Source organism: Proteus sp. G2626 (genome assembly GCF_009915985.1).
In the GTDB taxonomy this organism is placed as follows: domain Bacteria; phylum Pseudomonadota; class Gammaproteobacteria; order Enterobacterales; family Enterobacteriaceae; genus Proteus; species Proteus vulgaris.
In genome coordinates this window covers 576,713-634,383 of record NZ_JAABNH010000027.1, presented here as the reverse complement: position 1 = coordinate 634,383, position 57,671 = coordinate 576,713, and the positions used below count along the sequence as shown (strand labels likewise).

At 36.7% G+C, this 57,671-nt stretch carries 52 protein-coding genes and 5 tRNA genes (2 of these 57 running past the window's edge); 40 read left to right on the top strand and 17 right to left on the bottom strand.

All coding sequences use genetic code 11. The annotated features are described in order from the left end of the window. Positions 1-182: the 3' portion of a DUF441 domain-containing protein gene (locus GWJ05_RS15420; protein WP_036936105.1), read on the top strand. 271 nt of this gene lie to the left of the window's left edge; the window shows 182 of its 453 coding nt (coding positions 272-453); its start codon lies beyond the left edge, outside the window; the stop codon is at positions 180-182. Positions 183-184: 2 nt separating this feature from the next. Further along, positions 185-2,233, top strand: coding sequence for a tRNA(Met) cytidine acetyltransferase TmcA (locus GWJ05_RS15415; RefSeq protein ID WP_036936106.1), 2,049 nt, complete (start codon positions 185-187; stop codon positions 2,231-2,233). Here the strand turns inward: GWJ05_RS15415 and GWJ05_RS15410 are convergent. Next, positions 2,196-2,405 carry a YpfN family protein gene (locus GWJ05_RS15410; protein ID WP_036936107.1) on the bottom strand — a complete coding sequence of 70 codons (210 nt, stop codon included), beginning with the start codon at positions 2,403-2,405 and terminating at the stop codon, positions 2,196-2,198. The two genes, GWJ05_RS15415 and GWJ05_RS15410, sit on opposite strands and share 38 nt — an antisense overlap. Positions 2,406-2,504: 99 nt before the next feature. Here GWJ05_RS15410 and GWJ05_RS15405 point away from each other — a divergent pair, with 99 nt between their 5' ends. Further along, on the top strand, positions 2,505-2,888 hold the full coding sequence (locus tag GWJ05_RS15405) for a DUF454 family protein (protein WP_087802204.1): 384 nt from the start codon (positions 2,505-2,507) through the stop codon (positions 2,886-2,888). 2 nt (positions 2,889-2,890) lie between these two features. Here GWJ05_RS15405 and GWJ05_RS15400 read toward each other — a convergent pair whose 3' ends face one another. Genes GWJ05_RS15400 through GWJ05_RS15390 form a run of 3 tightly spaced genes read right to left on the bottom strand, consistent with a single transcriptional unit; the run spans position 2,891 to position 5,063 of the window. After that, complete coding sequence (locus GWJ05_RS15400) at positions 2,891-3,559, bottom strand: M15 family metallopeptidase (protein WP_087802205.1); 669 nt, start codon at positions 3,557-3,559, stop codon at positions 2,891-2,893. After that, entirely contained in the window at positions 3,556-4,686 is a 1,131-nt protein-coding gene (gene dapE, locus GWJ05_RS15395; protein WP_087802206.1) for a succinyl-diaminopimelate desuccinylase, read from the bottom strand. The genes GWJ05_RS15400 and dapE overlap by 4 nt, the downstream gene beginning before the upstream one ends. A gap of 5 nt (positions 4,687-4,691) precedes the next feature. Further along, a complete protein-coding gene (locus GWJ05_RS15390) occupies positions 4,692-5,063 on the bottom strand; it encodes an ArsC family reductase (protein WP_036936111.1) in 372 nt (123 codons plus the stop codon). 206 nt (positions 5,064-5,269) lie between these two features. On the opposite strand from GWJ05_RS15390, the gene GWJ05_RS15385 reads away from it, so the two are divergent. Beyond that, positions 5,270-5,830 carry a hypothetical protein gene (locus GWJ05_RS15385; protein WP_036936112.1) on the top strand — a complete coding sequence of 187 codons (561 nt, stop codon included), beginning with the start codon at positions 5,270-5,272 and terminating at the stop codon, positions 5,828-5,830. Between the two features lie 77 nt (positions 5,831-5,907). On the opposite strand, the gene GWJ05_RS15380 is transcribed toward GWJ05_RS15385, so the two are convergent. Beyond that, positions 5,908-6,531, bottom strand: a complete 624-nt coding sequence (locus GWJ05_RS15380; protein WP_036936113.1) for a response regulator — start codon at positions 6,529-6,531, stop codon at positions 5,908-5,910. Between the two features lie 556 nt (positions 6,532-7,087). Here GWJ05_RS15380 and maeB point away from each other — a divergent pair. The 5 genes from maeB to GWJ05_RS15355 all read left to right on the top strand — a co-directional run bounded on the left by maeB (position 7,088) and on the right by GWJ05_RS15355 (position 15,853). Beyond that, positions 7,088-9,370, top strand: a complete 2,283-nt coding sequence (gene maeB / locus GWJ05_RS15375) for an NADP-dependent oxaloacetate-decarboxylating malate dehydrogenase (protein WP_036936114.1) — start codon at positions 7,088-7,090, stop codon at positions 9,368-9,370. A 179-nt stretch (positions 9,371-9,549) separates the two neighbouring features. After that, positions 9,550-10,419, top strand: coding sequence for a ChaN family lipoprotein (locus GWJ05_RS15370; RefSeq protein ID WP_036936115.1), 870 nt, complete (start codon positions 9,550-9,552; stop codon positions 10,417-10,419). A 45-nt stretch (positions 10,420-10,464) separates the two neighbouring features. Further along, positions 10,465-11,247, top strand: coding sequence for an energy transducer TonB family protein (locus GWJ05_RS15365; RefSeq protein WP_224215350.1), 783 nt, complete (start codon positions 10,465-10,467; stop codon positions 11,245-11,247). A 27-nt stretch (positions 11,248-11,274) separates the two neighbouring features. Further along, positions 11,275-13,443 carry a S9 family peptidase gene (locus tag GWJ05_RS15360; protein ID WP_082239457.1) on the top strand — a complete coding sequence of 723 codons (2,169 nt, stop codon included), beginning with the start codon at positions 11,275-11,277 and terminating at the stop codon, positions 13,441-13,443. Positions 13,444-13,609: 166 nt separating this feature from the next. Then, positions 13,610-15,853: a TonB-dependent receptor gene (locus GWJ05_RS15355; RefSeq protein ID WP_161681482.1), complete on the top strand. Its 2,244-nt coding sequence runs from the start codon at positions 13,610-13,612 to the stop codon at positions 15,851-15,853. Positions 15,854-15,958: 105 nt separating this feature from the next. Here the strand turns inward: GWJ05_RS15355 and xseA are convergent, their stop codons facing one another. Further along, the gene (gene xseA / locus GWJ05_RS15350) at positions 15,959-17,341 is read right to left on the bottom strand and encodes an exodeoxyribonuclease VII large subunit (protein ID WP_103004676.1); all 1,383 of its coding nucleotides are present in this window, start codon (positions 17,339-17,341) and stop codon (positions 15,959-15,961) included. A gap of 169 nt (positions 17,342-17,510) precedes the next feature. On the opposite strand from xseA, the gene guaB reads away from it, so the two are divergent. Both guaB and guaA read left to right on the top strand, forming a co-directional pair. Beyond that, positions 17,511-18,977 carry an IMP dehydrogenase gene (guaB, locus tag GWJ05_RS15345; RefSeq protein ID WP_036936121.1) on the top strand — a complete coding sequence of 489 codons (1,467 nt, stop codon included), beginning with the start codon at positions 17,511-17,513 and terminating at the stop codon, positions 18,975-18,977. A gap of 83 nt (positions 18,978-19,060) precedes the next feature. After that, positions 19,061-20,638, top strand: coding sequence for a glutamine-hydrolyzing GMP synthase (gene guaA / locus GWJ05_RS15340; RefSeq protein ID WP_036936123.1), 1,578 nt, complete (start codon positions 19,061-19,063; stop codon positions 20,636-20,638). A gap of 223 nt (positions 20,639-20,861) precedes the next feature. Here the strand turns inward: guaA and GWJ05_RS15335 are convergent, their stop codons facing one another. Beyond that, a complete protein-coding gene (locus tag GWJ05_RS15335) occupies positions 20,862-21,449 on the bottom strand; it encodes a hypothetical protein (protein WP_052038484.1) in 588 nt (195 codons plus the stop codon). 147 nt (positions 21,450-21,596) lie between these two features. Between GWJ05_RS15335 and GWJ05_RS15330 the strand changes: the two genes are divergently transcribed. Both GWJ05_RS15330 and GWJ05_RS15325 read left to right on the top strand, forming a co-directional pair. Next, complete coding sequence (locus GWJ05_RS15330; protein WP_087802244.1) at positions 21,597-22,376, top strand: nucleotidyltransferase domain-containing protein; 780 nt, start codon at positions 21,597-21,599, stop codon at positions 22,374-22,376. Next, the gene (locus GWJ05_RS15325) at positions 22,360-23,412 is read left to right on the top strand and encodes a DNA polymerase beta superfamily protein (RefSeq protein ID WP_161681481.1); all 1,053 of its coding nucleotides are present in this window, start codon (positions 22,360-22,362) and stop codon (positions 23,410-23,412) included. The genes GWJ05_RS15330 and GWJ05_RS15325 overlap by 17 nt, the downstream gene beginning before the upstream one ends. Positions 23,413-23,540: 128 nt before the next feature. Here the strand turns inward: GWJ05_RS15325 and sra are convergent, their stop codons facing one another. Beyond that, positions 23,541-23,774, bottom strand: a complete 234-nt coding sequence (sra, locus tag GWJ05_RS15320) for a stationary-phase-induced ribosome-associated protein (RefSeq protein WP_036936229.1) — start codon at positions 23,772-23,774, stop codon at positions 23,541-23,543. A 379-nt stretch (positions 23,775-24,153) separates the two neighbouring features. Next, entirely contained in the window at positions 24,154-24,462 is a 309-nt protein-coding gene (gene cutA / locus GWJ05_RS15315; protein ID WP_036936231.1) for a divalent-cation tolerance protein CutA, read from the bottom strand. Between the two features lie 372 nt (positions 24,463-24,834). Here cutA and GWJ05_RS15310 point away from each other — a divergent pair, with 372 nt between their 5' ends. The 4 genes from GWJ05_RS15310 (at position 24,835) to GWJ05_RS15295 (ending at position 28,324) form a co-directional block, all read left to right on the top strand. Then, the gene (locus GWJ05_RS15310; protein ID WP_036936233.1) at positions 24,835-25,818 is read left to right on the top strand and encodes a sugar-binding transcriptional regulator; all 984 of its coding nucleotides are present in this window, start codon (positions 24,835-24,837) and stop codon (positions 25,816-25,818) included. Between the two features lie 254 nt (positions 25,819-26,072). Next, positions 26,073-26,828, top strand: coding sequence for a molybdate ABC transporter substrate-binding protein (gene modA / locus GWJ05_RS15305; RefSeq protein ID WP_161681480.1), 756 nt, complete (start codon positions 26,073-26,075; stop codon positions 26,826-26,828). 99 nt (positions 26,829-26,927) lie between these two features. Next, positions 26,928-27,704: an ABC transporter permease gene (locus GWJ05_RS15300; protein ID WP_103004681.1), complete on the top strand. Its 777-nt coding sequence runs from the start codon at positions 26,928-26,930 to the stop codon at positions 27,702-27,704. Next, positions 27,698-28,324 (top strand): ABC transporter ATP-binding protein, encoded by a 627-nt coding sequence (locus GWJ05_RS15295; protein WP_036936241.1) that lies wholly within the window; start codon positions 27,698-27,700, stop codon positions 28,322-28,324. The genes GWJ05_RS15300 and GWJ05_RS15295 overlap by 7 nt, the downstream gene beginning before the upstream one ends. A 21-nt stretch (positions 28,325-28,345) precedes the next feature. On the opposite strand, the gene GWJ05_RS15290 is transcribed toward GWJ05_RS15295, so the two are convergent. Together GWJ05_RS15290 and GWJ05_RS15285 are read right to left on the bottom strand one after the other, a co-directional pair. After that, positions 28,346-29,038: an XRE family transcriptional regulator gene (locus GWJ05_RS15290; RefSeq protein WP_036936243.1), complete on the bottom strand. Its 693-nt coding sequence runs from the start codon at positions 29,036-29,038 to the stop codon at positions 28,346-28,348. Between the two features lie 109 nt (positions 29,039-29,147). After that, positions 29,148-29,405, bottom strand: a complete 258-nt coding sequence (locus tag GWJ05_RS15285; protein WP_036936246.1) for a hypothetical protein — start codon at positions 29,403-29,405, stop codon at positions 29,148-29,150. Between the two features lie 705 nt (positions 29,406-30,110). On the opposite strand from GWJ05_RS15285, the gene GWJ05_RS15280 reads away from it, so the two are divergent. Together GWJ05_RS15280 and GWJ05_RS15275 are read left to right on the top strand one after the other, a co-directional pair. Beyond that, positions 30,111-30,518, top strand: a complete 408-nt coding sequence (locus tag GWJ05_RS15280) for a DUF4878 domain-containing protein (protein ID WP_036936249.1) — start codon at positions 30,111-30,113, stop codon at positions 30,516-30,518. Continuing rightward, positions 30,497-31,078 carry a YiiX/YebB-like N1pC/P60 family cysteine hydrolase gene (locus tag GWJ05_RS15275; RefSeq protein WP_087802255.1) on the top strand — a complete coding sequence of 194 codons (582 nt, stop codon included), beginning with the start codon at positions 30,497-30,499 and terminating at the stop codon, positions 31,076-31,078. The genes GWJ05_RS15280 and GWJ05_RS15275 overlap by 22 nt, the downstream gene beginning before the upstream one ends. A 69-nt stretch (positions 31,079-31,147) precedes the next feature. On the opposite strand, the gene GWJ05_RS15270 is transcribed toward GWJ05_RS15275, so the two are convergent. Further along, positions 31,148-31,936: a glucose 1-dehydrogenase gene (locus tag GWJ05_RS15270; RefSeq protein ID WP_036936252.1), complete on the bottom strand. Its 789-nt coding sequence runs from the start codon at positions 31,934-31,936 to the stop codon at positions 31,148-31,150. Positions 31,937-32,186: 250 nt separating this feature from the next. Here GWJ05_RS15270 and GWJ05_RS15265 point away from each other — a divergent pair, with 250 nt between their 5' ends. Continuing rightward, positions 32,187-32,891 (top strand): RNA ligase family protein, encoded by a 705-nt coding sequence (locus GWJ05_RS15265; RefSeq protein WP_087802257.1) that lies wholly within the window; start codon positions 32,187-32,189, stop codon positions 32,889-32,891. Next, on the top strand, positions 32,888-34,024 hold the full coding sequence (locus GWJ05_RS15260; protein WP_123822169.1) for an AAA family ATPase: 1,137 nt from the start codon (positions 32,888-32,890) through the stop codon (positions 34,022-34,024). The genes GWJ05_RS15265 and GWJ05_RS15260 overlap by 4 nt, the downstream gene beginning before the upstream one ends. 146 nt (positions 34,025-34,170) lie before the next feature. Here GWJ05_RS15260 and GWJ05_RS15255 read toward each other — a convergent pair whose 3' ends face one another. Then, positions 34,171-34,662: a DUF4822 domain-containing protein gene (locus GWJ05_RS15255; protein WP_036936261.1), complete on the bottom strand. Its 492-nt coding sequence runs from the start codon at positions 34,660-34,662 to the stop codon at positions 34,171-34,173. 1,028 nt (positions 34,663-35,690) lie between these two features. Here GWJ05_RS15255 and GWJ05_RS15250 point away from each other — a divergent pair. From GWJ05_RS15250 to GWJ05_RS15235, 4 genes are all read left to right on the top strand, one after another. After that, entirely contained in the window at positions 35,691-36,911 is a 1,221-nt protein-coding gene (locus GWJ05_RS15250; protein ID WP_036936264.1) for a PfkB family carbohydrate kinase, read from the top strand. Positions 36,912-36,938: 27 nt separating this feature from the next. Next, positions 36,939-37,676, top strand: coding sequence for a glutamine amidotransferase (locus tag GWJ05_RS15245; RefSeq protein WP_006532984.1), 738 nt, complete (start codon positions 36,939-36,941; stop codon positions 37,674-37,676). A gap of 128 nt (positions 37,677-37,804) precedes the next feature. Beyond that, complete coding sequence (locus tag GWJ05_RS15240; RefSeq protein WP_036936267.1) at positions 37,805-38,761, top strand: DMT family transporter; 957 nt, start codon at positions 37,805-37,807, stop codon at positions 38,759-38,761. 10 nt (positions 38,762-38,771) lie between these two features. Then, positions 38,772-39,803, top strand: a complete 1,032-nt coding sequence (locus GWJ05_RS15235) for a methylphosphonate esterase (RefSeq protein WP_036936268.1) — start codon at positions 38,772-38,774, stop codon at positions 39,801-39,803. Between the two features lie 108 nt (positions 39,804-39,911). Here GWJ05_RS15235 and glpX read toward each other — a convergent pair whose 3' ends face one another. Then, positions 39,912-40,892 carry a class II fructose-bisphosphatase gene (glpX, locus tag GWJ05_RS15230; protein ID WP_103004683.1) on the bottom strand — a complete coding sequence of 327 codons (981 nt, stop codon included), beginning with the start codon at positions 40,890-40,892 and terminating at the stop codon, positions 39,912-39,914. 206 nt (positions 40,893-41,098) lie between these two features. Here glpX and GWJ05_RS15225 point away from each other — a divergent pair, with 206 nt between their 5' ends. The 10 genes from GWJ05_RS15225 (at position 41,099) to GWJ05_RS15180 (ending at position 48,782) form a co-directional block, all read left to right on the top strand. Then, positions 41,099-44,131 carry a DUF2339 domain-containing protein gene (locus GWJ05_RS15225; RefSeq protein WP_161681479.1) on the top strand — a complete coding sequence of 1,011 codons (3,033 nt, stop codon included), beginning with the start codon at positions 41,099-41,101 and terminating at the stop codon, positions 44,129-44,131. A 96-nt stretch (positions 44,132-44,227) separates the two neighbouring features. Continuing rightward, on the top strand, positions 44,228-44,632 hold the full coding sequence (locus tag GWJ05_RS15220) for a GFA family protein (RefSeq protein ID WP_036936274.1): 405 nt from the start codon (positions 44,228-44,230) through the stop codon (positions 44,630-44,632). 294 nt (positions 44,633-44,926) lie between these two features. Continuing rightward, positions 44,927-45,490, top strand: a complete 564-nt coding sequence (locus tag GWJ05_RS15215) for a LuxR C-terminal-related transcriptional regulator (protein ID WP_224215349.1) — start codon at positions 44,927-44,929, stop codon at positions 45,488-45,490. Continuing rightward, positions 45,474-47,306, top strand: coding sequence for an excinuclease ABC subunit UvrC (gene uvrC, locus GWJ05_RS15210; protein ID WP_036936278.1), 1,833 nt, complete (start codon positions 45,474-45,476; stop codon positions 47,304-47,306). The genes GWJ05_RS15215 and uvrC overlap by 17 nt, the downstream gene beginning before the upstream one ends. Positions 47,307-47,361: 55 nt before the next feature. After that, positions 47,362-47,910, top strand: coding sequence for a CDP-diacylglycerol--glycerol-3-phosphate 3-phosphatidyltransferase (gene pgsA / locus GWJ05_RS15205; protein WP_036936280.1), 549 nt, complete (start codon positions 47,362-47,364; stop codon positions 47,908-47,910). Positions 47,911-48,051: 141 nt separating this feature from the next. Further along, a tRNA-Gly gene (locus GWJ05_RS15200) sits at positions 48,052-48,127 on the top strand. A 25-nt stretch (positions 48,128-48,152) separates the two neighbouring features. Further along, positions 48,153-48,226 (top strand) — tRNA-Cys (locus GWJ05_RS15195). Positions 48,227-48,231: 5 nt separating this feature from the next. Continuing rightward, positions 48,232-48,318: transfer RNA gene (locus GWJ05_RS15190), tRNA-Leu, on the top strand. 126 nt (positions 48,319-48,444) lie between these two features. Continuing rightward, positions 48,445-48,531: transfer RNA gene (locus GWJ05_RS15185), tRNA-Leu, on the top strand. A gap of 164 nt (positions 48,532-48,695) precedes the next feature. Beyond that, a tRNA-Leu gene (locus GWJ05_RS15180) sits at positions 48,696-48,782 on the top strand. 652 nt (positions 48,783-49,434) lie between these two features. Here the strand turns inward: GWJ05_RS15180 and GWJ05_RS15175 are convergent. The 3 genes from GWJ05_RS15175 to GWJ05_RS15165 all read right to left on the bottom strand — a co-directional run bounded on the left by GWJ05_RS15175 (position 49,435) and on the right by GWJ05_RS15165 (position 51,249). Then, a complete protein-coding gene (locus tag GWJ05_RS15175; RefSeq protein WP_036936282.1) occupies positions 49,435-49,872 on the bottom strand; it encodes a helix-turn-helix domain-containing protein in 438 nt (145 codons plus the stop codon). After that, positions 49,869-50,855, bottom strand: a complete 987-nt coding sequence (locus GWJ05_RS15170) for a helix-turn-helix transcriptional regulator (protein WP_161681478.1) — start codon at positions 50,853-50,855, stop codon at positions 49,869-49,871. Before GWJ05_RS15170 ends, GWJ05_RS15175 begins: the two co-directional genes overlap by 4 nt. Before the next feature lie 163 nt (positions 50,856-51,018). Further along, complete coding sequence (locus GWJ05_RS15165; protein WP_036936285.1) at positions 51,019-51,249, bottom strand: FaeA/PapI family transcriptional regulator; 231 nt, start codon at positions 51,247-51,249, stop codon at positions 51,019-51,021. A gap of 950 nt (positions 51,250-52,199) precedes the next feature. Here GWJ05_RS15165 and GWJ05_RS15160 point away from each other — a divergent pair. The 5 genes from GWJ05_RS15160 to GWJ05_RS15140 all read left to right on the top strand — a co-directional run. Beyond that, on the top strand, positions 52,200-52,763 hold the full coding sequence (locus tag GWJ05_RS15160) for a fimbrial protein (protein WP_036936287.1): 564 nt from the start codon (positions 52,200-52,202) through the stop codon (positions 52,761-52,763). Positions 52,764-53,451: 688 nt separating this feature from the next. Beyond that, positions 53,452-55,878: a PefC/AfrB family outer membrane usher protein gene (gene pefC, locus GWJ05_RS15155; RefSeq protein WP_161681477.1), complete on the top strand. Its 2,427-nt coding sequence runs from the start codon at positions 53,452-53,454 to the stop codon at positions 55,876-55,878. Continuing rightward, the gene (locus GWJ05_RS15150) at positions 55,871-56,599 is read left to right on the top strand and encodes a type 1 fimbrial protein (RefSeq protein WP_036936289.1); all 729 of its coding nucleotides are present in this window, start codon (positions 55,871-55,873) and stop codon (positions 56,597-56,599) included. Before pefC ends, GWJ05_RS15150 begins: the two co-directional genes overlap by 8 nt. 90 nt (positions 56,600-56,689) lie before the next feature. Continuing rightward, positions 56,690-57,391: a fimbrial chaperone gene (locus tag GWJ05_RS15145; protein ID WP_036936292.1), complete on the top strand. Its 702-nt coding sequence runs from the start codon at positions 56,690-56,692 to the stop codon at positions 57,389-57,391. 24 nt (positions 57,392-57,415) lie between these two features. After that, positions 57,416-57,671 carry the start of a hypothetical protein gene (locus GWJ05_RS15140; RefSeq protein WP_036936294.1) on the top strand. It continues 398 nt past the right edge of the window, so the window shows 256 of its 654 coding nt (coding positions 1-256); it begins with the start codon at positions 57,416-57,418; the stop codon falls past the right edge of the window.

Here is a 57,671-nt window from a genome sequence, read left to right as displayed (position 1 = left end):
TTGCTATTGGCGTCGCTGTTTCTTGGTTGGGGGCTCGTGGTGTTTCTTTAATGAATAATCAGCCTTCAACAGTGGCTGGTTTATTAGTGGGGACGGTCATTGGTGTTGCCCTTTTTCGAGGTGTGCCGGTTGGACCATTAATTGCCGCGGGTATTCTTTCGTTATTAATTGGTAAATCCTAGCTGTGCCATTTTCCCGTTTACATCAATATCAGCAAAAATTAGCGCAATTAGGGCGACGTCAATTATTGCTATTAGCGGGCGATCCTACATGGCAAACAAAACAGATCCAGCAAATTACCCAATTATGCCAAGGTGATTGGATAACGATTTCATCCAATAAGCCTAATGCTATTTTACCAGAGCACGCTATTCGTTTGTTAGGGCGAGAGTTTTTACATGCTGTTTTTGATGCTAATGAGGGATTTAATGCAGATGCTTTAGCCATGCTAACCGGAACATTAAAAGCGGGTAGTTTGCTTATTTTGTGTTTGCCCAATGTTGAGCGTTGGGATAACTATATTGATAACGATAGCCAGCGTTGGAATGATGCACAAGACGTACTTTCAACACCTAATTTTATGACTTGGCTGAAAAATATTACTTTTAGTAATAATCAAGTGGTTATATGGCAACAATCAACGCCTCTTGAGTTACCCACTCTTATTGAAATGGACGGATCTTGGTCACTTCCACAAGGCGAACCGACCAAGGAACAACAAACTATCCTCGCTAATTTATTGGCATCGCCATCGGGTGTTTGGAGTATTATTGCACCAAGAGGGCGTGGAAAATCTGCTCTTGCAGGTATGTTTATTGAACAATATCATGGCAGTGTGATAGTTTGTGCACCGGCTAAAAATAGTACGGATGTTCTATCTTCACATACAAATAAAACGGTTTCATTTTATTCTCCTGATACTTTATTAGCACTGTGCATAAACAATGAGATCCAAAGCGATTGGCTGATTATTGATGAAGCTGCTTCGCTACCTATTGCCCAATTAGAAACATTGTGCCGTTATTTTCCTAGTGTATTAATGACAACGACAGTCCAGGGATATGAAGGTACAGGACGCGGTTTTATGCTTAAATTAGGAGTTAGCATTCCTAATTTACATACTTATCAATTACAAACACCAATTCGTTGGGCTAAAGATTGCCCACTAGAAAATTGGCTTAATCAATTATTATTGCTTGATGAAGTTGACTGTGACTTTAATCGTCAACAAAAAGGTGAAGTGACAATCCACCAGCATCAGGGCAATTGGCATAATAAATTTTCGCAATTACGCAGTTTTTATCAATTACTGACTGGTGCACATTACCGAACAACACCGCTGGATTTACGGCGTTTGCTTGATGGGCAAAGACAACATTATTGGTCAGCGTTAATCAATCAAAAAAATGTGGGTGCGGTATGGTGTATTGAAGAAGGAGGATTGTCTTTTGAACTGGCTCTCGATGTATGGCGGGGTTCTCGTAGACCAAGAGGTAACTTAGTGGCTCAATCATTAGTGACTTATGGTTTAACGCCAGATGCAATGTGTTTAACCTCATTGCGAATTAGCCGAATTGCCGTTTTACCTCAATATCGGCGCCAAAAAATAGGGGCAAACTTAATTGAGCATATTGTTAATGAGAGTCAAAAACAGAATATTGATTATCTTTCAGTCAGCTTTGGTTATACCAAAATGTTAGCACAATTTTGGTTACAATGTGGTTTTCAAATTGTACGATTAGGTATACATAAAGAAGCAAGTAGTGGGTGTTATAGTGCTATGGCGATTTATCCGATAACAGAAAAGGGTGAGCAGTTATTACAATCGTCTTTAAAAAGTTTTTCCTTACAATATCAGCACATAAAAGAGCAAACTGGCATCTGTTTATCGATGCCATCGCTATCCCATGATATAGCTACACAACAAGATAGTTGGTTAATGATGGCCGGTTTTGCATTTGCGCATCGTCCGGTAGTCACTGTTTATGAGAGTGTTGCCAACTTTTTGGTAGGCTATGAGCAACACTATCCGTTATTAGTAGCTTTTTTTGTAGAAAATAAAACAGTTGAGCAGTGTGTGGCTGAATTCTCTTTATCAGGAAAAAAAGTTTTAACTAAGCAGCTAAGAGATCAATGTGCGAAATTAATGGCTGAAAAAGATCCTCAATTAACATCGCATTATCAACAGTGGTTAGCTACTTATTCTCATCCTTCTTGTTTTGATTTTGTTTAGGCCAATCATCTTCATCATCCCATTTATCATTAAAATCACGGTGTGGAGGTAATTTCCGTTTATTTTTAAGAAATTGTTTAGGATCGATTTTGTTCATATCTTTAATTGCGTTAATAATAATTCCCACCAAAAGAATTAAAATAACCCACCAATAGTCAGCAAACCAGTGCATAAATAAACCTTCTGTTTTAAAATCGTTATTGAGAATGAGGATCTTTTTTATTTAACGCTATAAAATAACCTAATACAACAAGAGTTGGAAAAGTACAGTATGAAACGGATATTATTGATTATAGCAGGTTGGTTATGCGTTGGATTAGCCACACTGGGTGTTATTTTGCCTGTATTACCCACGACACCTTTTTTATTACTTGCGGCATGGTGTTTTTCACGCTCGTCAATACGTTTTCATTATTGGTTGCTTTATCGCTCTTGGTTTGGTCCTTACTTACGTTATTGGCAAACCCATCGCGCGATGCCTAAAGGAGCCAAACCAAAAGCAATATTAGTGATCTTACTGACCTTTGCGATTTCACTGTGGTTAGTGTCGATGTTATGGGTTAGAATTTTACTACTCATAATCTTAGCCTGTTTATTGATCTTTATGTGGAGACTTCCTGTAAATGATCAACAAGAAGTCCCATGTGAGAAATAATTTTACTCAGGCAAAACAATATAACGTGAAAATATCTCGTCAAGATTTGCTAATAACCATTGTTTACCATAAATATCTTCTTCCTCTAACACTGATTTAAGTATTTCAGGTGTATAAGCAAGTGAGGCTTCATGAGATAGAGGCCAATAACTGATATGCCAAGGTTCGTAAGCAATATTGCTATCTTTATGAGTAAAAGGGCGATAAAAATCATACGCTGACATATTTTCTGTTAACCACGCATTGAGTTCTGCAAAATAACCATTTGCTTCATATTCCCAGGGTTCTAACTGTAATGATTGCCCTTCAGGTAAGCGAAAAGGATCGTAAATATCAATTTCTGTTCCCCAGTGATGACGACTTGCGCCCGGCAGTGCTGACCACTTTAAAATGGCAATACAACGCTCACCTTCTGATAATGAGTGGATATCAATTGGCTGACTTTGAGCATCTAAGACAGGACGTGTCCCTTCAAATTTTCCATTCCATATTGCCAGTTGACGATTAAAATCCCGAAAAGAGCTGGCGGGCATTAGTTTAAAACCTGTTTTTGTCGCTTGTTGTTGTAATGCTAAAAACGCTTTAGTGGCATTAAATTGTAAGCGATGCTGTCCTGACAAAGTAACTAAATGGTCGGTAGAACGACCCGTTAACATTAGAGGTGTTATCATAAAATAAGTTGCTCCATCACTCGCTGATAAATTCGACTAAGTTGCTGTAGATCTGCAGCATTAACGCACTCATTCACTTTGTGAATAGTTGCATTTACAGGACCTAACTCAACAACTTGCGCACCCATTTGAGCAATAAATCGCCCATCAGAAGTGCCTCCGCTGGTGGAGAGTTCTGGATCTAAATTGGTGTAATGTTTAACAGAATAACGAACTGCTTCAAGCAATTTACCTTGGCCAGTAATAAAAGGTTGGCCGGATAAAGACCACTCTAAATGGTAACGAAGTTGGTGTTTTTGCAATAAAGCTTCTGTACGTTGGCGAATTTCGTCATCAGTAATCGCGGTACTAAAGCGGAAATTAAATTGGATAAACAACTCACCAGGAATAACATTGTTACTGCCAGTACCTGCATGAATATTGGCAATTTGCATGGTTGTTGCAGGAAAGAATTCGTTGCCTTCATCCCAAACCGTATTGACTAATTCTTGAATAAAAAGGGATGCCGTATGAATAGGGTTTTCGGCAAGGTGAGGGTAAGCGACATGCCCCTGCACGCCTTGAATGGTTAAATTTGCGGTTATTGAGCCTCGGCGACCATTTTTTACCATATCACCTAGTTGATGTTGGCTTGAGGGTTCACCTACAAGGCAATAATCAAGACGTTCACCTCGTGACATTAAAGATTGTACGACTTTAACAGTACCATCTGCTGCTTTGGCTTCTTCATCAGAGGTAATTAAAAAAGCCAGCCGTCCACGATGATCAGGATAAGAACGTACAAAGCGCTCTGCAGCGACAACCATTGCGGCAAGAGAGCCTTTCATATCTGCGGCGCCACGACCATAAAGCATGCCATCACGTATGGACGGTTCAAACGGAGGGTGTTCCCATAATGCAATATCACCTGTAGGAACCACATCAGTATGCCCCGCAAAGGCCAATGTTTCTCCCTCACCACCACGACAAGCCCATAAATTTTCAGTTTCACCAAAAGGCATTCTTTCAATAGTAAAACCAAGAGGAGCCAACCTATCAATAATCAATTGTTGACAACCTTGATCGTCAGGACTTATCGAAGGACGTGAAATTAATTGTTGTGCAAGTTCAATAACAGGACAGGACATAAATATTAGGCTCCTGTAAAGGTCAAATAGTCATGGGTATTAAAACCAACAATAAAGCGGTTATCTGAAGAGACAAGAATAGGGCGTTTAATGATAGCGGGTTTATCTAACATCAGTGAGATAGCGGAGGTCACATCCGTGATTGCATTTTTTTCTTCATCAGATAATTGGCGCCAAGTTGTTCCTCTTTTATTCACAAGTGTCTGCCAATCTAAATTTTCTGTAAAGGTGCGTAATAATGCTTCCGTCAAACCCTCTTTGCGGTAATCATGAAACGTGTAGGGAACATGATTATCATCTAGCCATTTACGTGCTTTTTTGATTGTATCGCAATTTTTTATGCCGTACATGGTATATGTCAGGTTTGTCGTGGACATGATATTTTCCTTATATGACAATACGTAATATTAGTATTGATGAGAATGAGTGTTATACAATTCCAAAATAACAGCTTTTGTTGTAGTGAAAAATCCTATTTACATTATAAAATATATCGGATATTAAACTGTCACGTTAGTGTAACGAATTGTGTAGCGTAGAGTAATACAAATACGAATAAAGATTTCCGTTGGTAAAAGAGAATATGAAAAGTATTTCACTGAGTCTTATATTACTTTTACTTTCTTCTTTTAGCTGGGCAGATGAAGAAAATGACAGTCAAAAAGTTGATGAGTATAAAATAGCCTTAGAGGCTTTTTTTAACAGTGATTATTTATTGTGTTTGGGCGAAGGGAAATGGCCTGTGTATAGCAATGAAGATGATGCACCTTGGGTGCTAGAAAGAATGCATGCATTAGTTGAAGCTGGATTGATTGAACAAACAGCAAATGGAGATGAATGGGTGTTCAATCTAAGCGAAAAAGGGCGCAGAGCGTGGCAACCTTATCAAGATTTCTGTTATGGTCATCTGTTTATTAGTCAAATAAAAGAGATCCAGCCGATAGGATCAGGAAAAAGTAAAATTTATTTCTATTATGGTGTAAAAGGCATTCCTTCATGGGCAACAAATGAAGAAATACAAGCCGCTTTTAGCGAACTTGATATTGTCATTAACGGAATTAATAGAGAGCTTTATCAGTTAAATATTGAAAAACTGCCAGATAACCACTTTAAGGTATTAAGTTATCCAGTACCTATTGAATAGTGAATGACCTGATACAGAATTAAGCAAATATTCAATAATAATTCTGCTTACCCCGACCTAGTGTCGGGGTAAAACGTTTAGTACTGGTGCTTAATAAGAATAAGACTTGCTGCTAAACGGGAAGTGACTTGCAACTTCTTCAAAATATTACGAATGTGAACTTTTACCGTTTCTTCAGAGATAAATAAGTTTTCAGCAATTTGCTTATTTTTCATGCCAATTGACACTTCGTGAAGGACGTCAAGTTCTCTTTTAGTCAGTGCTGAAAGTGGATCAGAATAGTTTTGTCTAAGTTGGATATATTGCCAAACTCGTTCGCTATAAACAGGATGCCCGACTGCTGCTTTACGCAAGCTAAGTAAAAGCATATCTAACTCACATTCTTTTAAAAGATAACCGTTTGCGCCTGCATCCAACGCAGCATAAACATCATTACGTGAATCAGAAACGGATAAAACGAGAACGTAAGATGTTAAACCCGAACGACGAAGTGTCCGAATAATATCAATACCTGAACGCCCTTGCAGATTTAAATCCATCATAATTAAATCTGGATTTAATTGTTTTGCAGCGGTTACAGCCTCTTGAGCATTGCCACTTTCGCTTACTACGACAAAATCCTTGTCTTTTTCTAACAATAGCCGTAATCCATATCTCATGATAGGGTGATCATCCACTATCATAATTGAGTAGCTAGGCATAACCCCTCTCCCTAAAAAAAAATAATAATGTGCGTAATCTTTCCAAAAGTAGAAAATAAAAAAGTAAATTCCAAATGAGGAATAAAAATTAGAATCAGACATCTTATTAAAACAATAAGAAAATAAAATTGACGGTTGGCAATATTACACCAATTATTGTTACGGGTAAAAAAGAAAATAACCAAAACGACTAACAAAAAATCTCATTCTATAAAATCATTATAGTTACAACGAGTTGTACGGAAATGAATCTATTTTAAAAATAATAAACAAGCGAAAATAGTTATTGTTTTTTTTAACAATATAAAAAAATTAATTATTTTAAATGTTAATTTAATATCTGGTAAATAATAAACAAATATTGTCTTTTTTCTGTTCGAGTTTATTGCAGAGAGGAAATTAAAGAGGATGAATAATATACCTATAATTAGGTATTAGGGGTTTATAATAAATCTCGTTTACTAAATTGAAAAAAGTGTCGGAGCCGTCATGATTTAACGCGCCATTACCATTATACTAACGAAGCCCTTACCCTATTGATACAAAGGATATGAAGATGGAAGACAAATTAAAACAAAGCGCTCTAGATTTTCATGAATTTCCCGTACCAGGTAAAATCACGGTTACTCCCACAAAACCGTTAATTACTCAACGCGATCTGGCATTAGCTTATTCACCAGGTGTCGCCGTTCCTTGTTTAGAAATTGCGGCCGATCCTCTTGCTGCTTATCGCTATACCGCTAAGGGTAACCTTGTTGGGGTCATTTCAAATGGTACAGCAGTGCTTGGGCTTGGAAATATCGGAGCCTTAGCGGGTAAGCCGGTAATGGAAGGTAAAGGTGTTTTGTTTAAGAAGTTTTCTGGTGTTGATGTTTTTGACATTGAAGTTAATGAAACGGATCCTGATAAACTTGTTGATATTATTGCGTCATTAGAGCCAACATTTGGTGGTATTAACCTTGAAGATATTAAAGCGCCAGAGTGTTTCTATATTGAGCAAAAATTGCGCGAGAGAATGAATATCCCTGTTTTCCATGATGACCAACATGGCACAGCAATTATTTCGACCGCGGCTATTCTCAATGGTTTACGCATTATTCGAAAAGATATTAGCAAAGTAAAATTAGTGGTATCAGGGGCAGGTGCGGCTTCTATCGCTTGTATGAATTTATTGGTGGCTTTAGGGCTAACACGCGAAAATATTACTGTATGTGACTCCAAAGGTGTTATCTATCGAGGTCGTGAAGCCAATATGGCGGAAACCAAAGCGGCTTATGCAATTGAAGATAACGGTACTCGTACATTAGATGATGTGATTAATAACGCTGATATTTTCTTAGGTTGTTCAGGGCCAGGTGTATTAACGCAAGAAATGGTTAAAAAGATGGCGCGCGATCCACTTATTCTTGCGCTTGCAAACCCAGAGCCTGAAATTTTACCTCCCTTAGCGAAGGCTGCACGTTCTGATGCGATTATCTGCACAGGACGTTCTGACTACCCAAATCAGGTTAATAACGTATTGTGTTTTCCTTTCATTTTCCGTGGCGCATTAGATGTCGGTGCAACCACAATTAATGAAGAGATGAAACTTGCCTGTGTACATGCTATCGCAGAGCTTGCACTCGCAGAACAAAACGAAGAAGTTGCTTCAGCGTATGGTGATCAAGAGCTCTCTTTTGGCCCTGAATACATTATACCAAAACCATTCGATCCTCGATTGATCGTAAAAATTGCACCCGCTGTGGCAAAAGCCGCCATGGATTCAGGCGTAGCAAAACGTCCAATTGAAGACTTTTCTGCTTATATAGAGCACCTTAATGAGTTCGTTTACAAAACTAACTTATTTATGAAACCTATTTTCTCTCAAGCGAAAAAAGAGAAAAAACGTATTGTATTAGCGGAAGGTGAAGAAAACCGTGTACTACATGCAACCCAAGAGTTAGTCACGCTAGGATTAGCCACACCTATCTTAATTGGTCGTCCTAGTGTTATTGAAATGCGTATTCAAAAATTAGGATTACATATTCAAGCGGGTAAAGACTTTGAAGTGGTAAATAATGAGAACGATCCTCGTTTCAAAGAGTACTGGCAAGAATATCACCAAATTATGAAACGTCGTGGTGTATCACAAGAGCAAGCTCGTCGTGCAATGATAGGTAATCCAACACTAATTGGTGCCATTATGGTACGTAGAGGTGAAGCAGATGGCCTGATTTGCGGTACGGTTGGAAGCTATGCGGAACATTTTGAAGTTTATAAAAATGTGTTTGGTTTACGTGAAGGAATGGAAACAGCAGGGGCTATGAATGCACTGTTATTGCCAAGTGGTAATACTTTTATTACAGATACTTACGTTAATGAAGATCCAACCGCAGAACAACTCGCTGATATTACATTGATGGCAGCCGACACTATTCGTCGCTTTGGCATTGAACCCAAAGCAGCTCTAGTTTCTCGTTCAAGCTTTGGTTCATTTGATAGTCCATCATCAATCAAACTCAGAAAAGCGTTAGAAATTATCAAACAACGCGCACCTGAATTAGAAATTGATGGTGAAATGCATGCGGATGCGGCATTAGTTGAGTCTATTCGTCGTGATGTTATGCCAGATAGCCCATTAAAAGGATCAGCAAATTTACTTATTATGCCAACGATGGAAGCTGCGCGTATTAGTTATAACTTATTACGTGTAACGAGTTCTGATGGTGTGACGGTAGGGCCTGTATTAATGGGGGTTGCTAAACCTGCTCATATCTTGACGCCAATTGCATCAGTACGCCGTATTGTGAATATGGTGGCATTAGCGGTTGTTGAAGCTCAAACTCAATCTCAAAATTAATCGTTATTAATTAAATGATTACATGCGTAAGGCGCCTTTTTTAGGCGCTTTTTTATGCTTTAAAAAGATTCAAACCGCACTAAATGCAAATTAATATAAGAATGATATTGATAATTGTTATCAATAATATTAACCTATTCGCCTAATCAAAATAAGTACATATAACTAATAGGATGAGTATGTTTTTTTCAATATCAAAAAGGATCTTGCTACTAGTCTCCTTATTAAGCCTTTCAGCATGCCATTCGTTAGAAAAACAACCTCTCTCAACCGTAGACTTAGCAATTATTCAGTCGGCAAACATCATTGATACTCAGACTGGACAATCTATCACGGCAGATACACTGTTAACACGATTAGCAAGCCAACCACGTGTAATTATTGGTGAAAAACATGACAATGTTTTTCATCATGATATTGAATATTGGTTAATGACAGAACTGCCTAAAAAGCGCCCTCAAGGTGCCGTTTTATTAGAGATGCTCACGCCAAGCCAACAATCATTAGTTGATAACACAAAAAAACGTTACACAGGATCTGAATATCTACGAGATGAGCGATTAATGGGGGCATTACAATGGAATTCAGGTTGGCCTTGGAAATGGTATGGCAATATTGTTAAAGCAGGGTTAAGCGCTGATTATCCTTTATTAGCTGCTAACATTGATCGCAGTGAAATATCTAGTGCGTATAAAAATCCTCCTATTATTGATGGTGTGCATTCTACTGATACATCCGTTCGCCAACTTATTCAAAAAACAATCGAGCTTTCTCATGGTGGCGAGCTTGATAAAATACAAGCAGAAAAAATGACTGTTATCCAGCAATTGCGTGATCGTGCAATGGCTAAAAGTTTATTAGATGCCCCGACGCCTGCACTTTTAATTGCGGGATCTTTTCATGCTACAAAAGTAATGGGCGTACCTTTACATGTTGCTGATTTAGCACCGAATGAAAACGTAACAGTCGTGATTATGACGGAAGAGGGAAGTGATGTTACTTCAGTTCATGCCGATTATCTTTGGATAACACCTGTCGCATTACCTTAATTTATTGATAACACAAATATGCTTATTTCTTCTTGTATGGATCAAATGCCAAAATTTCAGCTTTGTAGTTCTAAAGCCTTAATTTTGGCTATCGGTGTGCATGCTGTTTTTGTTATGGCTTATTTTTATTTCATTAAAGAGAATACGGTATTTATACAAGAGCCAGAATTAGCTGTAATGATGAGCTTAAGTGAAAATGTACAAGCACTAAGTGATGAAAAACAGGTTGTAGGGATCGATCAACAACTGGCGGTAGCGAGTCAAAAAAAGGTAGAGCAAGATATTGCTGAAAAACAGCCTGATCTGATTGTGAATGAAAATGCAGATATCTTGCTAGAAAAACCTAAGAAAAGGGTCAATGTAGAGCAAACCGCTAAGGTGGCACCGATTACATCCCCTGCAAAACCAGCGCCCACAATTAGTGAAAATGTGTCTAGTCAATCAGCACCTTCAAGTAGCCGCTCTGCTGCAAAACAGCAATCTAATGATGTTAGTGCAAATTATGACAGCGATTCAGATAGCTCAGAGAGCGCGTTAGCATTATGGCAAGCTAAAACAAAAGGGCACCTTAATCGCTATAAAGCCTACCCTGAAGAGGCAAAAAGCAAAGGTAGAACGGGTATTTCTAAAGTGCGCTTTTTTGTTGATGAACAAGGTTATGTCATATCGAGTGAGTTAATTCTCAGTAGTGGTGTGCGTTCTTTAGATAGAGAAGCACAAAGAGTACTCAAACGCGCAGAACCCTTACCTATACCGCCGATAGAGTTATTGTCGAAAGGTAAAATAATGGTTGAAATGCCAATTGAGTTTTCTACACTAACGTTCTAACGACAGGTTAAAAGGAAATAAAACGTTATGTTAATCGCAACAAAAAAACGGATGACGTTGAAATTAACGAGTGCGATTATGGCATTGTTAATTTCAGCAACACCTGCATTGGCTCAAAATCAGAAGGACTCCCTAGTGATGCCACCAAAAGCGAATAAAGTACCTCATGTGATGACAGATCATGGAGATACACGTACCGATAATTATTATTGGCTACGAGATGATTCACGCAAAGATCCTAAAGTGCTTGATTATCTGAATGCTGAAAATGCTTATACCGAATCAGTGATGAAAGAAGGTAAAGCTCTTGAAGAAACACTCTTCAATGAGATGGTTAGCCGTATGGCTCAAAACGATGAGTCAGTGCCTTATATTTATAATGGCTATACTTATCGTACAATTTATCAAGAAGGTAAAGATTTCCCTATTTATCAGCGTAAACCAGTGAATAGTGAAGGTGAATGGGAAGTTCTTGTTGATGGAAACGAACGTGCCAAAGGGCATGAGTTCTATCAATTAGGTGATTTGACCATTAGCCCAGATAACAAACGCATTGCCATTGCAGAAGATAAAGAAGGGCGCAGAAACTACAATGTTGCCTATAAAGATTTATCGGATAACACATGGGAAGAGAATGTGTTAACCAATATTTCAGCAAACTTAGTATGGGCAAATGATAGTAAAACACTCTTTTATGTGGATAAAGATCCGCAAACGCTACTACCTTATCAAATCTATCGCCATCAATATGGCACTGATCGTAAGCAAGATGTCAAAATCTTCGAAGAAAATGACGATCGCTTTTATACCTGGATGGGTAAAAGTAAATCTGAAGACTATATTTTGGTCTCTATTGAAAGTTCAACCACCTCAGAATCTCGTTTAATTGACGCTAATGCACCAGAAAAACCCATGGTTATCTTTTCTGCACGTCAAGAAGGACGTGAATATGATATCGATCATTTTAATGGCGAGTTCTATATTCGTTCGAATCATGAAAGTGAATTATTTGGTCTTTATAAAACATCCTCCATTGATAAGCCTTGGGAAACCGTCATTGCACCACAAAAAGAGGTTGATTTAGAAGGTTTTGATCTCTTTAATCGCTGGTTGGTTGTGGAAGAAAGAAAACAAGGTTTAGTGTCATTGCGTCAAATTGATTGGAAAACAGGTCAATCAACCAATGTCACGTTTGACGATCCTGTTTATATGGCATGGTTAGGATTTAATCCTCAAGCAGATAGTGAAGAGCTTCGTTTTGGTTATACGTCCATGACAACGCCTTCTTCAACTTACCAATGGAATATGCAAACGCATCAAAAGCAATTGCTTAAACAGCAAGAAGTAAAAGGTTTTGAACGTGATTTATATGAAAGTGAACGTATCTGGGTAAAAGCACAAGACGGTGTTGAAGTTCCAGTGTCATTGGTTTATCGCAAAGACTTATTTAAGAAAGGTGAAAATCCTATCTTAATTTATGGTTATGGCTCTTATGGGAGTAGCATTGATCCTTCATTTAGCTCACCTCGCTTAAGTTTATTAGACAGAGGGTTTGTCTATGCACTTGTGCATGTGCGTGGAGGCGGGGAATTAGGTAAGCGTTGGTATAACCAAGGAAAAATGGAACATAAAGTTAATACTTTTACAGACTTTATTGATGCCACTAAATATCTAATTGCCGAAGGTTATGGAGCACCTAAACACGTTTATGCCATGGGAGGGAGCGCGGGTGGATTATTGATGGGCGCCGTTGTGAATATGGCACCTGAGTTATACCGTGGTGTGGTATCTCAAGTTCCATTTGTTGATGTTTTGACAACCATGCTCGATGCTTCAATTCCGTTAACAACAGGGGAATATGAAGAATGGGGAAATCCTGCGGATAAAGACGTTTATTTCCGCCTAAAATCATATAGTCCATACGACAATGTCGTTGCTAAAGCTTATCCTCATTTACTCGTCACAACAGGATTACATGATTCACAAGTGCAATATTGGGAGCCTGCAAAATGGGTTGCTAAATTACGTGAATTAAAAACAGATAATAACCTACTATTACTTGATACTAATATGAGTGCAGGGCATGGTGGTAAATCAGGACGTTTTAATCGCTTACGCGATACTGCAAAAGAATATGCCTTTATTCTGATGTTAGAACAACCTGAAGTCTATTTTAAAGCTCAAAATATAAAATAGAATAAATTGTAATAATAAATAAGTTTAATAAAATTAGCCTGTCTCTCTTTAAGAGAGACAGCGCTATTATTTAAAACGAATATAACAATAATAATATTTTCTAGTTTAATTATTTTATATAAAGCAGCGTGAGCCTATTTAAATAAAAATAAAGAATAGGTTTATTATGAAATTTACAAGGAAAATACTTAGCACTCTTATTTTATTTTCGGGTGTTAATCATCTTGCCATCGCATCAGAAACTGATAAAGCGGTTCAATTTAGTAGCTTAAAAGTTTCATCAGCACAAAAAGAGACACCAGAACAAAAAGCATTGGGAAAACCGGGTGCTTATAGTTCTATTGGCGAAATTAATAATCTTGAATCTGTTGAACAAGCATTACGAGCAACGCCGGGCACGTATACTCAAATGGATGTAAGCCAACCCGGTGTGAGTGTTAATATTCGCGGACTTAGTGGTTTTGGGCGTGTTAATATGATGGTAGATGGTGTTACGCAAACAACATATAGCACATCCCCTAGCCAAATTAGTCATGGTGGCCAGCCATATAATCAATTTAATAGTATGCTTGATCCAAACTTTATTGTTCAAGTTGATATTTCTCGAGGTCAACAAGATGGTGAAAATAGTATCAATGCCTTAGCAGGTAGCGCTAATTTTAAAACTATTGGCATCGAAGATATTTTATTTAAAGGAAATTCATGGGGAGTAAGAAGTAAAGCAGCTGGTGGTACTAATGGGTTAGGTTATAACGGTATGGTCGCTTTTGCAGGACAACGTTCATTATTTAATGATAATGGTACAGCTGGTGCAATGATTGCATTAAGTGGGCACAAAATAGAATCTTCTTATAAAAATGGTGCCGGTTTTAATAGTGAAGAATTTGCGACTAATAAACATTTTAATCAAAAACCCCATTCAGAATTAGCAAAAATTAATATTAAACCAAATGATACTCATGAATTAGAATTAAGTGGTCGATTTTATAATAATAATTTTAATCGACGTAAAATTGATGCTAAAGATTATTATGCAAAATATCGCTATACACCATTAAATGATCTTTTTGACAGTGAAGTTCGTTTGAGTCACAGCCAAGCGTCTCAAAAATTTGAAGGCGATTCTTTAATGAGTTTACGTAATGCAAATGCAAAAAATATCTCTGATTCTCTTGTTGTTAAAAATACCAGTCGTTTTAATTATGGTGAAATGGATATGGCATTAACACTTGGTTCTAAATTAATGTCAACAGAATACAAACGTAGTGTTATTGCGCCTTCAACGGATCCGTGGCAAGCAAATAATATGGTTGAAAATAATGCGTTTGCACCTCAAGGAAAAAATGATTTAACCAGTTTCTTCTCACAAATGAAATTTGAATACGATATTTATACGTTAGATCTTAATTTAAATTATGTGGATTATCATATTAAAGGGCGTAAACCTGCTTGTGATCCAACTGCTGCCTGTTTCCCAGAAGGCGAAATGAATGTTAATCGTCATGATAGAAATTGGGATCCTGGAATGTTACTTTTCGCTGAAATTATTCCTGAATTTCAGCCATTTATCAGCTATGCACATACAATGAGAGCACCTACTTCACAAGAGATCTTCTTTGCTAATGAAGGTGGTGCTTCAATGAATCCATTTTTAAAAAGTGAAAAAGCTGATACCGTTCAAATTGGTTTCAATAGCTACCGCCCAGATTTAATTATTGAAGGCGACAGCTTACGATTTAAAGGATTGTGGTATCACACAAAAATTAAAGATTACATCTCTAGTGACTCTTATTTTGTTTGTAAAGGTGGTGTACGTTGTAAAAATGACGGTTCTTTAACGTATGAGGATTACGCGGGAATTGAATATGATGGCAATATTTTCCTCTACACCAATAGCCTTGAACCTGTAACTTTACGTGGTTATGAACTCCAAGCAAATTATGATGCAGGGGTATTTTACACAAACCTTTCTTATAGCGATCAGCGCACATCTCAACCAACTTCGATAGCCAGTACAGACTTTGGGCAAACACCTGCTTCTGAATTACCTAAATATTATGCCTCTATTGATACTGGTGTCCGCTTCTTTGATGACCAGTCATTAGAACTAGGTACTGTGATCCAAATCACAGGAAAATCACGTAAATCTTCACCTGAAGGTGTTGATTTTGATACGGGTAAAGTCCCTATGGTGCAACAAGATAATATCCCAACGGTTATTGATCTTTATAGTAATTACAAAATTAATAAGAATATTTCTTTGAAATTTGCAGTGCATAACTTAATGAATAAAAACTATTCTAATGCACTTGATAGAAGTAATTCATCACCAATTATGCAAGATTCGAGTGCTAATACACAAACAGCTCGCGGTAGAAGTTATCTTTTTGCAGGGGAAGTGCGTTTTTAATATAACGTAATGATTATCTTAAAACATAAATAATAAAAAATCGGCACCAATATTATTTTGATGCCGTTTTTATATTTATATAAAGCTTAAATCACTTGATTTGACTTAATCGTTATTTTTAGCAGTTGTTTTGCGTTTTGCTCTTATCTTTTGTTTTTTCACTACTTCACTGGTGATCCAACCATCTTCAACACGTGTTTTTAATGGATCGCCCACTTTCACTTGTTTGGTGTTTTTCAGCACTTCTCCAGACGCTGTCTCACTAATAGTGTAACCGCGAGAAAGTGTTGCGAGAGGGCTCACGCTTTCTAAACGAGAACAGCTAATAGCAAACTGTTCACGTTGACGAGATAGCTGTTGTGAAATACTTTCTCGCATACGGTAGATCAACAGCTGTTGTTGGCGAAGTAATGCTTGAATTTTTGAGTTAGGTGCTTGGTAATTAAGACGTTTTTGTAATTGTACCTGTTGATGTTGCTTAGTTTGTAATAGTCGCTGAAAACTAGAAATTAAGCGCTGTTGTGTTGAGGCTAAAACATTTTGCTGACGAGCAAGGCGCAAATGAGGGTGCTGTTGTTGTAAACGATGATGGAGTTGTGTTATTGCGCGAAGCTTTTTCGCTAAATAGTAATCCATTGCCATTTCAAGGCGTTGTTGTTGAGATTGCAATTGGCGTAATAGTTCAAGTTTATTACGACTGATTAACTCAGCAGCTGCAGAAGGCGTTGGGGCCCTAAGGTCGGCAATAAAATCGGCAATAGTAACGTCGGTCTCATGGCCAACTGCACTCACAATAGGAATTTCGCTGGCAAAAATAGCACGAGCAACACGTTCATCATTAAATGCCCAGAGATCTTCTAATGAGCCACCGCCACGACCGACAATTAAAACGTCACACTCTTTACGATGGTTAGCCAGTTCAATAGCATGAACAATTTGCATAGGAGCTTCAGCACCTTGCACCGCGGTTGGATAGATAAGTACAGGCAAAGAAGGATCACGACGACGAAGAATATTTAAAATATCGTGTAGTGCTGCACCTGTTGATGACGTGATAATACCAATTTGTTTGGCGGGTGATGGCAGAGTTTTTTTATGAATGGCATCAAATAAACCTTCTGCGCTGAGTTTCTGTTTTAACAGCTCAAATTGTTGTTGTAAAAGTCCGTCACCCGCAGGTTGCATACTTTCAACAATCAATTGGTAATCACCTCGTGGTTCATACAATGTAATTGTTGCACGCACTAAAACTTGCTGACCATGTTGAGGACGAAAATTTACTTTGCTATTTTGACCACGAAACATCGCCGCTCTAATTTGGGCATGAGTATCTTTTAACGTAAAATACCAGTGTCCAGAAGAGGGTTGAGTAAAATTGGAAATTTCAGCGCTGATCCAAATGCGACCCATTTCCATTTCTAATAACTGGCGAACGGTCTTATTTAGACGGCTAACAGTAAAAATATTATTGTTTATCGGTAGTGTCATGTGAGCCAGATCAAATTTTAAAACAAAGACTTAATTGATTGATACTACCTAAGTTCGTGGCAGGATCAATAAAAATTTTGAAAAAAAGCTAGAAGCAACCGATTACGGTGTGTATAATTCCGCGGCAATATTTTCTATTTCCTAAAAGCCGCCTTGGTGAGATATTGCTATGTTACGAATTAAAAAAGAAGCACTTACATTTGATGATGTTTTGTTAGTTCCTGCACACTCCACTGTTCTTCCTAATACTGCCGATTTATCAACTCAACTGACTGAAACTATCCGCCTAAATGTTCCTATGCTTTCTGCTGCAATGGATACTGTGACTGAAGCGCCTTTAGCTATCGCATTAGCTCAAGAAGGTGGAATTGGCTTTATCCACAAAAACATGTCAATCGAACGCCAAGCTGAAGAAGTTCGTCGTGTGAAAAAACATGAAAGTGGTGTGGTCACTGATCCTATCACCGTAACACCAGAAACTTCTTTACGCGAAGTTCAAGCAATGACAGAACGCAATGGCTTTGCAGGTTACCCTGTTGTCACTAATGATAACGAATTAGTCGGTATTATTACTGGTCGTGATGTTCGTTTTGTGACTGATTTAGATCAACCTGTTACTGCAGTAATGACACCTAAAGATCGCTTAGTAACCGTTCAAGAAGGTGAAGCCCGCGATATCGTTATGCAAAAAATGCATGAGAAACGCGTAGAAAAAGCGTTAGTGGTTGATAATCACTTTCACCTGAAAGGTATGATCACAGTAAAAGATTTTAAAAAAGCAGAACGTAAACCTAATGCTTGTAAAGACGAACATGGGCGTTTACGCGTTGGTGCTGCTGTTGGTGCGGGAGCAGGTAATGAAGAGCGTGTGGCCGCATTAGTTGCGGCAGGTGTTGACGTTTTACTTATCGACTCATCACATGGCCATTCCGAAGGGGTATTACAACGTATTCGTGATACTCGTGCTTTATATCCTAACTTACCTATTATTGGTGGTAATGTTGCAACAGCAGAAGGTGCTTTAGCACTGGCAGATGCTGGTGTTAGCGCAGTTAAAGTAGGTATCGGCCCTGGTTCAATTTGTACAACACGTATCGTAACAGGTGTTGGTGTACCACAAATTACGGCTATCGCTGATGCGGTTGAAGCACTGAAAGATCGCAATATTCCTGTTATTGCTGATGGTGGTATTCGTTTCTCTGGTGATATCGCGAAAGCATTAGCAGCAGGTGCGGCTTGTGTTATGGTGGGTTCAATGTTTGCAGGCACAGAAGAATCTCCAGGCGAAATCGAACTATTCCAAGGTCGTTCTTATAAATCATACCGTGGCATGGGTTCATTAGGCGCGATGTCTAAAGGTTCATCAGACCGTTATTTCCAAACTGATAATGCAGCAGACAAATTAGTCCCAGAAGGTATAGAAGGTCGTGTTGCTTATAAAGGTTTATTAAAAACTATTGTTCACCAACAAATGGGCGGTTTACGTTCGTGCATGGGTTTAACAGGTTGTGCAACTATTAAAGAATTAAATACTAAAGCTGAATTTGTTCGCATCAGCGGTGCGGGCATTCAGGAAAGCCATGTTCATGATGTTACTATTACAAAAGAATCACCTAATTATCGCTTAGGTATGTAATTTATTCCGAGAAAGGCTTGTTGTACTGATACGGGGCAAGCCTTTCAACTTTATGACTTTATCTGTTTTGGAATTCACCACAAATGACAGCAAATATCCATAATCATCGCATTCTTATCCTTGATTTCGGTTCACAGTATACGCAGCTTATTGCTCGTCGTATTCGTGAAATCGGTGTTTATTGTGAACTCTGGGCATGGGATGTAACCGAAGAGCAAATTCGTGAATTTAATCCTAATGGTATTATTTTGTCTGGTGGTCCTGAAAGTACGACAGAAGATGACAGCCCTCGTGCACCAGAATACGTATTTAATGCAGGCGTTCCAGTACTAGGCATTTGTTATGGCATGCAAACGATGTCGATGCAATTAGGTGGCGATGTCGAAGTTTCTGGTGAGCGTGAATTTGGTTATTCACAAGTTGAGATCCGTGAAACCTGTGCATTATTCCGCGATATTCAAGACTCAGTAAGTGAAGATGGCAAACCATTATTAGATGTATGGATGAGCCACGGCGACAAAGTAACTGCTATCCCTTCAGATTTCGTCACAGTCGCAAGCACTGAAACCTGCCCGTTTGCAATTATGGCCAATGAAGAAAAACGTTTCTATGGTGTTCAATTCCACCCAGAAGTGACACATACTCACCAAGGCTTAGCTATTTTAAAACGTTTTGTTTTAGATATCTGTGGTTGTGATGCATTATGGACTTCGGCTGCAATCATTGAAGACACCGTTGCTCGTTTGAAAGAGCAAATTGGTGATGATCACGTTATTTTAGCGTTATCAGGTGGTGTTGATTCATCTGTTACCGCGTTACTCTTAAATCGAGCAATTGGCAAGCGTTTAACTTGCGTATTTGTTGATAATGGTTTGCTGCGTCTAAATGAAGCAGAACAAGTGATGGAAATGTTTAAAGGTAAGTTTGACCTTAACATTATCCATGTTGAAGCTGAAGATCGCTTCTTGGCTGCACTGAAAGGTGAAAGTGATCCAGAGAAAAAACGCAAAATAATTGGTCATTCTTTTATTGAGATTTTCGATGAAGAAGCGGTTAAACAGCCACAAGTTAAATGGTTAGCGCAAGGTACTATTTACCCAGATGTCATTGAATCCGCGGCATCTGCAACGGGTAAAGCACACGTGATTAAATCACATCATAACGTGGGTGGCTTACCTGATGACATGAAATTGGGTTTAGTTGAGCCATTAAAAGAGCTATTTAAAGATGAAGTTCGTAAAATTGGCCTAGAGTTAGGTTTACCTTACGATATGCTTTATCGTCATCCATTCCCAGGCCCAGGTTTAGGGGTTCGTGTATTAGGTGAGATCAAAAAAGAGTACTGTGATTTATTACGTCGAGCGGATGCTATTTTTATTGAAGAACTGCATAAAGCTGATTTATATAACAAGGTCAGTCAGGCGTTTACTGTGTTCTTACCTGTACGTTCAGTCGGTGTAATGGGTGATGGCCGTAAATATGATTGGGTCGTTTCATTACGCGCAGTTGAGACGGTAGACTTTATGACGGCACATTGGGCACATTTACCGTATGACTTCTTAGGACGTGTTTCTAACCGTATTATCAATGAAGTAGGCGGAATTTCCCGTGTTGTGTATGATATCAGTGGTAAACCACCAGCAACGATTGAGTGGGAATAAAATACCGTTTATCAGCAATAGTTGATAAAGGTTAAAAAACCAAGAGCCATCAGTAAGTTACTGGTGGCTTTTTGTATGTTTCTATTCATTAGAGATAGGATTATTTTTATAAATAATAAATTTAATAAAGTTTTAAATTAATACTTAATTATCTTTTTTAAGATCATGAATCTGATTTTATTCAGATGGTTGCTCTAATAATTTTTTATTAAAATAAAAATCATTAAATACCGTTACCAATAACTGTTCTTAATTCTTTTTTAATATCTTCTTCAAACCATGTACCGTTATTAATAACAACTATGTTGTCGATTTTATCTGCTAAAACAATCTCAGTTTTAATATCCCTTTTATCTAATAATATTTGTATATGTTGTAAATAACGGCGCTTACCAGTAAACCAATTTTTATTAATAGTAAGTAAATTTATAGCATCAATATATCCGCATCCTATCCATTGTTTTAAATGAAGTAATGAGATTTTATTTTCTTTGGAAAAAGTAGGGCGAAGAAGATAAAACTGACCACATGCAGTTTGGGTATCGTAAATTTCTTGTAGAAAATCTTCGACACTTTCTCCACTACTAACAATATTAATTTTACCCGTAAAGGTATCCACTAAATAGGCATTTACACCAATATAACAATGTTCTAGTTGATTATAAATAACATAGCCTTCAGAGTTACAACGGATTATCCAAAAATCTTGTTTAGGTGATAACTCACAAAAATAAATAACAAATTGCTCAGCATAAGGAGTTGAATGACAATGATTAAGAACGATATCTTGTGCTTGTTGTGAGGTTATCATTTTAATTTATAAACCACCTAATTACACATGGGGAAAATGAGAATTTGACTAAGTTTGTATTGGCTTATGTCTGTGTTATAACCATAGAATATTAGCGTTAAGATGTAAATTAGTGAAAAAAGTCACAAATAAGGAGATAAGGACATCATGCAAAATGAGATTTTAAAAAAAATACCACAAATAGAGCAAGAGTATCAGGTAAAGCTACTCTATGTTGCTGAAAGTGGAAGCCGAGCTTGGGGATTTGCATCAACTGATAGTGATTACGATGTCCGAGGTATTTTTATACGTCCGCGTAATGCTTATCTTTCTATCGATAAACCTAAAGAAACTTTCGAATGGATAGAAAATAGTTGGTTTGATGTAGGTGCTTGGGATATTACCAAAGCACTACACTTATTACGAAAATCGAACTGTATATTATTAGAATGGCTCCAATCGCCAATAATTTATCAACAATATCCTAATGTTCAAAAAGAGTTATTTGAGTTAGCAAAACTCTATTATCAACCAAAAGTAATTGTTCATCATTACAGAGGAATTGCTAAAGTTGTGAGTGGCTATTCTCCAGAAAATAAAACAAGAAATGAAGCTGATGTAAAACCTATAAAATTAAAGAAATGGTTCTATCTATTACGCTCTCTGCTGTCGGCTTATTGGACAGTAAAAACAGGTGATATACCACCTATGGAGCTAAATAAATTGATAAAAATCCTATCCGTAGAAGAACAAAAAGCTATCCATGAATTAGTAGAATTTAAATCAGATAAAGATGAACATTTTACTTGGGTCCCAACAGATGCGATGCAACACCTAGTTATTTTTTTATGGCGAGAGACGGATATTCAATTAGCAAAAAGAATAGTTCCAGATAATGATATTTTAAATAATTGGTTTAGGAAAAAATTAGATGAAACTGACCATTGAAGATATAAAACCTTACCTTTTATTTGAAAGTATTGCTGGAAGTCGTTCACATAATCTTGCGACAGAAACGTCAGATACAGATATCAAAGGGGTGTTTTATCTCCCAAAAGATCTCTTTTATGGATTGGAATATACACCACAAGTAAGTAATGAAACCAATGATATTGTTTATTATGAGCTTGGGCGATTTGTGGAACTATTGTGTGTATCTAATCCTAATATATTAGAACTTCTTAATTCACCAGAACATATGGTTATTTATCGGCATCCCTTAATGTCATTAATAAAACCTGAATGGTTTTTATCTAAAACATGTGTTCAAACATTTGTACACTATGCACAAGGACAAATTAAGAAAGCTCAAGGATTAAATAAAAAAATAGTCAATCCGGTCGACAAAAAATTAAAAAATATTCTCGATTTTTGTTATGTGATTGAAGATGGAAAAACAATACAAGTTAATTCTTGGTTAGATAATCGTCACTGGAAACAAGAGTATATTGGGTTAGCAAAATTAGCTCATGCCCAAGATTTATATGCGATGTATTATGACGAGATATCGCTTTTTCAAGGTATAATGAAAAAAGAGACTGCTAATGATGTCTTACTAAGTAGCATCCCCAAAAAAGCTAAAGTACAAGGATATCTAAGCTTTAATAAAGAAGGTTATAGCGCATACCGTAAGCAATATCATGATTATTGGCTGTGGGTTGAGCGGCGTAACGATGCACGTTACCAGCAAAACATCGATCACGGGCGAAGTTACGATAGTAAAAATATGATGCATACATTTAGACTATTGTATGTTGCATTAGGTATTGCACAAGAAAATAAAGTAAAAGTTTGGTGTGATAATAGAGATGATTTATTAGCGATTAAAGCGGGAAAATTTAGTTATGATGAATTATTAGAGCGTAGTGAGAGGCTTATCAAAGATATAAAAAAAGCATTTCAATTAAGTGCACTACCTGATGAAATTAACCATTCAATTGTAAAGAATACGCTCATAAATATAAGAAAAGAGCTTTATAAATAACAGGAAAATAAATTAATTTAGAAAACTAATATCCCTTACCTTATGTAAGGGATATGCTATTTTTAATATTTTATGTATACAAATTGATTACAAAAATAGTTCTTAAATAGCGTCAACGTATAAACATATTAATTAGTAGCAAGATACTCTGGATAAGCATCTGTTAACTTCATATATATACGCTTATGCTCTGCATTTTTTCTGAAGTCCTGTTTTAAACAGATTTTAGCTGTATTTTTTAACTCAGCGGGTACATTTTCAGCATTTGCAGAGGCAATAATGGAAAAACGGACTTTCCTTTTAGTACGACTTAAATTATAAGGTAAACCTAAAATACGTCTTGCGACTCTGTTTGTTTTCATAACTCACTCCTTTTTGTATGTTAATTAGAGAAAGCTTTTTTATTATAACAGAAAATAAAAAGAATAAGATGTTGCTAACGTTATTAATTTAGCATTAAAGGCTATTTAACCTATATATTTAAAATATACTAAGAATTAGAAAAAAAACATACTTGATCGTATAGGATTTAATTAATCATCTAGATTGTTGTTAGTTGAAATTAAAATATTTATCATTATAAAGTGTATTTTAAATACCTATCACAATCAGAAAAAGAAATTTAATTTAATATTAACAATAGGTTATTTGTCTCATTAATGAGATGATGTAAAATATTTTTATTCACAATTTATTGTCATTTTTTTGAAAAAGAGAACTCGATGAAAACTTAACGTTATATTAATTCAAGGAGTTATAGATCCAATTAAGATAACCTTTAAAACCACTTTCAATCGGTATTATAATGACTTCGGGAGTATCATATGGATGTATTTTGACAAGAGTATCAATTAAGTTTTGTTGTTTACTCTTTTCGGATTTTATCATCATAAGTATTTCATTATCTTCAATAATTTCATTATTCCAGTGATAAATGGATTTTATTTGAGGTATTAAATTTACACAGGCAGCTAGTTTTGCATTGATGAGGTTGTGAGCTATTTCATTAGCAATTTTTTCATTTGGTGCTGTTGAGTATGCAATTATCATTGTTTTTTCCTTGTGAAATCAATTTGATTCTTTATAGCAACAATAAGACTTAGGTGATTTTAATTTTATCAAAATAAAACTTTTTAAAACTTAAAGCTAATATTTTTATTTTTATCAAAATAAAACAGTATTTTCAAAAAAAACTTTCTCGTTATGAACCGTTTACGGCATTATTAAGGGCTTTTTACGTATTATGAGGTTCTTGTAGTAAAGAAAAATATCAGGGTGCCGATATTATTAGTAGATTAATAGAATGTATCTATTTGTGTTATAAGGCTTAATTTAGATAAAGACATTTTTATCTTTAATAATATCTCTAATATAAAATAAATTAATTAGTCAAAAGATTTATAAAAATTTGTGGGGTTTAAAATGGATAATAATTCGCTAAAGAACGCGAGTTTATTTGATAATGATCCCGTTCTCTATGCTGCATGGCTTTACTATCAGGACGGACTCAGTCAAAGTGAAGTTGCAAATATTATGGGTGTTTCTCGAGTCACTGTCGTGAAATATTTGCACTTAGCTAGAGAAAAAGGATTCGTAAATATTAGTTTAGATTCATCGGTATTTTCTACGATTGATTATGCAATCAGAATAAAAGCAAAATTCGATCTTAATAATGTGCTTATTTTACCTGATGAAGAAAAAAATAAATCGCAACATACATTAAATATGAACAGAGAAAGATTAGCAAAAGCAGGAGCTATGTATCTTTCTCAAATAATAAGTGATGATGATATTTTAGGTGTTGCTTGGGGACGAACAATTTATAAGTTAGGTAATTACCTTCCACCCAAGTCATTAAAGAATGTCACCGTACTACAAATGATAGGTGCTGTCGCACCACAACCTGATTTTAAAACGGCAGAAGCAGCTGCATTAATTGCAAATAAATTATCAGGATGCAGTATTAATTTACATGTTCCGGCTGTTGTTTCAAGTGCGCGTTTAGCTATGGAGCTTCAAGCCGAACCAATTATTAGACGTAATTTTTCAGCGCTGAATCAATGTAATAAAGCACTCTTTGTTGTAGGTAATACACTTGATGATAACCCTTTGGTAACAACCAGTGTTTTAACCCGAAGTGAAATGGCGCAATACCGTGCATTAGGTGCTGTAGGTGTGATTTGTGGACGTTTTTATGATGCTCAAGGCAATCCTTTGGTTTCTGATATTGACCTGAGGATCATGGGAATAAGCCTAGCTCAGTTAAGGCAAATACCACAGCGGCTTTTTATCGCTGGGGGAGGAGAAAATATTCAAGCAACAATAGGGGCGATAAAGGGAGGTTACGCGACTGATATTGTTATCGATGAAGTGACGGCTTTGGCATTATTAGAGCTAGAAAGTTAATAATAAAATCCTCGTGAAAACGGGGTTTTTTCGTGTAAACCACTATTTTATAATCTATTTTTTCTGATAAAAATAAACATATTGACGTATTTATTTTTATCAGTTTCTTTTTGTGAAACTCACAGATAAAAGAAAAGGTAAAAATGATAAGTTGTTAACATTTTTCTCTTTTTTTATATGATCCTCTTGCCTTAGACTCTTATCTCATTCATTATATAAAAAATTACATAACGATAGTTAGGGTTACCCATTTTATGAAAAGGCAATTACTGACTGGCCTAGGGTTAGCACTAGGATTAATTTGTCATAATACACTTGCAGCTGAACTTCATCTTTATGCTGGTGCAGGTTTAAAACAACCGATAGAACATGTTATTAATGTATTTGAAAAAGAGACAGGAAATAAAGTCACAATTGAATATGGCGGTTCAGGCCAAATATTAACACGTTTCAATTTAACTAAGCAGGGTGATTTATTCTTTCCAGGTTCACAAAATTATGTAGAAAAGTTGGATAAAGAAGGATACGTTGTTAACCAATATTCTATTGTTCGCCATATTCCCGTTATCGCTGTGCGTAAAGATAAAATCGATGATATTAAAACACTGGAAGATCTTGCGAAGAGCTCGTTAAAACTAGGTATGGGCGATGCTAAAGCTATTGCATTAGGAAAAAGTGGCGAACAACTTATTGATGCATCAGGTCAAGGCGATAAATTACGTAATAAAGTGGTTGTACGCACTGCTACAATTAAACAATTGCTTATGTATTTACTTAATGGCGAAGTAGATGCTGCTATTATTGGATATGCAGATGCAATAAAAAACCAAGATAAGTTGGTTTTACTTCCCGTACCAGAAGGTAGCCCTGAAGAAGTAGCAACACTTGCGGTTTTAAAAACATCAGCAAGCCCAAAAGAAGCTCAGTTACTGGCCGATTATTTTACACGCGCTGAAGGGATAAAAGCTTTTACTGATTATGGTTTTCTTCCTGTAATTTCAAAACCATAGATTTTTCTCACATAAATTGTATTTTTCGCCACCAACTCACTGGTGGCTTTTTTTATTATTAAAGCAAAATAAATCTTATTTTTAAAAAAAGGAAATAACGTGTTTCGTTGGGCATTAATTCCACTTTTTTTATTGTTATTTTTGATCTTAGGATCACTCATTGCATTAATATGCCAACTTTCATATGTTGAGTTTAGGCAAGTTATTACTGATCCTGAATTTCATTTTGCTATTGGTATGTCACTTAGTACAGCATTAACTTCTTTATGTTTGGCGATTATTTTAGGTGTGCCAGCTGCATGGGCAATGGCAAGAATACCCTTTAAAGGAGATCGTTTTATTGATGCTTTACTTGATTTACCTTTGGTGACACCGCCTTTAGTTATTGGTATCGGATTATTGTTATTATTAGGAAATCAGGGACCTTTAACGGGATTTTTCCCCGAATTATCACGTTCACTCTTTTCTCCTTTAGGTATTATTATTGCTCAAACTTACGTTGCTAGCGCTATTATTATGCGAAATAGTCTTTCTGCTTTTAAATCTGTTGATCCTGCCTATATTCAAACAGCGCAAAACTTAGGGTTAACACCAACAAAAACATTTTTTCTTGTTGAAATTCCTCTTTGTTGGCCTGCATTAATGAGTGGATGCATTATTGCTTTTTCTCGTGCGATAGGTGAATTTGGCGCCACTTTAATGTTGGCTGGCGCTACTCGTTTAAAAACAGAAACATTGCCAATGGCAATTTATTTAAATATCGCAAGTGGCGATTTTACGCTAGCGATAGGTTGTGCGCTTGTTCTTATCGCTATTGCGATCACTTTATTATTTGCGTTGCAGCGCTTACAACAAGAAAGGAAGACATCATGCTAGAAATTCGTTCATTAACGTCGGGTATATTAAAAGATGTTTCGTTGGGGATAGAAAAAGGAACATGTTTAGCAATAACGGGTACGTCAGGAAGTGGTAAAACAACACTTTTAAATGCAATAGCGGGATATACTTCGTACTCTGGAGATGTCTATCTTGCAGATAAAAATATCAATACACAGCCAGTGTGGCTACGTTCTTGCCGATATTTAAATCAACGACTTTATTTATTTCCATTTATGACTGTAACGCAAAATTTATGGTTGGCGCAATATGGAGCAAAGCAAAAACGTAGTAAAGAAAAAGAGCGGATAATCTTAGAACAAATGGGAATTGCACATTTAGCAACCCGTTATCCACATCAAATTTCGGGTGGGGAGCAACAACGTGTTGCATTGGCAAGAGCGCTTATTAGCCAACCCAAACTGTTATTACTGGATGAACCTTTTTCGAGTTTGGATTGGGAAACACGTTATCAGCTTTGGGACTTAATTGGCTCCTTGAAATCTAAGGAAATGACGATGATCATGGTGACTCATGAACCGCGTGAAATCAGAGCACTAGCTGATAAATCGGTGTTATTGTCTAAAGGACATGTTATTACTGAAAATTCAATACGGTGAGATTACATTGTTATTTATTAATTACCATGCCATTACTGACCAGTGAATAATTCGGCCCATAATTTTTACAGAGTCAGTTTCAGCGGTTTCATCAGGAAATTCGTCTTTGTTGTAGCTACGAATAATCAACTTACCTCCTGGTTGGCGATAAAGTAATTTTATTCTGAATAACGCATCTTGCTCAATAGCATAAATACCACCGTCAACGATACGAGTATTACCTGTATCTACAGTAACGGTTGAACCATTCGGGATAACGGGAGACATGCTGTCGCCATAAACAGAAAAACAAATAACATTTTGAGATGATGCGCCATAACGGCGTAACGTACTTTTTGAAAATCTTAATTTATATCCGTTATGATCTTCATTAGTACAACAGCCATCACCCGCGGCGAGTTCAATACTTTTAAAATAGGGAATTTCTACTTCATCTGCATCTAAAGGGGTATTGCTATCCCATTCACTAACAGGTTGCCATTCATTTTCAGGTGGAATTTCAGAAGCAATATCAGGTTGTTCTTCACCTTCTAAAAGCCAAGTTAAATCGCAATTTAATGCTTTTGCTAATTCAGGTAAAAAACGGGGGCGTTTAGTTTTACCACTTTCTAATTGTTCGATAGATTGCTGTGTGGTGCTTGCTAAGGTAGCAAGTTCTGATTGTGTTAAACCTAACGCAATGCGCTTGTCTTTGGTACGTTTCGCAATAGACATTAGTGACTCCTAATACGTGTCCTTACATATTCAAGTACAAAGAGTATACCGTAAAAAGAAAACAAATTAAATTGTATTTTATCTTAATGATAAATTTAAAGTAGGTTAACTACTTTATTTGGAAAACATCATCTGCACTGTTTGGTGGTGTGAGATAAGGATTCTCATCAGTAACATCAGGATCTCTTAAGACTTCTCCACAGAAAATAATAAGGTCAGGTCTTTTTTGTTTTAAGTAGTTAAGTCGTGTTGTGCATTCATCTTTAGTATAAATTGTTTCTGTAATAGGAACTGCATCACAAGAATCATTTCCACAAGGACTTACCAATAACACATAACCGACCAGCATGAGCTGTGAAGTAAACATAAAATATCCTTTTAACTATTCATGTTTGGTCATCAAAATCAGACAGCTAGATTACCTATTTGTTGATAAAAAAGCAGTTTTTATTTGTCTTAAATAGCATTAATGATGTAAAAAGGCGTATGTGATCACAATTTTTCTAGTGTTTGTTTGTATTTATTAGCGATGTGTTATAGGCAAATAACGTAAATAAGATGGAATAATACGAGAAAATATATTGTGAAAACAAATAGAATTGTTTTTTAACATAATTTAATGTTCTAATATTGTTATAAATGACATTAAATTGAGATACTTCATAAAATATTAATATAAATAATATTTGTTAGTTAGATAAATTAGGATGAATTACGCGATATTTAGTCAAAATTAAAGCAATTATAACAATAAAAAGAGAATAATTTTATTTTTAATACTTTCAAAAATAATGATGTTGAGTATTATCAAATTTGGGCTTTCATCGTGCTCTTGCAAAATATAAAAATGAATGGAAAAAATTAAATTATTTTTTATTTTTTGATAAATAAGAACATAAAAATATGCCGGATTTATTTTTATCACGTATAATTTATAGTAGAAAAATCTAAAGTAGTGTTCTTTATTGAGGTAGTGATTAAATAATATATTAGTTATTTTATATCTTAATATAGGGCCTGTTTTTATTAATTCTGTTGTTCGGGAAATAACGTATTAGGGTAATGGTGAATTATGTTAAAAAGAATAATGGGTTCTCTATTTTTAATATTTGCAGTAATAACACTATCAGCTTGTAATGATAAAACGGATGGTCCTGGTGTGGTAGCGGTTGCATTTGTTGAAGCGATTGCTGAAGGAAATGGTGATAAAGCTATTTCATTAGTTAATTTAGGTGAGATAGAAAAGGATCCAAGAGCTGAACAATTTAATAGCAAATTTAAAATGATTGTTGCTGAAACAGGAAAACAAGTTAAAGAGCAGGGTGGTTTGAGTAAAGTTGAAATCGTCAGTATTGAATATAGTGACGATAAAAATAGTGCGATTGTGACATTAAAAACCGTATTAAAAGATGGTGTGGAAAAAACTAAGGCACAAGAGATGGTTAATGTAGATGGTAAATGGAAAGTAGCTTTCAAGTGATCATTCGTGTATTTAATATTTTAGTTTTATTCTTAGTGAGCGCATTTTATGCGCTCGCTTTGCCTTATGATTTAAAAAATGGCGATTTAGTTTTTCGAGATGGCGATGAAGCGATCAGTGAAATAATTAAGCAAGTCGATAGAAGTGGATTTAGTCATGTAGGAATGGTGTGGATTTCGGATAATGGTATTCAAGTGATTCATTCAACACCCAGTGAACATATGGATAGAAAAGATGGCGTGACTATTGATAATCTAGCTTTTTTTATTCGTCGAGCAAAACCTAATTCTGTCCGCTTTTATCAAGTGAAAGGAAGCGAAGAAGCTAGAAATAATGCTGTGCAAATCGCATTAAGTCGTGTGGGTGAAAATTTTAGTATTTACCCGAAGCAAGGTGTTTATTGTACAGAATTAGTTGCTGATGCGTGGCTAAAGGCGGGAGTATCTATTTCAACAGGAACTCAAAAATTAGATATGCCATTTATTTCAGATATTTCTCTTATTCTTCCTGAAAATTTAATCAACTCTGAAAATGTTTTTATTTATTTAGAAAAAGAATAAATCATCACACACCCCCACTTCTTAGTCATTTTAATAACCAAAAAGTGGGTGTTTTATTACTCGTTAGTCTTAACCTTTACCGCCTTGAAAAGAAGAGTAAAGGGTCATTCCACCATCAATAAAAATGGTCTGTCCTGTAATATAGGTTGATTGTTCTGATGCTAACCATGCGGCAACGTTGGCAACCATTTCTGGTTCAGCTGCATATCTCATCGGGATCATATTTTCTAATTCTTCACGAAGAGTATCGTCTTGCATTTTTTCTTGATTGATAGGCGTATTTACTGCTCCTGGGCCAATCGAATTAATTCTAATGCCGTGGCTTGCATATTCAAGAGCAAGAGATTGAGTCAGCATTCTTACACCACCTTTACTTGCGGCATAACTTGCAAATGTTGGCCAAGGGATAATCTCATGAACAGATGACATATTAATGATATTGCCTTGAATGTTATTTTCTACAAAATATTTTAATGCAGAGCGGGCAGTGAGAAAATAGCTTGTTAAATTTACATCGATAATTTTACGCCAGTCAGCTAAATCAACAGCGTGAGAGGGTGTTTGTGTTTCAATACCCGCGTTATTAATAAGAAGATCTAGCTTACCAAAATGGTTTATAGCGCAATAAATAAGATTATGAGCAATATCCTCGTTACTAATGTCACCCCCAAAAATAATTGCTTTACCTGAATTTAATTTATTTAAATCAGTTGCAAGGCATTGGGCCTCTTTTTCATTAGAATGATAATTAATTACGACATTCATTCCTTCAGCGATTAATCGAGATACAACAGCAGCACCAATACCTCTTGATGAACCTGTAACGACAGCTACTTTTCCTTGGAGATCGTTGTACATGTTTCCTCCGATATTTGATGTCAAAATTAGGCAAAAAAGTAATATAAGAGATAAAAAAGTTATTTATCTAGCACTCTATTCAGCTTGAGGTTAATATAACCATCTCCTTATTTTCTCTCTCTTTATTGTAGGTTGTTATTATGTAATACGCATTAAGGCACTGAAGGAATAGTGCAAATACAGAAAAATTGACTTACCGAATTTCTCTTTAAATTTGGTAGGATTTCTGTTACTTAATGAGTATTAAATAATGAATAATCAATCACAAAAATATAATAGAACCTATCACTATCCTTTTTCACCGGGCACAACGAATGATGATCGTATAAATGTGCAATGGTGGAAGGATATTTGCCAAATAAAACACCTTATCCATACAGAAAAGTTGGATGGAGAAAATAATTGCCTAAATAAAATGGGCGTTTTTGCACGCTCTCATGCCACACCAACGCAATCGGCATGGACTTCTCAATTGCGTCAACGTTGGCAGTTGATGAAAAATGATTTAGGTGAATTAGATATTTTTGGTGAAAATCTATATGCCATTCATTCTATTGAATATGCACACTTAGAAGAATATTTCTATGTGTTTGCGGTTCGTTATAAAGATAAATGGCTAGGTTGGGAAGAAGTGCAGTTTTATGCTTCTCTGTTTGATCTTCCTACCGTGCCAGAAATTAAACTGCCTGAATGTCAGGATAAAACAGAGTTTGAAAATATGATTGTTTCACAAGCCAAACAGGTAAGTTTTTTTCAATCTCAAGATGTTTTAACGCAAAAGCCAACTCCAATGGAAGGTATTGTGACACGAGATGCACAGCCATTTTCTTTAAATGATTTTTCTCATCGTGTTTTTAAATATGTCAGAAAAGATCATGTAAAAACGGATGTTCATTGGAAAAAGAACTGGCGACGCGCGCCGTTAATCTGGGAAAAAATACAGGAGTCTCAATGATGCTTCACAAGAAATTACACACTGAAATGTCATGGGAACAACTTTGTGAACTGTATGATGAAATCAGTGATATGGCTGGTGTTATACAAGACTCGATTCATCATGCAGAAGGTGATGTGGCAATACATACACAACGAGTAATCAATTCAGTTAAATCATTACCTGAATATAAAACTCTGACAGAAAGAGAGCAGCAAATTTTATGGATATCGGCATTGCTTCATGATGTAGAAAAACGTTCTACAACACGAGAAGAAGAAGGGCGTATTATTTCACCTGGTCATGCACGCAAAGGCGAATTAACAACGCGACGTTTTCTCTATGAAAAAGTACCTTTAAGCTTTGCCGATAGAGAGCAAATTGCAGCTTTAGTTCGCTTTCATGGATTACCTTTATGGGTAATGGATAAAACAGATCCTAAAAAAGCCTTAATTGCTGCATCGTTAAGAGTGGATTGCTATTTACTGGCTTTATTGGCTAAGGCCGATGTTTTAGGGCGGGATTGTGATGATAAACAAGGGCTTTTTGATAAAATAACTTTATTTATGCTTTATTGTGAAGAGTTAAATTGTTGGCGTAGATCTGCACCATTTCCTTCTGATGAAGCCTGTTTTCACTATTTTTATACAGAAAATAGCACTGATTGTAATTATGAGCCTTATCCTGAAAAAGGCAGTGATGTCACGATACTGTGCGGGTTACCTGGTATGGGGAAAGATACTTATATTCGTCAATTTTGTGCAGATATTCCTATCGTGAGTTTAGATGACCTACGCAGGCAACATAATATTAAACCCGATAATCGAGATGCTAATGGTTGGATAGCACAAAAAGCAAAAGAGCAAGCTCGTATTTATTTGCGAGAGCATAAACCTTTTGTTTGGAATGCCACGAATATTACAAGGCAAATGCGCGATCAGCTGGTTACTTTGTTTTATCGTTATAATGCAAAAATAACGCTGGTTTACATTGAAGTGCCTTATGCTCAATGGCAAAAGCAAAATAATGCAAGGAATGAAGTGGTACCTATTAAAGTAATGGATCGTATGTTAAGTAAATTGGAAGTTCCAACACCGGAAGAAGCACATAAAGTCATTTATTGGATTGAAGGTAAATCACAATCATTATTTTAATGTAACCTGTTAATTTCGATATTTAGCTTTGTTCAAACCGTAGAGTGAGAAGTAAGTTATAACCATAAAGTAAGGGCTACTTTGGTTTTACAAAATAGCCCTTTTTGTTTGGAAGAGAATAAGACTAGGTAAATAATGTATTAAATTTATTTCTTAATATGATGCACAATGTCGAAATAAGTGTTGCGATCTTCTGCGTTTGGATAAATACGATAAGTATATTCATCGTTATTAATCGTGATATTTTCTACATCACGGGTAAATAGCGTTTTACCTTCAGTATCTTTAGCAACTAAGGTACGTATCTTGCCATCATCTGACATTGACCAATCGCCTTGCATTTTTTGTTTACCTTCCGGTGTAAACATAATGAATGTGCCATTCGGATAATATTCAGCAAGACCAAAATAATTACTGACTTGGGCATTATCGGCAGTTGTTTTATTGCCTTTTTCGTCAATCGCATCAGTCGTTACCCAGACTTTTTCTATCATGACTTTCTCATAATCATTAAGTTCTTTTTGAGTTTGGATAACACCTTGAGCCTGAATATTAGCCGATGATGTTGAACTCTCCGCGGCAAAAAGGGAAAAGCTAGCGCTTAATAATGAGATTGCGATAAGTGACTTTATTTTCATTGATATATCCTTATTTTACGTTGTACTTTTTGTCAGGAGTTTATATTTTGTCTGACGGTATGTATAAATTTAGGCATAAAATGGATGAAGTGCGAGGAAAGAAGTATGACAAAATGTTTCTGATAAAAAGATTAACTGACAAAAATAACTAGCGATAAATATCGTGTTTGTTTGTTTTTTTAGATTTATAATCTAATTATATTTTTATTCCAGTTATAATTATGTCAAATTGAGTGAGTAAAAAACAAATGCTCTTCTTTGATGGTAAATGAAAAAAAATAAAATTCCTCATTGATTTACAAAACAAAATTAAAGTTTGACTAAATGATGTATCAAATAGACAAAGTATAATGGGTTTTTTTGATAAAAATCGCTAGAAAAAAAGATGAAATCAAAAAATAAGTTTTATTTCTCCTAAAAAGGAACTTCACTATTTGATTTAACGTTATCAAGATCACAAAAATAGAAGATGAATATTGAGTGTGTTTTAGCCATTGCTTTTATATTACTTAACTAAATGACGCCAATTTATAGAGAGGGGGCTGTTTTCAGTCAATATAATGATTAAATTTTCTTTATTATAAAAACGTTATGAAAATAATGATGATAAAAATAATTAATGCATTGCTCGATTCAATTAAATTGTATTTAATTTAAGCATTATTACTACTTTTTTGTATAAAGATACAATTAATTTTTTGTAACTGCTTATCTTTAAAAGTAATTTTTATTTTTCTGTTTTAATTTATATTACTACCCATCGCCAAAAATAAAAATATAGTATTAAATTTACTTATGATAAATAATTTAAAAATAAATTATTTATCGCATTGTTTTTTCTTAAAAAGAAATAAGACTTTAATTTATTTATTAAATAATCTTACGATTATCGTTATTTATTTCTGTTTATTTTTGTTTTTTATTTTTGTATTTCTGCTTTTTTTTGCTTTTAATAAATAACATATGATTGTAATCACAATCCCATAACAACTAATAAACTAAAGTTGTTGCCATAGAGGTAACATTAAATGAAAGCAGAGCGTCATAAAAAAATAATAAATCTGATCAAGGGTAATGGTGCAGTAAAAGTTTCTGTTTTAGCAAAAGAACTTGATGTTACCAAAGAAACAATTCGATCAGATTTAAATACATTAGCCGAAAAAGGAATTATAAAAAGATGCCATGGTGGCGCTTTTATAGAATTTGAGACATTAGATAAAGTGGCTAAGAAAGAAATTATACAATTTCTAGAATGTAATGATCAAATTGATAAAAACGATTTAGCAAACAAAACAGCAATAAATAAGGTGTGCGTACTGGGTTCATTTAATGTTGATATGATTAGCTATTTGCCTAGATTGCCAGAAGCCGGGGAATCCTTATTATCGAATAAGTTTATCTTCTCACCAGGAGGTAAAGGTTGTAATCAAGCACTGGCCGCTAGCTATGCCGATGCTCAAGTGCATTTTATTACTAAAATAGGTACTGACCAATTTAGTGATTATGCAGTTAATTTTATATCGTCATCAAGAATAAAAACATCAACGATATACCAAACTGAAAATTATCAAACAGGTACAGCCTCTATTTTTGTTTCAGAGGAAAGTGGAGAGAATATTATTTCTATTTACTCAGGCGCTAATATGGATATCTCAGCAGATGAAGTAAAAATACAGAAAGATAAAATTATTGATGCAGATATTATCTTATTACAGTTAGAAACGAATATTGAAGCATTAAAAGAAATTATTGCTATTGGAAATGAAAATAATATTCCTATTATTCTTAATCCAGCGCCTTATAACAAAATAGTTAATGAATTACTTCCTATGATAGATGTATTAACACCTAATGAAACGGAAGCGAGTTTATTATCTGGAATAGAAGTTATTGACTTAGTATCTGCAAAAAATGCGGCTGTTTCTATTTATCAACAGGGCGTAAATAAGGTGGTTATTACGCTAGGTAGTAAAGGTTCGTTAGCTTATGACGGATATAAGTATATTTACTCGCCGGCCTATCCGGCAGTGGTAAAAAATACTGCAGGGGCAGGTGACGCTTTTAATGGTGCGCTCGCCGCCTCATTGGCAAAAGGAAAGCAGTTTTCTTATGCGTTACGCTATGCATCAGCTTTTTCATCATTAGCTGTTGAGACGAGTAATGCTTCAGAAATGCCTGAAGATATTAATGTCATGCATCGCATCAATCAAACAACATATTCACAGATTGTCACCCAATCCCCTGAATAAATAATCTTTTTTGAAAGAGGAATAAAAATGAAAATCTTATTTATTGGTGAGTCATGGCATATTCATATGATCCACTCTAAAGGCTATGACAGTTTCACTTCTAGCAAATATGAAGAAGGTTCAACGTTCTTATTAAGTTGCTTAAGAGAGAAAGGTGTTGAAGTCGATTATATGCCAGCTCATACCGTTCAGGTTGCTTTTCCACAAACAGCAGAAGCTTTAGCTAAATACGACGTCATTGTGATTAGCGACATTGGAGCTAATACATTCCTGTTACAAAACGATACATTCTATAACATGAAAGTTATTCCTAATGCTCTGGGATTAATTAAAGAATTCGTGGTGAATGGTGGTGGCTTATTAATGATTGGTGGTTACTTATCATTTATGGGTATTGAAGCTAAAGCAAACTATAAAAACACATTACTTGCAGAAGTTCTGCCTGTCGAAATGCTTGATGGTGATGATCGTGTTGAAGCACCTGAAGGTGTATTCGCAAGTGCAGTGAATGCAGAACATGCATCGGTAAAAGGCTTTGGCGAATGGCCGATGTTCCTTGGTTATAACAAAGTATCTGCTAAAGAAAATACAGAAACAGTATTAAATATTGGTGAAGATCCATTGCTGGTATTTGGTCAATTTGAAAAAGGGAAAACAGGTTGCTTTATGAGTGACTGTTCACCGCACTGGGGGAGTAAAGAATTTTTAGCATGGCCACATTATGCTGATATGTGGGTCAACATTCTGAAACAAATCGCGCGTTAATTTGAATTAAGAATAACTGTCATAAAAAGTAAAAAGCGCAGAGTTGCAACTCTGCGCAAATAAAAACCGATTACTTGAAAAATAAAAAAAGAAATCACTCATAGCCAATAATCCAAAAGGAACATCTTATGAGTACAAAAAATTTATCAACACCCTTGCTGATGTTAGCAACTGTGTTAGCAGGTATGCTATCACCAATGCAATCTGCGGTGAATGGGCAGTTAGGACACGTTTTAAAAGATGGTAACGCCAGTGCGGTTATCTCTTTTGCCAGTGGTTTAGTGGTGATGTTTTTTATCATTATGTCGAAAAAACAGTACCGTCAGCAATTTGCTTCTATTCCAAGTTTAATTAAAACGCGCAAAATTCCATTATGGAACTGGTTTGCGGGTCTTTGTGGTGCGATGGTTGTTTTCTCTGAAGGGGCTTCGGCAAGTGCATTAGGGATTGCGACATTCCAAACAGCATTAATTTCAGCACTGTTATTATCCGGTTTATTGTGTGACCGCTTTGGTATCGGTGTCGATGAGAAAAAATATTTCACATCATATCGTATATTAGGTGCTGTGCTGGCCGTAGTTGCAACTCTATTTGTTGTTTCTCCACAATGGCATTCAACTTCATTTATTTATTTAGCAATCTTACCTTTCCTTGCAGGGCTATTAGCTGGTTGGCAACCCGCAGGTAACTCTAAAGTCGCGGAAGCGACAGGTTCCATGATGGTATCTATCACTTGGAACTTTATTGTTGGCTTTACAGTTTTAACGATTGCTTTAGTTGTTCGTATGGCATTAGGTCACATCACCCTAGAATTACCAGGAACGTGGTGGATGTATTTAGGGGGACCTTTAGGACTGATGTCTATCGCATTAATGGCTATTTTAGTTCGCGGTTTGGGTTTGCTGATGTTAGGCGTTGCCTCTACAGCAGGCCAGTTGTTAGGTTCTGTCTTAATTGATCTGTTATTACCTTCATTAGGCAATACCGTTTATTTGGTGACAATTATCGGTACATTATTTGCGTTAGTGGGGGCGATTGTTACCACAATCCCAGAGTTCAGAGCCACAAAACCTGCGAAAGCATAGGAGTAACATGATGAAAGGTTATATTCAAACTGTAACAGGCCCTGTTAAAAAAGAAGATATGGGACTGACATTACCTCATGAGCACCTGTTTAATGATCTCTCTGGTGTTGTTGATGAACCTTTTTATGAATTCTCACATGTATTAGTTGATAAAAAAGTCAGTGCAGATATCCAATGGGGACTTAAATACGATCCATATTGTTGTTGCGATAATATGGATAAGAAACCAATCGAAGATGTTATTTTTGAATTAAATAACTTCAAAGAGTTAGGCGGAAGAACGATTGTTGATGCAACTGGCTCTTCATCCATTGGACGTGACATTAGAAAACTAAGACAAGTTGCAGAAATAACAGGTATTAACGTTGTGGCTTCTTCAGGGCTTTATATTGAGAAGTTTGAAGGCGAGCGACTGGCTGATGATATTGATGCAATGGCAAAGATTATTGATGATGAATTGAATGTAGGTATCGATGGCACTGATATTCGTGCAGGTATGATTGGTGAAATTGGGGTTTCTCCTTTCTTTACTGACGGCGAAAAAAATAGTTTACGTGCCGCCGCAATCGCCCAAAATAATAATCCTCATGCTTCTATGAATATTCATATGCCAGGCTGGCAACGTCGTGGTGATGAAGTTTTAGATATTTTGTTATCTGAAATGGGCTGTAATCCTGCTAAAATTTCATTAGCACATTCTGATCCATCGGGTAAAGATATTGATTATCAATGCAAAATGCTTGATCGCGGTGTTTGGCTTGAGTTTGATATGATTGGCCTTGATATCTCTTTCCCTAAAGAGGGCGCTGCACCAAGTGTTATGGATACTGTTGAAGCTGTCGCAACCTTAATTGAAAGAGGTTATGGTAGCCAAATTGTATTAAGCCATGATGTGTTTTTAAAACAAATGTGGGCAAAAAATGGGGGAAATGGCTGGGGATTTGTTCCGAATGTCTTCCTTTCATTATTAGCTCAACGTGGTGTTGATAATTCTATTATCAAAAAGTTATGTGTTGATAATCCAGCAAATTTATTGGCTTAAATCTGAGTTCAAATAAATAACAATAAACATACCCCTTGAAATCTTTAGCGGCATCTTAATCGAGTGCCGCTTTTTTATGTCTCAAAGAGTAGGAGACAAACTGAAAAATTAACGTAAATGGTAATTTTTAATATAACGTAGTGAATGTGTTGAACCATTAATCACTAAAGAGTGTGTTTGTAGATATTGGGATTGTTGGTTAACACCAGATAAAAGATCACCGGTCGTAATGGCGGTTGCTGCAAACATTACATCTTGATTACGAACTAATGTATCTAGTGATAATTTGATATTTACATCGGTTCCCATTTTATGACAGCGAGCTATTTCACTGACAGCAAAATCTCTATTTTCTGCAGTATTTCCTTTTGCTATATCGCGAGTGATCAGACGAGCTTGCATATCTCCTCCAAGCGCCTTAGCAATCGCGGCACTAATAACACCTTCTGGAGCTCCGCCAATACCGTACATAACATCAATACAGTTATTTGGCATTGTGGCATATAAAGAAGCAAGAACATCACCATCCGGTAACGTAATGACATTGATCCCTTTGGTGCGAAGATCGTTAATAACATCGTGGTGGCGAGGTTTGTCTAAAATAGCCAGCGTAAGTTGCTCAAGTGGTTTATTTAATGTTTGTGCAATTGCATCAAGGTTATATTCTAGGCAGTGATTAAGATCAATAACACCAGACGCTTGTTTACCGACAATTAATTTTTCCATATACATATCGGGTGCGTGTAAAAAACTGCCTTCAAAGCCTGCTGCTAAAATTGCAAGAGCATTGTTTTCTCCCGTAGCTACCATGCGAGTGCCATCAATAGGATCAACAGCAATCTCTATTTTTTCACCTTTGCCACGACCAACTTGTTCGCCAATATAAAGCATTGGCGCTTCATCTATTTCGCCTTCACCGATAACGATTTCACCATTGATATCTAAGCTATTTAAACGAGCTCTCATGGCACTTACAGCGGCGTCATCCGCTGCATTTTTATTTTGTTTTCCGATCCAAGGCATTGCTGCAATAGCCGCAGCTTCTGTGACGGAAGCAATCGCGTTAGTTAATTCGTCATTTAATTTCATATTATGAGTGTGCTTTTTAATATAAATGGAAGATTAAGGGAATTAATAGATCATACCTTTTTTTTGAAATTGTGTGGTAGGTTTAAATCAAGAGTTCTTAAAATTGATTATTTAGGAATAAACTAAGATAAATCTGTGAAAATTAAAGTATAACTAAGGTTAAGAGATTAAAACCATGTGATGCTGAATACAAAAGGATTAGGTTTATGGACGATTTTTTGACGCTTATTATTATAATATTTGTCGTGGTATCTTTGTATTGGCAATATCATTCTTATACAAATACCAACTCATTGTTGTATCGAATTAAGCAACTTGAAGAAAAACTGACCGAACAACAAGCGAAATTATTTAAGTTATTAAATAAAAAGGGTGCTGTAGATGAGCGTACAGCACTTGATGCGAGTAAAGATGAAGTAGGTGATTTATCCTGTGAAATAAAAAGGGAGCTAAAATCAACTTCATCAAGTAATCAGTCTCAGACAAGTACACTTACAGAAGGAATACAAGATAAGGTTGAGAATAAAGAATCTCCTGCTCCTCAACAAGCACAAGCATCAAGAGAAACGTCATTTGATAAAGTTTCTCCGAAAGAACAGCTATCGGTTGCTGATGCCTCTACCTCCATAAACAAAACACTTAACACAGAAGATCAACATACTAATAATTCAGCATCGGCTAAGTCGGGCTCGCAACCTTATCAACCTAAAATTTCGACGAGCCGTTTTGCTCATCGTTATCAGAACGAGCCAGAAAATACGCCACCTGATATTACGCCAACATCACATCTAGAAAATACCGTGAATGTAGCGAGAACTAATCTTTCTGCATCTCAATCTGCTAATTTAGGAGCAACAACATCTCAAGTCAGACCTGCATCACAATACAGGCCTGCTTTAAATTTGAATACACGTTCTCAGCAAAAATCAATTTTGGGGCTTATTTGGAATTGGGTCGTTACTGGAAATCCGCTGGCAAAAATAGGGATGTTATTACTCTTTTTTGGCCTTTCTTATTTACTTAAATACAGTATTGAAAATGAGCTTATCTCCGCATCAACACGCTTAATGATGGCAGGAAGTGGTTGTTTGGCATTATTAGGGATCGGCTGGTGGCTTAGAAAGAAAAATCTGATATATGCACTTATTTTGCAAGGTGGCGGAATAGGTGGGCTTTATATCACGATATTTGCGGCGACTAAAATTTATGATTTTATTCCTATTGGTATTGCCTTAGCCATTATGGTGTTTATTTGCATCGCCAGTGTTATTTTAGCTGTTCTTCATCGAGCTATTAGCTTAGCAGTATTAGCCTCATTAGGTGGTTATTTAGCGCCGGTGTTATTGTCTACAGGAAGTGGCAATTATATTGCGTTGTTTAGTTATTATCTTATTCTTTCTATTGGCATTTTGGTTATCAGTCATTGGCAAGTTTGGCGTTTATTAAATCTTATTGGTTTTGCTTTTACCTTTAGTATTGCTTTTGTATGGGCGATACCAAACTATACGCATACTGATTACTTACCTTGCCAACTTTTCTTAATGGCCAATTGGTTAATCTTTGGTGTTGCAACTGAACTTTCAACGTTAAAAAATAAACTGAAACTCAATATTCCTTTCGATGCCACATTATTATTCGGCACACCATTGATTGGTTTTATCTTCCAACATCGATTAGCATCAGAATGGGAATATGGTGTTGCTATTGCTTCATCTCTTTATGGATTAGCCTATTTTGCACTAAGTTGGCTTGTGCTTAAATACTATCGCGAAGAAGGAAAATTACTGGCTATTGCCTTTTTTATGCTGTCAGCCACATTTGCTACTTTAGCCGTACCATTTGCTTTTTCTGCTGAATGGACATCGATGGTATGGGCAATTGAAGGCGTAATGATACTTGCATTCTCTGTTTTACAGCAACAAAAAAAACCAGCTATCGCAGGGACTCTTTTAGTTGCAGTATCCTTTGCTTTAATGTTTAACACACGTGTTATTTTGTTAGGTGATTGGCTAATGCTTATCACACTAGTCATTGTCGTATTCGCTGTAGCGGTACTGTGGTATCGAGCTAAATTTATTAATATTGATAGCCGTGCTATTGGATATGTGACACTATTTATTGCTGTGGTGAGTTGGGGATATTGTGTATTCACTTTGCAAGAGTATGGTGAATATTGGTTCTCTCCAAGTGTAAAATCCATTACTTTTGCTTTTATTCTTATTAGCTGCTGGGGAATGTATTTAGCCGGTAAGAAAGCACTATTTTTTGAATTAGCAAGTTGCTCTGTTTTATTATGGCCGATGTCAGCACTTATTATGTTAGTGTATATTTATTTAGCCGGATCATTAATAGATAATTGGTTAAGTGCCATTATATGGGTGGCAATATTTGCGAGTGGTTTTTGTTTACTTAAGGTTAATACATTATTACCAGCAAAAAGATTAAATAAAGCATTAATTCATATTATGCATCTTGTCTTTATTGGATTATTCTTGTTGACTGAAGTTGTTTGGCTAATGGATACCACTTATCTTTATGTCAGCCTACACTTTGCTAGTATCCTTTTTTCCACAAGCTTATATATAGCGATAAGTACTCTATTTGTTATGAGAGTTAATTGGATTAAAGCGTATCAAAATACTTATTTAGTAATAACTGCGCCTGTTTTAGCTCTGCTTGCACTTTTTTTAATTTTTGCAAATATGAATAACGGTACCGAAAGCGGTATTAAATTTATACCTCTCTTTAACCTGATGGATCTCATGGGAATTATGGGAATATGGGTAGGCTATAAAAATATTTCAGTAATAAAACAATCTCCTAAATATCAACAGTTGTTACAAAATAACTTACCATTATACAATTATATCATTCCCGCAATGATCTTTTGGTGGGCTAATGGGATTTTATTAAGGGGATTAGTCTTTGTCACGGATATTGACTGGACAATGTATGAAATTATTAATTCTAAAGTAATCCAAACCGTATTAGCGATTATTTGGGCCATTACTGCATTAGTAACAATGATGATGGCAACTCGCAAAAAATCACGTTCAAGTTGGTTTATTGGTGGGGGGCTATTAGCCGTTGTTATCGCTAAACTCTTCTTGATTGATACATCATTAAGTAGCGGGTTACTTAGAGCATTGGCCTTTATTGGTGTTGCCATACTGATTTTGTTAATTGGTTATTTCTCACCATTACCACCCAAAAAGCAAAGTAAGAATACAACAGTGTAAGAAATATCTACATTTAAAAAATTCTTATTTGGGAGATAAAATCATGCATATAATCTTAAAAGATTTATGCATGATTTAAAGAAGAGGAGAGTATCGATGCATCAAGGTCAATGTTTGTGTGGTGCTGTTAAATTGTCAACCGCGAAAAATATCACTGAACTTAGTGTTTGTCATTGTAGTATGTGTTTACGTTGGAATGGTGGTCCAGGTTTCTCGATTGATTGTCAGTCAGATTTAAATATTGAAGGTGAAGAAAATATTACACGCTATGATTCGTCATTATGGGGTGAAAGGGCATTTTGTAAGCACTGCGGTTCTCATCTTTTTTATCATTTGAAGGAAAGCAATACTTATTATGTATCAGCAGGATTGTTTTCTGAAACAAAAGAAAGCAAACTTACTATGCAAATTTATATAGATAACAAACCTCATTATTACAATTTTGTAGAAAAAACACGCATGCTTACAGAAAAAGATATTATGAATATGTTTAATAAATAATATTATTTTCATCTATTGATTATATTAAAGGCTCTTTTATATGAGCCTTTGTTTATATTTGAACGATTAAAATCATTTACTTAATGAGAATAAATTCAGACTGTAAAAAAGTGGAATGTTAATGAGTAATACAATATGATAATTGTGTTTTAAATAGAAGTGGGACTTTTAAATATATTAACATAAAAGGAAAAATTATTGATCAATACAATAATAATAAGTCAGGTTGAATTATTTAGCTTGGGAATTAAAACACTTCTTTGTCAGATTAAAAAAATCAATATTCGAAAAATTATGGCTGATGAAACAGAAGCATTTCGTTATTGTCGTCAAGTTTCTGTTAATCTTATTATTATTTACTCATCTCCTTCTGTTTCATTAATTGATTCAATAAAAAGGATTAAACGTTCATTTTTATCAATTAAAATTATTGTTATTTCACCCAACACGGATTCCATTTTATCTATACCGCTTCTTCAATTAGGAATTGAAGGTTTTGTTGTCCTTGATACTTCGTGTGAAAATATTCTTCAAGCCATTCGTCAAGTATGTATTGGTCAACGTTATTTAAGCCAAGAACTGGCTATGGAAATTGCATTGTCTAAATTACAAAAAGATGTGAATCCATTGCACTATTTATCAGAAAGAGAACTGCAAGTGATGTCCATGATAATTAGAGGAAAAAAAATTACACAAATTGCAGAGGCGTTAAATCTCAATACAAAAACAGTAAATAGCTATCGTTATCGAATGTTTAGTAAACTTAAAATCTCAGGTGATGTAGAATTAACACATATAGCAATACGTTATGGGTTAATTGAGATAGAGAGTCATTTACAAAGTGGAAGACAAATTTGATGCTAAAGCATTCTTAAGCCGAGTCACCGATAAACCGGGTGTTTATCGAATGTACGATGCTACAGATACTGTAATTTATGTCGGTAAAGCCAAAGATCTGAAAAAAAGGCTTTCGAGTTATTTTCGTGTGCAAGTGAATAGCCGTAAAACCGAAGCATTAGTTAAATGTATTGCAAATATTGATGTGACTATTACACATACAGAAACGGAAGCATTGTTACTAGAGCATAGTTACATTCAGCGTTATCAGCCTCGTTATAATGTGTTATTGCGGGATGATAAATCTTATCCTTATATCTATTTAAGTGGGGATAAACACCCAAGACTTGCTAGCTATCGCGGTGCAAAGCATGCAAAAGGGGAGTATTTTGGGCCTTTTCCTAACTCTTTTGCAGTAAGAGAAACTTTGGCTTTGATGCAAAAATTATTTCCTATTCGTCAATGTGAAGATAGTGTGTATCGCAATCGCTCAAGGCCTTGTTTGCAGTATCAAATAGGGCGTTGTCTTGCACCTTGTGTGAAAGGTTATGTTTCAGATGAAGAGTATGCTCAACAAGTTAATTATGTACGGCTTTTCCTCTCTGGTGATGATTCACAAGTGATTGAAGGTCTTGTGAAGCGTATGGAAGAAGCAAGCTTAGATTTACGTTTTGAAGAAGCTGCACGTATTCGTGATCAAATCCAAGCCGTAAGGCAAGTGACTGAAAAACAATTTGTTGCCAATATTGGCGATGATCTTGATGTGATTAGTGTTGCTTTTAATGGCGCGATTGCTTGTGTGTATGTTCTCTTTTTCCGACAAGGTAAGGTGTTGGGAAGCCGGAGTTATTTTCCTAAAGTTCCAGCAAATACTTCACTTGATGAAGTTGTTCAAACTTTTATTGGTCAATTTTATTTACAAGGAAGTGCAATTAGAACATTACCGACTGAAATTTTGCTAGATTTTAATTTGGATGACAAAGCGATCCTTTCCGAGTCTATTTCTTCTATTGCGGGGCGAAAAATTCAAATTCAAACCAAACCTCGTGGTGATAGAGCGCGTTATCTTAAGTTAGCCAGAACAAATGCAGCTACTGCATTGGCTTCAAAACAAGTCGAACAATCGACAATTTCACAACGTTATGCCTCATTGATGTCTCTTCTTGATATGAAAGAGATAAAACGAATGGAATGTTTTGATATTAGTCACACTATGGGGGAACAAACTGTGGCTTCATGTGTAGTATTTGACATGAATGGTCCATTAAAATCGGAATATAGGCGTTATAATATTAGTGGTATTACTCCTGGTGATGATTACGCTGCGATGAATCAAGTACTCACTCGACGCTATGGTAAATCATTAGAAGAAAATAAAGTCCCTGATATTATCTTTATTGATGGTGGTAAAGGGCAATTAGCACAAGCAATAGAGGTATTTAATTCTCTGGATGTGGATTGGGATAAGTCACACCCGAAATTAATTGGTGTTGCTAAAGGGAGTGATCGTAAGGCAGGACTTGAAACCTTGTTTTTTGTGCCTGAAGGTGAAGGAATGGCATTACCTTCTGATTCGCCGGCGTTGCATTTGATTCAACATATTCGTGATGAATCGCATCGTCATGCAATAACAGGGCACCGTCAACGTAGAGCAAAAGTGAAAAATACCAGTTCATTAGAATCTATTGAAGGTGTGGGGCCTAAACGTCGTCAAATGTTATTAAAATATATGGGAGGGCTACAAGCTTTACGAGATGCAAGTGTGGAAGAAATTGCGAAAGTCCCCACAATTTCGACAGCATTAGCAGAAAAAATATTTAATGCGTTGAAACACTAAGTGTATTGATGCACCATATTAATAACTCTCACTTTTCTAGGTCGTGTAGAACGCTATGCAACTAAATATTCCAACTTGGCTAACTCTATTTCGTGTCGCTTTAATCCCATTCTTTGTTTTGGTGTTTTATTTACCCTTCAAAGATGCCCCATTGATATGTGCTATTATTTTTATGGTAGCGGCTGCAACCGATTGGTTTGACGGATTTTTAGCGCGTAGATTGAAACAAACTACTCGCTTTGGGGCTTTTCTTGACCCCGTGGCAGATAAAGTAATGGTTGCTACAGCACTTGTTTTAATTACAGAGTATTATCACGAGTGGTGGATAACTTTACCGGCAGCAACCATGATCGCTCGTGAAATCATTATCTCTTCATTAAGAGAGTGGATGGCAGAATTAGGAAAACGCAACAGTGTTGCTGTTTCTTGGATAGGAAAAGTGAAGACAACCGCACAAATGGGATCGTTAGTTGTGTTATTATGGCGTCCAACGATTGAAGCAGAGTGGTTTGGATTTGCTTTATTGTATGTCGCAACCGTGTTGACTTTCTGGTCAATGTTTCAATATTTGAGCGCAGCATGGTCAGATTTGCGTGAAGCTTGATCGAAATGACTGAAAATTCACCGAACAGTCAAAAAGATGCAAATATAGTGTTGACTAGATTCAGGAAATCAGTAGAATGCAACGCATCGAAAGACACAACGGTTTACGGAAATAAATAAGTAAATCAGCAAGTTCGGTAATGCGGGAATAGCTCAGTTGGTAGAGCACAACCTTGCCAAGGTTGGGGTCGCGAGTTCGAGTCTCGTTTCCCGCTCCAATCTCTTACGAGATTGAGCAGTTGAGGCGCGTTGGCAGAGTGGTCATGCAGCGGATTGCAAATCCGTGTACCTCGGTTCGATTCCGGGACGCGCCTCCATTAATGCCCAGGTGGTGAAATCGGTAGACACAAGGGATTTAAAATCCCTCGGCTGTAAGGCTGTGCGGGTTCAAGTCCCGCCCTGGGCACCATCTCTTTTAGATAAAGAGTATGGTGCAAAAAAGCCCATTGTGAATAATGGCATCATGTAGTAATTAAGTCGTCCATACCAGTATTTATCTTAAGTAAAAGAATTTACGGACGCACCACAGAATTTAGCCCAGGTGGTGAAATCGGTAGACACAAGGGATTTAAAATCCCTCGGCTGTAAGGCTGTGCGGGTTCAAGTCCCGCCCTGGGCACCATATAAAATACGGACCTTAACTTAGGTCCGTTTTTTCTTCCACGACTTACTTTAGTGAAAGAAGAACAAAGAATTAAGTTAGCTATTTTAGAAGTGAATGTTTTAAATTTATTTGTTGCCTTGTTTGATTAATAAGTATTGCCTGTAACAAGTAAATATAATTTAGCCCAGGTGGTGAAATCGGTAGACACAAGGGATTTAAAATCCCTCGGCTGTAAGGCTGTGCGGGTTCAAGTCCCGCCCTGGGCACCATATAAAAAAGCGGACCTCGATGAGGTCCGTTTTTTTTTTGATTATAAAAAAGTAAAAATTAAATTGAATACATTATATTATAGTCACTTAAGCTAATATGGTTTTATAAATTTGATAGTGATCAGACGCTAGATATTTAAAACAGAGACGTGAGATAAATAACGATTTGGAGTGGGTTTAAGCGGGTTATAACGAATAAGTTACTGTAATTAATTTTCAGTATGTGTAAGAAAACTTCCTCACGAATTGATGGGTTAATCCTGTACAACATATTGACAGATAGAGCTCGTCCGTAGCCGGATGTGGCTTCTTAGCTAAATAGCCGATTGCCTTCAGAATAGAAGGTATCTTTCGAAATGTTTGATGGTAAAGACGTCTATCCGTATTTTTGCGTTAATGCAGTCCAGAAGGCGCTGATGCTGAGCCAATCACTGAAAACGGACATAAAAATTGCAGACAGTGGTTTTTGAAATACCCAACTATTATTGCACTTCAGTCCGTGTTTTTTAATGTTTTTTTACCGATAAAATTGAATGTGCTAAATACGAGATATTAGCATTATTTTAACCTTAATTAATAAGCGGTTATCGGATACGTTTTCTTGACTCATTTTTTGAGCTTTCATCGCTTTTTCTGAAACTGTACGCCCTTGTTATCGTCTTTTTCGCTTATCCATCACCATGCTCTCGTCTTGTGGTGGGCAAATAAAAGAACGCGCTGAGTCCGCCACAAGATCTAAATTAATCGGAGATGACAGCGGGAGCGTCTCAATCGACTCGTTTTTGTTTTCCGTTAACACCATCAGCGGTGCTAAAAACTCCTTGAGTGAGAGATTAAAACAAAGACATATTGTGACAATAGCATCGATAGATAGTGTGGTGACGCCATTTTCATAACGTGAAACCTGCTGCTGACTGATACCTAACATCTTACCCAATTGCGTGCCATTTAGCGTTTTTTTTAAGCGCAATGCTTTCAACTGACGTCCGACAATAAAATTGATATCTTTTTTGAGTCTCTTCTTTCTGTAAGGCGAACTACCATAGGATAGTCCATTTTTTATTTTTTGCTGTTTTGGAAATGATGTCATTCTGCTCTCTCCAATGGGTTTAATTGCGTATTATGAAAATGACCTTGCTCTTGAGCTTGAAATTGCATTACCGTTTGATTCCGCAGCTTTTTAAATTGTCGATTTGCCATACGTAGGTTGGCGAAACCACAACTCTTGACTAAAACATCCAAATCAGTATCTGGCATATTCCGGATGGTCATCGCCAATAATTCACAACGAGCAGAAGCCAGTAATTCGGAGAAAGACAGCTGATAGCGAGCCAGTTTGTACTGCAATATGCGTATTGACATACCGTAGTAGTCGGCTAATTCGTTGATACTGTAATGGGGATTAGTCATATTCTGGCGTATCAAGTGGGCAATAGCACAAATATCAAAATTGGGAATAATATTTGTTTTGTTAAAATTACACGGACAGGCGACTTGCTCACTTTGTAAGGTAAGCAGTGTTTTTATGCCATTAAGTAATTGCTTGTAACATCCATCGCTCAGGGGGGCATAATAATCACAGAGTAAATTATTGACCATATTGCCATAACGTAAATGGTTGCCGACTTTCCAAAACAGTTCTGACAAGGACTGGCGTTTCAATCCTGCCTCATGAATATCAAGATTAAAAATCAGCCCATAATGATGAGATAGACTCTTTAACGTGAAAGGCTCCCAAGCGGGAATGAGCATATAACTACCTGCAGGAAGATGGATATCTTTCTTTTTCGCATTGACAATCAAGCTGGACAACGAATGAATGAGCACGCAATGTTGTTGGCAATGTGAGGCACAATCCGCATGAATGAAATGCGTGGTATGGGTAAACATATCCAGTTTAACGGCTTGAATAAAAGGTAAAGAGGTAAAGGTATCAACACAAATCGAGCCTTTAAAAAGTGGGTTAAGTGCGGTGACATTGACCTGATGAAAAGCAAGATAGTCAGTCAGCATTTGCTGGCAAAGTGGAATATCGGTGATATTTTTGACGTTAATCCGATGTTGGTTATGCATAATGGTGTATCCCTGAAGCAATACTAAAAATAATGAATTTAATAACATATTGTTTTTTTGATTTTTTAATAAAGATGAAATGTTTATGTTAGTGTTGTTTATATTTACATTTACCTTTGACTCACTTTTTCTGTTTAATTTGTTATGCCGGATTGAAGGTTTTTTAGGGTAATATCCAACTAATCTTCCGACCTTGATGGGGTTTACTGCGTTTAATCAATCCCTGTAGATGAAGAACACCCAAACAATAGCGAGCTTTGTAGACGGAAATACAAAAATGTAAAGCAACTGACTTGGTAGTGAACGGTTGGTTTAACACACCTCGTTGCTCGAGGAATTCTAAAAGCTGTTCATAAGAAATCAGTTGATTGGGTTTGAGTGTTTCTGCGGTCATGGCAATTCCTTAATCTCTAAAATGCAAAAGGCACAACAAGGTATCAATCCTACGTTATGAAAGAGGAATGCTGATGATTAAATCTACTCATAGAGCACGGATTTTCATCGGTCTTCACAGTACGTGTTTGTACTTATATTTTAGCCATCATAGAAAGGCTTTCCCCTATTTTTTCATTTCATTATTCGAGTTAAAATGAATAAACATACTTATTTCTAAGCATTATTTTAATTTATTAACATTATATGAATATTGAACTGGATATAAATAAATTGATTTCCATATTGGTTATTACGCAAAATAAATTAAAAAGAGTCAATAAAAATAAGAAATAAATAAAATTTCGTATTTCTTCTTATTTTATTCGCAATATGGTTTTTTGTTTAAATGGTTTGATGTATATCATTTTTATGTTGACTAAAAAAAAACCATTAAATAACTTTCCTTATACAATTAATTTCTTATTTCCATAATTTATTATCAATATAATATATTGATTATATTGCATTATTTTATTTCCTTTTTAGTTTATAAGTTATTCTATCGAGATTGTGAGCTATTTATTGTAAACATTATTTAATTTTAATTATTTTTAATTTATGACGTCTTTTGTTTCAGATTTTATCAAATAATAATTTTTATCATTTTTACGATCTTTTATTTTAATCAATATGTTTTTTCAACGTGTTTAATTCTTAAATTAAAAACAAAATAGAGATTAAATACTTTTTCTTGTTTTTGATTAGACATAAAGATCGCAAATAATCAATTTGATAGTAAATGTGACCAAGATTAAGATCCGTATGATTAGGGTAAGGAAATTCCTACCACTAGCCTTAATTGAATAAGCGGGTTCGATAGAGCAATTATATTCGTGATAGGTGTGGTAGGCGTAATTTTTAAATTCATTTTTAGTACGTTAATCATTTAATAAGTAAGGATAATAAAATATGAGTTTTACAGTAAAAAAAGTAGCTTTGGCGGTCGCAGCCTGTTCAGTGATGGCGTTATCTGCATCATCAATGGCAAGCACGCTCGTCTTTACCGGTGCGGTAACATCGTCTACCTGTGATGTGCAGGCGGTTTCGTCAGCAGGTGTCGTCACCCCTGAAATCCAGTTAGGGAATGTTGCTCCCGACACCACAACTGCACTTCCCGTTGCAGTGGCTTTTAAATTATCCCCCATTAATACAGCATCTTGTACTCAAACTAACGCAGATATTACCTGGAGTTCTCCTAACTTAATCCAGGCAGGTCTTGCGAATACTGGCACCGCGACCGGAGTTCATATTGAGTTGAAACCTCAAGCAACAGGTAACGCTCTTGATGGCGCATCAGCTGTTCATGCGAATGATGTTATCAGAGGGGGATTAAATACGGTCAAATATTCAGTTTCTACTGGTACACTTTCCGGTTCATTCGATTATACCGCTCAGTTAGTGCGCGACGCAGGTGCGACACCTACTGCAGGTACTGTTGGTTCAATGGCCACTTACACCGTTGCCTACTATTAATTACTGTTTTTAATTTATTAAATAAAATAAAACCGTGAGTTAAAAATAATTGAAGTAGAAAAAAAGAGATAAATAGAAAGCCTTCTTGGTTTTCCACGAAGGCTTTATATATAAATAAGTTTATATCGATATAGGTATCATTATTTTTGATAGTAGCGCTGTATTTTTTAGTACATATTTACAACAGGGTAACTGATTGAATCTATTTACTTTTATTTATTAACTCAATAGGTTAAATACTTTTAATTCCTATTTATTTTTTCTTGGTCAGTTTATGAAATTTTCAATGTGAAAATAAAAGTAAATAGCGAAAGATTAAAGTCGAGCGTGGCGCCAGAAATAACCAACGTGGTTAAAAATTAAAATAAGCAACAAGACGCAATTAATAACTTTAATCAGTATTCGGTGACCATTAAATAACTTAGATAATGGCGTATTCCGGAGCTGTTGAGTGGTAAATTCAGGGGGAATTATTATGCGAAAAGGCAGGAATAAAAACAGTTCCTACTTATCAATGACGAGGATTAACAGCATCAATATCAGCAACGGGACTTCCCATGCATTGGTGTTTTCCACTAAATCAGCCTGCTCTGGTAATAGCCGGCGATTTCTCTTTATAGGGTTTAAGCTCAATACGTTCACTCGTTTACTTTGCTTGTCTTTCATCCCCGGGTGTCTTGCTCTATCCTTGACGGCAGACGCCACTGAACTGAACCTTAATTTTATCCACGGTACAAACAAACAACACGCTCCCGCTATTTTACAAGAAGGCACTCGGTTTCCATCAGGACAGTATGTCGTTGATGTCGTCTTCAATCATCAGCCATTATCGCGCCAGATGTTGACGATTAGCGCTGAAGATGCAAAAACGCTGTGTTTAACACCAGACTGGTTGAGCCAAGCACACCTATTGCTAAACTTAGACATGTTTAAAGCTCAATATAACCGTGATAGAGACTGTTACCGCATTGGTGAATATCCTGCGGCATCGGTTCGTTTTGATTACGGGACTCAAACGTTATACATCAGTGAACCGCAAGTGACGCTACTGACGTTAGAGGCCGGTGATGATTGGGATTATGGCATCGCAGGTTTAAAGCTTCGTTACAACACCAACGTCAGTAAAGGTCAACAAAGAGAAGCGGTGTATTACGGCAACATTGACCTCAATGCGAATGTCGGTCGTTGGGTGCTCAGTGGTAGCACCAGTGGGTTTTCAGGACGTGGCTTTGAATCACCACAAGCGATGGTATCCACAGTGGTTGCGCCTTTACGGGGTAATTTAGAGCTCGGGAAAACGCGCACTCGCAGTACATTGATGTCAGATTTTGGTTTCTATGGTGTCTCGCTACGTTCGGATAACAGTATGATACCGTGGTCTACACGCGGGTACGCGCCCATTATTTCTGGCGTGGCAAATAGTAATGCACGTATTACGGTAGCGCAAGGTGGATATACTCTATCCTCTCAGGTAGTTCCTCCCGGTGAGTATGCACTGAAAGACATTTCACCCATTGGTAATGGCGATATTACCGTGACGGTAGAGGAAGAAGATGGGAGTCAAACAACACGAGTCTACCCGGTAACTACACTCCCTACTTTATTAAGAGCCCATGATTTTAATTACAACTTGTCAGTCGGTACGCGTAGTGATGACAGCCAAACCAAAGGGGTATTTGTTGCAGGTAGTTTAGACTATGGTTTTGAACCGGCAACATTAAATTTGTCGGGTATATTACATCGACAATATCAAGGGGTAGGCGTTGGGCTCAGTCGCAATATGGGCAAATGGGGGGCATTAGAGGGCAGTGTTAACTTCTCTCGCAGTGTGTTTGATAACCATGAGCCGTATTCACTTCGATTGTCTGCGCATACAGATGATCCACAAGAGCAAATACAAAATGCACGTAATGATTGGTTGTGGAATAGCTACAGCGGAGGGAGATTGGCATCCGGTCCGCAAACGGGGCTCAGTGCTACGATAAAATACGCCAAAAGTCTGGGAGAAAAAACGAATCTCCACCTTCTAACGTGGCGCTACACGGGGGAAAAATATGTGGACTTTGCCAGTTTCAATCCGCGTCAGGTTTGGCTAAATGAAAATCGCAAGGAACGCTATGAAGCAACGATTAGTCATGGTATCGGGAGCTCATACCTCAATTTCTCTGGATGGACACAAAGTTACCGGAACCGCAGTAGTAATGACAGTGGGGTGAATACCTCCTTCAACACGAGCGTAGGGGCGGCAGCGGTTGGGTTGTATGCCAGTTACAGTCACACCCCTTGGTCACCCAATGACTACAGTCTTTCGATGAATGTCAGTATTCCGTTTGATATCGCAGGTAAGCAGCAGTTCAGCTCAACAGGCATTAATTATTACCGTAACAGAGGCACGCAAATGAACACATCCGTGTCAGGCAATCCGACTGAGAACATGAACTATAACGTCAATGCCAGTGTAGGGCGCGATAACCGCAATATTTCTGTATCTGCAGGATATGCGATGGATACATTGCAACTGAGGGGGTCTCTGACTCAAGCCCATTACCGTTATGGCGGGAGCCAGACCTCGAGTTCACTGAGTGCTTCTGGGGCGGTGTTGGGAACGACCGAAACGGGCTTGATGTTTACTCGTGAACAAAATGCGACGGTGGCGGTGGTGAAAATTAAAGATATCCCCGGCGTGACATTTAATGGCTCTCGACCCACAAGTTACCGAGGGGTAACAGCACTTCCTTTATCGGAGTACAGCCGAAATTATATCCGTATTAACCCGGATAACGTCCCAGATAATATTGACCTTTTAGATACGGTGTTCAGTGTTGTTCCGACGCGTCAGGCGATTGTGTACCGAGAGTTTGGTTATACACAGGTGAAGCGGTATGTATTAAGAATGACGGGGGTTGATAGAAAACCGCTTCCTCAAGGCAGTACGGTGTTGACCTCAAACGGATTAGATGTGGGGTTTATCACCCAAGGCGGTGTTTTCTTAGCTAACTTGTTGACTGAGCCAGATTTTTTGACCGTAACGACTCCACAGGGTACACAGTGCCGAGTGAATATGACGGGCGTAAAACCGGATGCAAGAAATTTGACGGAGGTACATTGTGAATAATGAGTCTTTACAAAATAGTCGACATTGTCCACATGACCTACAAAATGAGCGTTTGGAAAAAAAACGCATACAAAGTGATTTTTGTCTCTTGCGGGTAACGATATTAACCATGGGGTTGGTGGCATTGATGTTAGGTGGTGCCATCACGTTGTTAATCCAGCAGGCAATTGCAGCAGGAACAGCGAGTACAATATTGACATTGAAATCTCGAGTGACGCGCGCCACGTGTAACATTCTCACCACCGATGGAGGTGTAGTACAACTGCCCACGATAAGCCCCACGACGATAGGCTCTGGTGAATGGCTAAGTGCGGTGACACCACTCAATATTGGTGTGAATTGTTCATCTGAACCCGAATCCTGGCTGACCCTGTCGATGTCGGTGACGCCAACCTATACACGCAGTGGTGATTACGGCAGTGACAATGATAAAGCCATTGGCTCTCGGCGGCCAGAAAACACAGCGGGACCGGATTTATTTTTGGTTGACAGTGATAACGGTCATCAATGGGTATCATTTACCCCTGTTTTAGCGAAAAGCCAAACAGATTGTGACCGGTATCCCGGGCAGTCTTGCGTGAATATGACGCCCCTGTTTCCAGGGAATTATCGTTTGCCCTTGGGGGTGCAGATGGTAATTCCGGTTGGTGATATACGCAATGAGATGATAGCCCCGGGTCTTTGGCAAGCAACCCTAAATATCGATATCACTTACCAATAATGAGCATGCGCAAATTCATTTGAAACGACGGTAGATAACACATAAAACATCACCGATAACACACCATCGAGAACACAATAAGGACAAATAATGATGATATATCGAAAACTGGGCTTCCTGTTAGTGGGGCTTCTGATTAGCAGTCAATCTATGGCGGCATTTACCCTCAACGGAACCCGGTTTATTTACGAAGGTGGAAGTAAAAACAGCTCATTTGAAGTTACGAATCATGCAACTGATATGTGGGGTGGTCAGGTCTGGATTGACAATGTCTCTTTGCCGACAGATACCGTAACACTGATACCCGCTCCCACCTTTTTTAAGGTAGACGGTGAACAAAAGCAAGTTGTTCGCGTGCTGAATGTGAATGATAGCGTCTTACCTAAAGATAAAGAAAGTTTATTTCGCCTGAATGTGCAGGAAATTCCACCTGCCCCGAAAACGGGAAATAATGTCTTATCGCTGGCGATGAACACGCAAGTTAAACTGCTGTATCGTCCTGAAGCACTAAAAGCAGGTCGACCCGATGCAGAAAAACAGTTGCGTCTTGAGCAACGGGGGGGGAACAGTGTGTTGGTTAACCCGACCCCTTATTATTTTGCTGTGATGAAATTGTATGCGGGGGCTTCAGATAAAGCACCGGTGATACCGACGTCTGCTCAGTCAACAGAAGCATTGAATACATTGGCACCGCATACTGAAGTATCGTTGGGTAAAACGGTGACACTACCCATCACCATGACGGCAGTCGATGATTACGGCGCTAATCGCAACTATACCCTCGAGAAATAACAGAAAATAGAGAGTCATTGTGCGATGAAAATAAATGAAGATAACCGAACTAAAACGGATGTGAGTGAACATCAAACTTGTTGGTCACTGCTCACGGGGGCAGGTCTGGCACTTTTATTGATGGTTGGATTGAGTCGTGACGCCAGCGCGTTAACCATTACTATTCCGTATGATTATACCATTACGGCAAATACCTGTTGGTTAAGTCCTGAAACCAGCGGAGGCTCAGGTTCATTTGTGGGGCAATTTGGCGATTTTACATTGGCATGGGATGGTGCGC

Excerpts from the sequence above, each read along its gene's own strand:
- GWJ05_RS15410 (WP_036936107.1), bottom strand. The coding sequence starts at position 2,405 with ATGCACTGGTTTGCTGACTATTGGTGGGTTATTTTAATTCTTTTGGTG.
- GWJ05_RS15405 (WP_087802204.1), top strand. The coding sequence starts at position 2,505 with ATGAAACGGATATTATTGATTATAGCAGGTTGGTTATGCGTTGGATTA.
- GWJ05_RS15400 (WP_087802205.1), bottom strand. The coding sequence starts at position 3,559 with ATGATAACACCTCTAATGTTAACGGGTCGTTCTACCGACCATTTAGTT.
- dapE (WP_087802206.1), bottom strand. The coding sequence starts at position 4,686 with ATGTCCTGTCCTGTTATTGAACTTGCACAACAATTAATTTCACGTCCT.
- GWJ05_RS15390 (WP_036936111.1), bottom strand. The coding sequence starts at position 5,063 with ATGTCCACGACAAACCTGACATATACCATGTACGGCATAAAAAATTGC.
- GWJ05_RS15385 (WP_036936112.1), top strand. The coding sequence starts at position 5,270 with ATGAAAAGTATTTCACTGAGTCTTATATTACTTTTACTTTCTTCTTTT.
- GWJ05_RS15380 (WP_036936113.1), bottom strand. The coding sequence starts at position 6,531 with ATGCCTAGCTACTCAATTATGATAGTGGATGATCACCCTATCATGAGA.
- maeB (WP_036936114.1), top strand. The coding sequence starts at position 7,088 with ATGGAAGACAAATTAAAACAAAGCGCTCTAGATTTTCATGAATTTCCC.
- GWJ05_RS15370 (WP_036936115.1), top strand. The coding sequence starts at position 9,550 with ATGTTTTTTTCAATATCAAAAAGGATCTTGCTACTAGTCTCCTTATTA.
- GWJ05_RS15365 (WP_224215350.1), top strand. The coding sequence starts at position 10,465 with ATGCCAAAATTTCAGCTTTGTAGTTCTAAAGCCTTAATTTTGGCTATC.
- GWJ05_RS15360 (WP_082239457.1), top strand. The coding sequence starts at position 11,275 with ATGTTAATCGCAACAAAAAAACGGATGACGTTGAAATTAACGAGTGCG.
- GWJ05_RS15355 (WP_161681482.1), top strand. The coding sequence starts at position 13,610 with ATGAAATTTACAAGGAAAATACTTAGCACTCTTATTTTATTTTCGGGT.
- xseA (WP_103004676.1), bottom strand. The coding sequence starts at position 17,341 with ATGACACTACCGATAAACAATAATATTTTTACTGTTAGCCGTCTAAAT.
- guaB (WP_036936121.1), top strand. The coding sequence starts at position 17,511 with ATGTTACGAATTAAAAAAGAAGCACTTACATTTGATGATGTTTTGTTA.
- guaA (WP_036936123.1), top strand. The coding sequence starts at position 19,061 with ATGACAGCAAATATCCATAATCATCGCATTCTTATCCTTGATTTCGGT.
- GWJ05_RS15335 (WP_052038484.1), bottom strand. The coding sequence starts at position 21,449 with ATGATAACCTCACAACAAGCACAAGATATCGTTCTTAATCATTGTCAT.
- GWJ05_RS15330 (WP_087802244.1), top strand. The coding sequence starts at position 21,597 with ATGCAAAATGAGATTTTAAAAAAAATACCACAAATAGAGCAAGAGTAT.
- GWJ05_RS15325 (WP_161681481.1), top strand. The coding sequence starts at position 22,360 with ATGAAACTGACCATTGAAGATATAAAACCTTACCTTTTATTTGAAAGT.
- sra (WP_036936229.1), bottom strand. The coding sequence starts at position 23,774 with ATGAAAACAAACAGAGTCGCAAGACGTATTTTAGGTTTACCTTATAAT.
- cutA (WP_036936231.1), bottom strand. The coding sequence starts at position 24,462 with ATGATAATTGCATACTCAACAGCACCAAATGAAAAAATTGCTAATGAA.
- GWJ05_RS15310 (WP_036936233.1), top strand. The coding sequence starts at position 24,835 with ATGGATAATAATTCGCTAAAGAACGCGAGTTTATTTGATAATGATCCC.
- modA (WP_161681480.1), top strand. The coding sequence starts at position 26,073 with ATGAAAAGGCAATTACTGACTGGCCTAGGGTTAGCACTAGGATTAATT.
- GWJ05_RS15295 (WP_036936241.1), top strand. The coding sequence starts at position 27,698 with ATGCTAGAAATTCGTTCATTAACGTCGGGTATATTAAAAGATGTTTCG.
- GWJ05_RS15290 (WP_036936243.1), bottom strand. The coding sequence starts at position 29,038 with ATGTCTATTGCGAAACGTACCAAAGACAAGCGCATTGCGTTAGGTTTA.
- GWJ05_RS15285 (WP_036936246.1), bottom strand. The coding sequence starts at position 29,405 with ATGTTTACTTCACAGCTCATGCTGGTCGGTTATGTGTTATTGGTAAGT.
- GWJ05_RS15280 (WP_036936249.1), top strand. The coding sequence starts at position 30,111 with ATGTTAAAAAGAATAATGGGTTCTCTATTTTTAATATTTGCAGTAATA.
- GWJ05_RS15275 (WP_087802255.1), top strand. The coding sequence starts at position 30,497 with ATGGAAAGTAGCTTTCAAGTGATCATTCGTGTATTTAATATTTTAGTT.
- GWJ05_RS15270 (WP_036936252.1), bottom strand. The coding sequence starts at position 31,936 with ATGTACAACGATCTCCAAGGAAAAGTAGCTGTCGTTACAGGTTCATCA.
- GWJ05_RS15265 (WP_087802257.1), top strand. The coding sequence starts at position 32,187 with ATGAATAATCAATCACAAAAATATAATAGAACCTATCACTATCCTTTT.
- GWJ05_RS15260 (WP_123822169.1), top strand. The coding sequence starts at position 32,888 with ATGATGCTTCACAAGAAATTACACACTGAAATGTCATGGGAACAACTT.
- GWJ05_RS15255 (WP_036936261.1), bottom strand. The coding sequence starts at position 34,662 with ATGAAAATAAAGTCACTTATCGCAATCTCATTATTAAGCGCTAGCTTT.
- GWJ05_RS15250 (WP_036936264.1), top strand. The coding sequence starts at position 35,691 with ATGAAAGCAGAGCGTCATAAAAAAATAATAAATCTGATCAAGGGTAAT.
- GWJ05_RS15245 (WP_006532984.1), top strand. The coding sequence starts at position 36,939 with ATGAAAATCTTATTTATTGGTGAGTCATGGCATATTCATATGATCCAC.
- GWJ05_RS15240 (WP_036936267.1), top strand. The coding sequence starts at position 37,805 with ATGAGTACAAAAAATTTATCAACACCCTTGCTGATGTTAGCAACTGTG.
- GWJ05_RS15235 (WP_036936268.1), top strand. The coding sequence starts at position 38,772 with ATGAAAGGTTATATTCAAACTGTAACAGGCCCTGTTAAAAAAGAAGAT.
- glpX (WP_103004683.1), bottom strand. The coding sequence starts at position 40,892 with ATGAAATTAAATGACGAATTAACTAACGCGATTGCTTCCGTCACAGAA.
- GWJ05_RS15225 (WP_161681479.1), top strand. The coding sequence starts at position 41,099 with ATGGACGATTTTTTGACGCTTATTATTATAATATTTGTCGTGGTATCT.
- GWJ05_RS15220 (WP_036936274.1), top strand. The coding sequence starts at position 44,228 with ATGCATCAAGGTCAATGTTTGTGTGGTGCTGTTAAATTGTCAACCGCG.
- GWJ05_RS15215 (WP_224215349.1), top strand. The coding sequence starts at position 44,927 with ATGGCTGATGAAACAGAAGCATTTCGTTATTGTCGTCAAGTTTCTGTT.
- pgsA (WP_036936280.1), top strand. The coding sequence starts at position 47,362 with ATGCAACTAAATATTCCAACTTGGCTAACTCTATTTCGTGTCGCTTTA.
- GWJ05_RS15175 (WP_036936282.1), bottom strand. The coding sequence starts at position 49,872 with ATGACATCATTTCCAAAACAGCAAAAAATAAAAAATGGACTATCCTAT.
- GWJ05_RS15170 (WP_161681478.1), bottom strand. The coding sequence starts at position 50,855 with ATGCATAACCAACATCGGATTAACGTCAAAAATATCACCGATATTCCA.
- GWJ05_RS15165 (WP_036936285.1), bottom strand. The coding sequence starts at position 51,249 with ATGACCGCAGAAACACTCAAACCCAATCAACTGATTTCTTATGAACAG.
- GWJ05_RS15160 (WP_036936287.1), top strand. The coding sequence starts at position 52,200 with ATGAGTTTTACAGTAAAAAAAGTAGCTTTGGCGGTCGCAGCCTGTTCA.
- GWJ05_RS15145 (WP_036936292.1), top strand. The coding sequence starts at position 56,690 with ATGATGATATATCGAAAACTGGGCTTCCTGTTAGTGGGGCTTCTGATT.